General features: G+C 41.5%; 54 protein-coding genes, 2 tRNA genes, 1 pseudogene and 2 other annotated features (1 of these 59 running past the window's edge). Of the genes and pseudogenes, 6 read left to right on the top strand and 51 right to left on the bottom strand.

Annotated features, from left to right (window positions below; genetic code table 11):
* The 9 genes from mreD to BA70_RS09465 all read right to left on the bottom strand — a co-directional run.
* On the bottom strand, positions 1-493 hold the 5' portion of the coding sequence (gene mreD / locus BA70_RS09505; RefSeq protein ID WP_034321253.1) for a rod shape-determining protein MreD. 26 nt of this gene lie to the left of the window's left edge; only the first 493 of its 519 coding nucleotides appear in the window; the start codon lies at positions 491-493; its stop codon lies beyond the left edge, outside the window.
* Positions 490-1,389: a rod shape-determining protein MreC gene (mreC, locus tag BA70_RS09500; protein ID WP_034321250.1), complete on the bottom strand. Its 900-nt coding sequence runs from the start codon at positions 1,387-1,389 to the stop codon at positions 490-492. Before mreC ends, mreD begins: the two co-directional genes overlap by 4 nt.
* A 17-nt stretch (positions 1,390-1,406) precedes the next feature.
* Positions 1,407-2,429 (bottom strand): rod shape-determining protein, encoded by a 1,023-nt coding sequence (locus tag BA70_RS09495; RefSeq protein WP_034321249.1) that lies wholly within the window; start codon positions 2,427-2,429, stop codon positions 1,407-1,409.
* A gap of 90 nt (positions 2,430-2,519) precedes the next feature.
* On the bottom strand, positions 2,520-3,194 hold the full coding sequence (gene radC / locus BA70_RS09490) for a RadC family protein (RefSeq protein ID WP_034321246.1): 675 nt from the start codon (positions 3,192-3,194) through the stop codon (positions 2,520-2,522).
* 48 nt (positions 3,195-3,242) lie between these two features.
* Positions 3,243-3,812: a Maf family protein gene (locus BA70_RS09485; RefSeq protein WP_034321243.1), complete on the bottom strand. Its 570-nt coding sequence runs from the start codon at positions 3,810-3,812 to the stop codon at positions 3,243-3,245.
* A gap of 177 nt (positions 3,813-3,989) precedes the next feature.
* Positions 3,990-5,000: an SPOR domain-containing protein gene (locus tag BA70_RS09480; RefSeq protein ID WP_034321240.1), complete on the bottom strand. Its 1,011-nt coding sequence runs from the start codon at positions 4,998-5,000 to the stop codon at positions 3,990-3,992.
* Positions 5,001-5,171: 171 nt separating this feature from the next.
* Positions 5,172-5,894 carry a prepilin peptidase gene (locus BA70_RS09475; RefSeq protein ID WP_034321237.1) on the bottom strand — a complete coding sequence of 241 codons (723 nt, stop codon included), beginning with the start codon at positions 5,892-5,894 and terminating at the stop codon, positions 5,172-5,174.
* A 142-nt stretch (positions 5,895-6,036) separates the two neighbouring features.
* The gene (locus BA70_RS09470; RefSeq protein WP_034321235.1) at positions 6,037-7,344 is read right to left on the bottom strand and encodes a bifunctional folylpolyglutamate synthase/dihydrofolate synthase; all 1,308 of its coding nucleotides are present in this window, start codon (positions 7,342-7,344) and stop codon (positions 6,037-6,039) included.
* Positions 7,345-7,409: 65 nt separating this feature from the next.
* Entirely contained in the window at positions 7,410-10,052 is a 2,643-nt protein-coding gene (locus tag BA70_RS09465) for a valine--tRNA ligase (protein ID WP_034321232.1), read from the bottom strand.
* A gap of 57 nt (positions 10,053-10,109) precedes the next feature.
* Positions 10,110-10,339, bottom strand: a binding site (T-box leader).
* A 169-nt stretch (positions 10,340-10,508) separates the two neighbouring features.
* Between BA70_RS09465 and BA70_RS20560 the strand changes: the two genes are divergently transcribed.
* Positions 10,509-10,697, top strand: coding sequence for a hypothetical protein (locus tag BA70_RS20560; protein WP_003216497.1), 189 nt, complete (start codon positions 10,509-10,511; stop codon positions 10,695-10,697).
* A gap of 67 nt (positions 10,698-10,764) precedes the next feature.
* Here the strand turns inward: BA70_RS20560 and ysxE are convergent, their stop codons facing one another.
* The 8 genes from ysxE to hemA all read right to left on the bottom strand — a co-directional run bounded on the left by ysxE (position 10,765) and on the right by hemA (position 19,442).
* On the bottom strand, positions 10,765-11,796 hold the full coding sequence (gene ysxE / locus BA70_RS09455) for a spore coat protein YsxE (RefSeq protein WP_034321229.1): 1,032 nt from the start codon (positions 11,794-11,796) through the stop codon (positions 10,765-10,767).
* A 37-nt stretch (positions 11,797-11,833) separates the two neighbouring features.
* A complete protein-coding gene (gene spoVID / locus BA70_RS09450) occupies positions 11,834-13,054 on the bottom strand; it encodes a stage VI sporulation protein D (RefSeq protein ID WP_034321227.1) in 1,221 nt (406 codons plus the stop codon).
* Between the two features lie 133 nt (positions 13,055-13,187).
* A complete protein-coding gene (hemL, locus tag BA70_RS09445) occupies positions 13,188-14,480 on the bottom strand; it encodes a glutamate-1-semialdehyde 2,1-aminomutase (RefSeq protein ID WP_034321225.1) in 1,293 nt (430 codons plus the stop codon).
* A gap of 27 nt (positions 14,481-14,507) precedes the next feature.
* Positions 14,508-15,479, bottom strand: a complete 972-nt coding sequence (hemB, locus tag BA70_RS09440) for a porphobilinogen synthase (protein ID WP_034321223.1) — start codon at positions 15,477-15,479, stop codon at positions 14,508-14,510.
* Complete coding sequence (locus tag BA70_RS09435; RefSeq protein ID WP_034321221.1) at positions 15,476-16,267, bottom strand: uroporphyrinogen-III synthase; 792 nt, start codon at positions 16,265-16,267, stop codon at positions 15,476-15,478. Before BA70_RS09435 ends, hemB begins: the two co-directional genes overlap by 4 nt.
* Complete coding sequence (gene hemC / locus BA70_RS09430; RefSeq protein ID WP_034321219.1) at positions 16,264-17,199, bottom strand: hydroxymethylbilane synthase; 936 nt, start codon at positions 17,197-17,199, stop codon at positions 16,264-16,266. Before hemC ends, BA70_RS09435 begins: the two co-directional genes overlap by 4 nt.
* A gap of 37 nt (positions 17,200-17,236) precedes the next feature.
* Positions 17,237-18,067: a cytochrome c biogenesis protein gene (locus tag BA70_RS09425; protein ID WP_034321216.1), complete on the bottom strand. Its 831-nt coding sequence runs from the start codon at positions 18,065-18,067 to the stop codon at positions 17,237-17,239.
* A gap of 7 nt (positions 18,068-18,074) precedes the next feature.
* Complete coding sequence (hemA, locus tag BA70_RS09420) at positions 18,075-19,442, bottom strand: glutamyl-tRNA reductase (protein WP_034321213.1); 1,368 nt, start codon at positions 19,440-19,442, stop codon at positions 18,075-18,077.
* Between the two features lie 242 nt (positions 19,443-19,684).
* Between hemA and BA70_RS09415 the strand changes: the two genes are divergently transcribed.
* Positions 19,685-20,170: a hypothetical protein gene (locus BA70_RS09415; RefSeq protein WP_034321210.1), complete on the top strand. Its 486-nt coding sequence runs from the start codon at positions 19,685-19,687 to the stop codon at positions 20,168-20,170.
* A gap of 242 nt (positions 20,171-20,412) precedes the next feature.
* Here BA70_RS09415 and yihA read toward each other — a convergent pair whose 3' ends face one another.
* The 14 genes from yihA to ilvE all read right to left on the bottom strand — a co-directional run bounded on the left by yihA (position 20,413) and on the right by ilvE (position 38,762).
* Positions 20,413-21,000, bottom strand: coding sequence for a ribosome biogenesis GTP-binding protein YihA/YsxC (gene yihA / locus BA70_RS09410; RefSeq protein WP_034321207.1), 588 nt, complete (start codon positions 20,998-21,000; stop codon positions 20,413-20,415).
* Positions 20,997-23,321 (bottom strand): endopeptidase La, encoded by a 2,325-nt coding sequence (gene lon, locus BA70_RS09405; protein WP_034321204.1) that lies wholly within the window; start codon positions 23,319-23,321, stop codon positions 20,997-20,999. The genes yihA and lon overlap by 4 nt, the downstream gene beginning before the upstream one ends.
* A 171-nt stretch (positions 23,322-23,492) precedes the next feature.
* The gene (lonB, locus tag BA70_RS09400) at positions 23,493-25,154 is read right to left on the bottom strand and encodes an ATP-dependent protease LonB (RefSeq protein WP_034321201.1); all 1,662 of its coding nucleotides are present in this window, start codon (positions 25,152-25,154) and stop codon (positions 23,493-23,495) included.
* Positions 25,155-25,291: 137 nt separating this feature from the next.
* Entirely contained in the window at positions 25,292-26,557 is a 1,266-nt protein-coding gene (gene clpX / locus BA70_RS09395) for an ATP-dependent protease ATP-binding subunit ClpX (RefSeq protein WP_034321198.1), read from the bottom strand.
* Positions 26,558-26,808: 251 nt separating this feature from the next.
* The gene (gene tig / locus BA70_RS09390) at positions 26,809-28,083 is read right to left on the bottom strand and encodes a trigger factor (protein WP_034321196.1); all 1,275 of its coding nucleotides are present in this window, start codon (positions 28,081-28,083) and stop codon (positions 26,809-26,811) included.
* Positions 28,084-28,323: 240 nt separating this feature from the next.
* Positions 28,324-29,331, bottom strand: coding sequence for a DNA damage checkpoint antagonist DdcA (gene ddcA / locus BA70_RS09385; protein WP_034321194.1), 1,008 nt, complete (start codon positions 29,329-29,331; stop codon positions 28,324-28,326).
* A 125-nt stretch (positions 29,332-29,456) separates the two neighbouring features.
* Entirely contained in the window at positions 29,457-30,056 is a 600-nt protein-coding gene (gene leuD, locus BA70_RS09380; RefSeq protein ID WP_034321192.1) for a 3-isopropylmalate dehydratase small subunit, read from the bottom strand.
* 13 nt (positions 30,057-30,069) lie between these two features.
* Positions 30,070-31,485 carry a 3-isopropylmalate dehydratase large subunit gene (leuC, locus tag BA70_RS09375; RefSeq protein ID WP_034321188.1) on the bottom strand — a complete coding sequence of 472 codons (1,416 nt, stop codon included), beginning with the start codon at positions 31,483-31,485 and terminating at the stop codon, positions 30,070-30,072.
* Between the two features lie 41 nt (positions 31,486-31,526).
* Positions 31,527-32,624, bottom strand: coding sequence for a 3-isopropylmalate dehydrogenase (gene leuB / locus BA70_RS09370; protein ID WP_034321185.1), 1,098 nt, complete (start codon positions 32,622-32,624; stop codon positions 31,527-31,529).
* An 18-nt stretch (positions 32,625-32,642) separates the two neighbouring features.
* Positions 32,643-34,196: a 2-isopropylmalate synthase gene (locus tag BA70_RS09365; RefSeq protein ID WP_034321182.1), complete on the bottom strand. Its 1,554-nt coding sequence runs from the start codon at positions 34,194-34,196 to the stop codon at positions 32,643-32,645.
* The gene (ilvC, locus tag BA70_RS09360; protein ID WP_034321178.1) at positions 34,183-35,211 is read right to left on the bottom strand and encodes a ketol-acid reductoisomerase; all 1,029 of its coding nucleotides are present in this window, start codon (positions 35,209-35,211) and stop codon (positions 34,183-34,185) included. Before ilvC ends, BA70_RS09365 begins: the two co-directional genes overlap by 14 nt.
* 18 nt (positions 35,212-35,229) lie before the next feature.
* Positions 35,230-35,748, bottom strand: coding sequence for an acetolactate synthase small subunit (ilvN, locus tag BA70_RS09355; protein WP_034321175.1), 519 nt, complete (start codon positions 35,746-35,748; stop codon positions 35,230-35,232).
* Entirely contained in the window at positions 35,745-37,469 is a 1,725-nt protein-coding gene (gene ilvB, locus BA70_RS09350; RefSeq protein WP_034321172.1) for an acetolactate synthase large subunit, read from the bottom strand. The genes ilvN and ilvB overlap by 4 nt, the downstream gene beginning before the upstream one ends.
* 122 nt (positions 37,470-37,591) lie before the next feature.
* Positions 37,592-37,839: a binding site (T-box leader), on the bottom strand.
* 8 nt (positions 37,840-37,847) lie between these two features.
* Positions 37,848-38,762 (bottom strand): branched-chain-amino-acid transaminase, encoded by a 915-nt coding sequence (gene ilvE / locus BA70_RS09345; RefSeq protein WP_034321170.1) that lies wholly within the window; start codon positions 38,760-38,762, stop codon positions 37,848-37,850.
* A 434-nt stretch (positions 38,763-39,196) separates the two neighbouring features.
* Here ilvE and BA70_RS09340 point away from each other — a divergent pair, with 434 nt between their 5' ends.
* Positions 39,197-40,240, top strand: a complete 1,044-nt coding sequence (locus BA70_RS09340) for a lactonase family protein (protein WP_034321167.1) — start codon at positions 39,197-39,199, stop codon at positions 40,238-40,240.
* 229 nt (positions 40,241-40,469) lie between these two features.
* Here the strand turns inward: BA70_RS09340 and BA70_RS09335 are convergent, their stop codons facing one another.
* From BA70_RS09335 to BA70_RS09285, 11 genes are all read right to left on the bottom strand, one after another.
* Positions 40,470-40,889, bottom strand: a complete 420-nt coding sequence (locus BA70_RS09335; RefSeq protein ID WP_034321164.1) for a YkvA family protein — start codon at positions 40,887-40,889, stop codon at positions 40,470-40,472.
* A 95-nt stretch (positions 40,890-40,984) separates the two neighbouring features.
* Positions 40,985-42,151: a D-alanyl-lipoteichoic acid biosynthesis protein DltD gene (dltD, locus tag BA70_RS09330; RefSeq protein ID WP_034321161.1), complete on the bottom strand. Its 1,167-nt coding sequence runs from the start codon at positions 42,149-42,151 to the stop codon at positions 40,985-40,987.
* A complete protein-coding gene (gene dltC, locus BA70_RS09325) occupies positions 42,151-42,387 on the bottom strand; it encodes a D-alanine--poly(phosphoribitol) ligase subunit 2 (RefSeq protein ID WP_024423191.1) in 237 nt (78 codons plus the stop codon). Before dltC ends, dltD begins: the two co-directional genes overlap by 1 nt.
* Before the next feature lie 21 nt (positions 42,388-42,408).
* On the bottom strand, positions 42,409-43,593 hold the full coding sequence (gene dltB / locus BA70_RS09320) for a D-alanyl-lipoteichoic acid biosynthesis protein DltB (protein WP_034321158.1): 1,185 nt from the start codon (positions 43,591-43,593) through the stop codon (positions 42,409-42,411).
* Positions 43,590-45,095, bottom strand: coding sequence for a D-alanine--poly(phosphoribitol) ligase subunit DltA (gene dltA, locus BA70_RS09315; protein WP_034321156.1), 1,506 nt, complete (start codon positions 45,093-45,095; stop codon positions 43,590-43,592). Before dltA ends, dltB begins: the two co-directional genes overlap by 4 nt.
* A 14-nt stretch (positions 45,096-45,109) precedes the next feature.
* Positions 45,110-45,259 (bottom strand): teichoic acid D-Ala incorporation-associated protein DltX, encoded by a 150-nt coding sequence (locus BA70_RS09310; RefSeq protein ID WP_024427820.1) that lies wholly within the window; start codon positions 45,257-45,259, stop codon positions 45,110-45,112.
* A gap of 253 nt (positions 45,260-45,512) precedes the next feature.
* A complete protein-coding gene (locus tag BA70_RS09305; protein WP_420834680.1) occupies positions 45,513-46,751 on the bottom strand; it encodes a Kelch repeat-containing protein in 1,239 nt (412 codons plus the stop codon).
* 205 nt (positions 46,752-46,956) lie between these two features.
* Positions 46,957-47,499 (bottom strand): DUF4241 domain-containing protein, encoded by a 543-nt coding sequence (locus BA70_RS09300; protein ID WP_275574582.1) that lies wholly within the window; start codon positions 47,497-47,499, stop codon positions 46,957-46,959.
* A 565-nt stretch (positions 47,500-48,064) separates the two neighbouring features.
* Positions 48,065-48,138: transfer RNA gene (locus tag BA70_RS09295), tRNA-Arg, on the bottom strand.
* A gap of 314 nt (positions 48,139-48,452) precedes the next feature.
* Positions 48,453-48,950: a hypothetical protein gene (locus BA70_RS20555; protein ID WP_034321150.1), complete on the bottom strand. Its 498-nt coding sequence runs from the start codon at positions 48,948-48,950 to the stop codon at positions 48,453-48,455.
* 112 nt (positions 48,951-49,062) lie between these two features.
* Positions 49,063-49,266 carry a hypothetical protein gene (locus BA70_RS09285; protein WP_034321147.1) on the bottom strand — a complete coding sequence of 68 codons (204 nt, stop codon included), beginning with the start codon at positions 49,264-49,266 and terminating at the stop codon, positions 49,063-49,065.
* A gap of 438 nt (positions 49,267-49,704) precedes the next feature.
* Between BA70_RS09285 and BA70_RS09280 the strand changes: the two genes are divergently transcribed.
* Positions 49,705-49,893: a hypothetical protein gene (locus BA70_RS09280; RefSeq protein ID WP_034321144.1), complete on the top strand. Its 189-nt coding sequence runs from the start codon at positions 49,705-49,707 to the stop codon at positions 49,891-49,893.
* 277 nt (positions 49,894-50,170) lie between these two features.
* Here the strand turns inward: BA70_RS09280 and BA70_RS09275 are convergent.
* The 9 genes and pseudogenes from BA70_RS09275 to BA70_RS09240 all read right to left on the bottom strand — a co-directional run bounded on the left by BA70_RS09275 (position 50,171) and on the right by BA70_RS09240 (position 56,620).
* Positions 50,171-50,244, bottom strand: a tRNA-Arg gene (locus tag BA70_RS09275).
* Positions 50,245-50,367: 123 nt separating this feature from the next.
* Positions 50,368-50,892, bottom strand: a complete 525-nt coding sequence (locus tag BA70_RS09270; protein ID WP_034321141.1) for a YfcE family phosphodiesterase — start codon at positions 50,890-50,892, stop codon at positions 50,368-50,370.
* Between the two features lie 14 nt (positions 50,893-50,906).
* Positions 50,907-51,509 carry an XTP/dITP diphosphatase gene (locus BA70_RS09265; protein ID WP_149865356.1) on the bottom strand — a complete coding sequence of 201 codons (603 nt, stop codon included), beginning with the start codon at positions 51,507-51,509 and terminating at the stop codon, positions 50,907-50,909.
* Between the two features lie 10 nt (positions 51,510-51,519).
* Positions 51,520-52,248, bottom strand: coding sequence for a ribonuclease PH (gene rph, locus BA70_RS09260; protein ID WP_034321135.1), 729 nt, complete (start codon positions 52,246-52,248; stop codon positions 51,520-51,522).
* A gap of 151 nt (positions 52,249-52,399) precedes the next feature.
* Positions 52,400-53,461, bottom strand: coding sequence for a GerMN domain-containing protein (locus tag BA70_RS09255; protein WP_034321133.1), 1,062 nt, complete (start codon positions 53,459-53,461; stop codon positions 52,400-52,402).
* Positions 53,462-53,562: 101 nt separating this feature from the next.
* Positions 53,563-54,381 (bottom strand): glutamate racemase, encoded by an 819-nt coding sequence (gene racE / locus BA70_RS09250; RefSeq protein ID WP_149865355.1) that lies wholly within the window; start codon positions 54,379-54,381, stop codon positions 53,563-53,565.
* Positions 54,382-54,388: 7 nt separating this feature from the next.
* Positions 54,389-54,829 (bottom strand): MarR family winged helix-turn-helix transcriptional regulator, encoded by a 441-nt coding sequence (locus tag BA70_RS09245; protein ID WP_003216546.1) that lies wholly within the window; start codon positions 54,827-54,829, stop codon positions 54,389-54,391.
* Between the two features lie 149 nt (positions 54,830-54,978).
* Positions 54,979-55,065, bottom strand: a pseudogene (locus BA70_RS19455) (hypothetical protein); the annotation flags it as partial.
* A 31-nt stretch (positions 55,066-55,096) separates the two neighbouring features.
* On the bottom strand, positions 55,097-56,620 hold the full coding sequence (locus BA70_RS09240; protein ID WP_034321128.1) for a recombinase family protein: 1,524 nt from the start codon (positions 56,618-56,620) through the stop codon (positions 55,097-55,099).
* Positions 56,621-56,777: 157 nt separating this feature from the next.
* Here BA70_RS09240 and BA70_RS09235 point away from each other — a divergent pair, with 157 nt between their 5' ends.
* Both BA70_RS09235 and BA70_RS09230 read left to right on the top strand, forming a co-directional pair.
* Positions 56,778-57,365, top strand: a complete 588-nt coding sequence (locus tag BA70_RS09235; protein WP_034321125.1) for a hypothetical protein — start codon at positions 56,778-56,780, stop codon at positions 57,363-57,365.
* 113 nt (positions 57,366-57,478) lie between these two features.
* Positions 57,479-57,670 carry a helix-turn-helix domain-containing protein gene (locus BA70_RS09230; RefSeq protein ID WP_034321122.1) on the top strand — a complete coding sequence of 64 codons (192 nt, stop codon included), beginning with the start codon at positions 57,479-57,481 and terminating at the stop codon, positions 57,668-57,670.
* Position 57,671 lies beyond the last annotated feature (1 nt).

Genomic DNA, 57,671 nt, shown 5'->3' with positions numbered 1-57,671 from the left:
CATTGATGAAAAAGAGCCTAAGCGGCACAACAAGTATGAGAGACGCAGCAGTATTTAAAAGAATCGTTGGAATAAAGCGTTCGATGACATACGTATTAAAAGGCATAATCCCTGGTTGAATCGTCGCTTGAACGCCGTACACATAAAACTCCATCACGGAAACAGCAATAATCGACAGAAAGACGACCACTAAAATATTCGTCTGAAGGACTTTGAAAGCTTTTGCTAACAAATAGCAAAGCGCCCCAAAGCCAAACATATGGACACCAAGAATGCCTGTATACGAAATATCATATAAAAGTCCAAAGATAAATCCGTAAATCACACCATATTTTTGATTCACAAAAGCAGTCATAAATACAAGTGCAAGTAAGATGAAATGAGGTGCTAAAATTTGATTCTCTGAAACAAATGGGAGCTTCACTAAATCGACAAAAATGCTGTCAAATACGAAGATAAACAACATGACGAAAGCAAGAAGGACACGTTTCACGAGCCTTCCTCCTTCGTCAATTGAGATGCATCTGCCGTACTTGTGCTGCGATTCACAACAATCACGCGGTCTAAATTATTGAGTTCAGCAGCTGGTTCTACATAAATGATTTTTGTCAGTCCGTAATGGTCTGGCTCGATTTCACTCACCTTACCAATCGTTAAGCCTTGCGGGAATACGCCCCCTGCTCCAGATGTTTCAACAAGATCTCCTTTTTTGACATCCCCATCAGCATCGGATTTTAGAATATTCATTGTCAGCATTTTTTTCTTGCTGTCATAACCGTTAATAATTCCATTGAGTTCTTCTTTGCCCTTTTTCGCAAAAATTTTCGTTGAAATTCTATTATTTTGGTCTGTAGAGCTTAGCAACCTTACAGTCGAAGTGAAATTGTTGAGCTTATCACTTTCGATTTTTCCAATTAACGCACCACTCTCATTTGTGACCGCCATATCTTTGTCAACGCCTTGTTTTTTCCCTTTATCAATCATCACAAAACTATCCCAAAGGGACGGGTTTCTCGCGATAACAGTTGATAGGATTGGCGTATAATCACGAATAGAGTTCACATATCCAAGCTGCTTGCGAAGCTTTTTGTTTTCATCTTCTAGCTCTTGAAGTTTCGCCTCATACTGGGTTTGTCCATCAAGTTTTTTTCGAAGACGCTCGTTTTCATCATATGTGTTCTTTAAATCTTGTACGTTCCCATAAATACCGGCAATAAATTGTGATGGTTTATGAAAGACACCTTGAAAAAAGCCTGTCGTATCCCCCACTAATTTTTCCGGCCATGAAGCACCTCTGCCGCTTTTCACTGAAAAACCAATCATGGCCACCAGTACGATGACACAGACAAGGAGCAACATTAATCTTTTATTCATAAAAAACTGCGGCATGTCTTACACCTCTTTATTTACGCCCGATTATCTTTTGATTTTCCTTTGAACAAGTGAATATGTTCTAGTGCTTTCCCTGTTCCGATTGCCACACAGTCAAGTGGGTCCTCAGCAATAATGACTGGCATTTTCGTTTCATCGCTAATGACTTTGTCAAGATTACGCAGCAATGCACCGCCGCCTGTTAAAACGATTCCGCGATCCATAATATCTGCTGCCAGCTCAGGTGGCGTTTTTTCAAGAGTGGCTTTCACCGCATCAACAATTGTTTCCACCGTATCACGAAGCGCTTTTGCAATCTCTTCTGCTGTAATAGAGATCGTTTTTGGCAGACCTGTTAAAAGGTCACGTCCGCGAATGTCCATCTCATCATGCACGTCTGGCTGTGCAGAACCGATTTCCATTTTAATCGCTTCTGAAGTACGGTCACCGATCATCAGATTATACGTTTTACGAATATAACTGCTGATCGCATCATCCATTTCATCACCTGCAACACGGATCGATTGAGAAGTCACAATGCCGCCAAGTGAAATAATGGCCACTTCTGTTGTACCGCCGCCAATATCCACAACCATACTTCCTGTTGGCTCCCATACAGGCAGGTTAGCACCGATTGCCGCAGCAAATGGCTCTTCAATAGGGTATGCGTCACGTGCACCAGCTTGTCTTGTTGCATCAATGACTGCTCGCTCTTCTACAGCTGTAATACCAGATGGTACACATACCATCACGTAGGGTTTACGAGCAAATAGCCCTTTGTTTCTCAGTGCTTGATTAATGTAATATTTCATCATTTTTGCTGTCGTCTCGTAATCTGCAATGACTCCGTCTTTCATTGGGCGAAGTGCCACAACATTACCAGGTGTACGGCCAATCATGTTTCTAGCGTCATTTCCGACCGCCACTATAGACTTCGTATCAGTTTCCAAAGCTACGACCGAAGGTTCTCTCACAACAATTCCTTTTCCTTTAATAAAAACAAGCGTATTCGCTGTGCCAAGATCTATTCCAAGGTCTTTTGTACCAATTCCAAACATATGTATGTATCTTCCTTTCTTAAACCAAAATTCCCTTTAGGGAAAAACTCATAAACTCTATTATATCGTAAAACATTGAAAAAAAAAGTGTTACAAATACCCTTTTTCCTTCAAACTCACAAATTTTTGATCACCTATGACAAGATGATCAAGCAGTTGTATTCCAATCAGCTTTCCACATTCAAAAAGTCGCTTTGTGACTTCAATATCTTCCCTGCTAGGCGTCGGATCTCCAGATGGATGGTTGTGCACACATATAAATGAAGCAGCCGAACGTTTAAAAGCCTCTTTGAAAATTTCGCGCGGGTGAACAATTGATGAGTTCAGACTTCCAATAAACACGGTATGTTTATGAAGAACCTGGTTTTTTGTATTGAGATAAAGACAAACGAAATTTTCCTGCGTCAAAAATCTCATATCTTCCATCACAAAGTTCGCCCCATCCTCTGGTGTGCGGATGACGTAACGGTTGTCCGTCGTTTGATGGTGTAATCTAGTGCCGAGTTCTAACGCAGCTAAAAGAGAGATCGCCTTCGCTTTTCCAACTCCTCGAATCGTCGACAGTTCTTCAATAGAAGCTTCCTTCACAGAACGAAGACCGCCAAATGTTTGCAGAAGTCTTGCGGAAATTTGAAGAACAGATTCCTTTTTTGTGCCTGTCCTAAAAAGGATCGCGACAAGTTCATGGTTTGATAAACTGCTTGGACCATATTTGATAAATCGTTCTCGCGGCTTTTCATCATGAGGGAAATGCTTAAGCAACATAGGGAAATGGTTAATGATGAACACTCCTTTTAGAATTCCTTCCCGTCATCAAAAAGGGGTGATTCCAAATGTTTCAAGCACTCTAACTGTTTTGGCAATAGGGAGACCTACAACGGAAAAATAATCACCGTCTATTTTTTGAACAAGCAGTGCGCCTTTCCCTTGAATGCCATAGCTACCCGCTTTATCAAGCGGTTCGCCCGTTTTAATATAGCGGTTGATTTCATTTTGCGTAAGCGTCCAAAATGTCACTTCTGTTTGTTCATAAAATGTTTCTTTTCTATTCTCTGACTGAATCGTGACACCAGTCAAGACTTGATGTGTCTTTCCTGACAATAATTGAAGCATTGAGGCCGCCTCTTCCTTGTCTTTTGGTTTCCCAAGACATTTGCCATCAATTGCAACAATCGTATCTGCACCAATGATCACAGCTTTGGGATGTATTTTTTGAATATCATTTGCTTTTTGTTCTGCCAACCATTGGACGTTCTCAGCAGGTGAAAGGTTTCGATTTATTTCTTCTTTTAAGTGACTTGCTTGAATCTCATAAGAAAACCCTGCTAAATCAAGCAATTCTTTTCTTCTAGGTGATTGAGATGCGAGAATTAATTGGTTCATGTTCGTTCATCCTTTCAGGGTTTAGCCTAAGAAGTAAGATACCCATTCATCCTATCAAATGTACATCTTACCGACAATTTACGAAAATTCATTTTTCATGTTCCTTCATCATTATGTTGGATGCAAAAGAAAAAAACTAGTCATTTTTTGACTAGTTTGCTCTCTTAAAAAATGATTTTACGTGTTTAATTGATCAAGCAGCGCTTGCTGAGATTTCCACCCATTTTCAGCAGTTGGTTCATTTAACAATTGTACCGCTTTCAGCAAACTGCTTTTAGCTGATGCGGCAGTTGTTTTGGCACTTTCCAGCTCAGAGACCAACTGTGTGACTTCTTTTTTCTCAACTTCATCACCCGCAATCACCTTTGAAGATAAGACAGAAGCCTTCTCTATTAATCCCGTCAGCTCATCTGGCACTTGAAATGAGAGCTCCTTACCACCCCATGCTTCAAAGTGTTGATCAATTAGCTTCTTCCCAACAGCACTTGTCATGCCTTGTTCTGTGGCAAGCCCAGCAATTACATAATATCCATCATCCATTGAGACCTTTTTCCCTGCATATCCTGCATCTTTTAAACTGGTAACCAAGTCATCTGCTCCTTTTTCAGAGGAAAACTTTCCAGCCTGTACGACAAAGGTTGAAAAACTGCCAGAGACACTTTTTTCTTCTTTGGTCTCTTTTGATTCATCAGTATTACCCGCTGGCGGCGCATCCCCTCCGGCTTTCATCGAAGTTTGGTTTCCGGATGCTGAGACACTGACATGGTCACCGCCTGACGGATTTACTGTACCGTCTTTGCTTAAGCTTAGTGCAAACACGCCGAGGCCTGTCCCAAGAACCACTGCAAATATAATCGTTGTCATCACTCTCTTGAAGGGACCGCGGTTTTTACTGAACTTCTGATCAAATGAGCCTTTTTTCTTTTGATAAGGCGTGACGACCTTTGGATCAGAGTGGTAAATGTGATCAGCTGCATCGTCCCACTGGAAATCTTCTTCTTTTGGTTTAGACGGATCTTCCTGAGAAGCAGCTGTCTCCTGTTCCGATTGCCTCTTTTCCTCCCAATTCGAAAACGTCACATGATCCTCTTGCTGTTTTTTTGGCTGATGATCTTCTTCATGAAGCATTTCTTCCTTGCCATTAATATTGACCTTTAGCCCTTGTTTTTTTGCCTGCCTTTTTTTCATTGTCATTCCCCGCTTTCTGACATTGTTTGTAAGAAAGACCTTTTTGTCCAATGAATCAGTGCGAATTTAACCCGTCCTTCTTTCTGTTTCACACTTTAACATAGCAGATAAAAAAAAGAACAAGACTTTTGTCGGCAGGTTAAAAAAGTGTTCGCCAATTTTTTCACCAATTCATCCGCTGAATGGAATGAAGACATGAGCACCAAAAAGATAAAACCAAAAAGAAAAAGCGATCGCAGGAACAAAGGGAAATGGCTCGTCTAATTGAAAGGAAAAGACCTTCGCATAGACCATTCCGCCGATAGATGAGAGAAAAAGAATGATGAGGAATGCCTTTAAACCAAAGCAAAACGCAAGCACACCGAACAGCTTCATATCAGCCCCGCCCATGCTGTTTGGCTTAAAACAAACTAAACTATAAAATAAGAGAAAACAAAAAAGCAGAGAAGCCGCCCCTTCCCACCAAATAAAAAATGGTTCTAGCGTGCGGTATATGACGAAAAGAGGAAAAAAGAAGAGAAACAGCTCGTTTGGCACCCTCATATAAAGAAGATCGCTCACGACAGCAATCACGAATAAACTACAAAGAATCACAAGAAAAAGGCCTTCAAACGAAAAACCAGCGTTCCTATAAATGAACAAAAAAAGGCTGCCTGACAGCAGCTCGACCATTGGATATAGCAAAGACAACCGAATGCCGCAATGTTTGCACGCCCCTCTCAATAAAGCATACGAAACGAGCGGGATCATCTCGTGCAAGGAAAGCGGCTGTTTACAGGCTGTGCAGTGAGAACGAGGAAAGAGTATGGACCTCTTCATTGGCAGCCTTTCACCAACTAGATGAAAAAACGACCCCATGGTGATGCCTGCAAGAAACACAAAAATTCCAATCATATTAGTGGCTCCTTCCGGGAATAAGATAGATCAGATTTTACCATCACCATTTACATTGAGCACCTAGCGAAAATGTGATTTTATCCCCCTTCTACACATCAAAAAAAAAGACACAAATGGCATAGTAGCCTTTTGCGTCTTTTCATGATCCTAAAATACGATTTCGTATATCTGAAATAAAATAAAGGGAGCCTGTCACAAGGATCACTGCCCAAGGATCAGCGCTTTTTTTCTGAATCCATTCAAGCACTGCACGAGGGTCATCATCAAACGATTTTGTTTCTAAATGACTGCAAGCATAAAGCTTTTCCGCTGATTCAGCTCTTGGAAAGTCAAATGAAACAAAATGAATAGATGAACTAATGGCTTCAAGCTTTTGAATCATTTGTTTGTACGGCTTATCTTTTAAAGCACTAAAACATATATGCACCTGTTTACTGGAAAAATGAGCTTGTACGGTTTCGATTAACCGGTCCATTCCCTCTTCATTATGAGCACCGTCTAGATAGACAGGAGGATGATCTTTGACTTTTTCAAATCTTCCAGCCCATACTGCTTGCCGAATCCCTTTATACAAATGCTCTTCTGTCACACTGATATAGCCTTCTTGCTCCAGCCATTCAATCAATAGAACGGCAAGAGATGCATTTTGCCTTTGGTGCGTTCCAATTAACCCTGTTTCAAGCTCTGGATACTGCCTTTTTGGGGTGCGTAACGTGAAACGTTCACCTGTTTCTGTCGGCTGCTGCTGATCAATGGTACATGTATCATGTAATGAGATGCATACGGCATTCTTTTCTATTGCAGTGTTCTGAATGACAGCTAGTGCCTCTCGTTGATGAACTGCCGTGATCATCGGAATACCATCTTTTATAATGCCTGCTTTTTCAGCTGCAATCTGTTCAAGTGTGACGCCTAAAATCGCCATATGATCATGGCCAATTGACGTAATGGACGTTAAAATCGGCACTGCAACATTTGTTGAATCAAGCCTTCCGCCAAGCCCTGTTTCCAATAGGACAAAGTCTACTTGGCGCACATGGGCAAAATAAGCAAATGCACATGCTGTAATGATTTCAAATTCTGTTGCTGCGCCAAGCTCTGTTCCATCTAATTCATCAACATAAGGCTTTATCTCATTCACCAAACTCAGCCATTCTTCATCCTGAATAGGCGCTCCATTTACGCTGATTCGTTCATTGAACGTTAAAATAAACGGAGAGGTGAAAGTTCCAACTGAATAGCCGGCTTCCTGTAAAACGGAACGAGTAAACGCAATGGTTGACCCTTTTCCATTTGTACCTGCAACATGCACCGTTTTTATTTTTTGTTCAGGATGGCCTAGTCTGTTCATTAGCCACTTCATTCTTTCAAGACCTGGTTTTACGCCAAAGGCCAGTCTGCTATGAATCCACTCAATGGCTTCATGATAGGTTGTAAACAATGTCATCTCTCATTTCATAAGAAATTTTCAAAAAAGACGACTCCATTCCGTTAGGAGCCGTCTTTTCAACATTATGCTTTCAGCTCTTCAATCCGCTTTTGAACAGCTTCGCGTTTTGCGACATAATCACGTTCTTTCGCACGCTCTTCTTCTACGACACTTTCAGGCGCTTTTTTCATAAAGCCTTCGTTGCCAAGCTTTTTCTGTACTCGTTCTACTTCTTTTGTCAGCTTATCAAGCTCTTTTTGCAGACGAGCAATTTCTTCATCTAAGTTGATTAAGCCTTCAAGCGGTAGAATGAGTTCTGCTCCAGAAATGACAGCCGTCATGGCTTTATCACTAGCTGGGACATCTGTGCCAATCTCAAGAACACTTGGATTCGTAAAGCGCTCAATATATGAACGATTCTTCTCTAAACGATCTTGTACATCAGATGTGGATGCTTTGATGTAAAGCTCGACTTGTTTGCTCATTGGTGTGTTTACTTCACTGCGGATGTTACGAACAGAGCGGATGAGCTCCACAAGCAGTTTCATATCAGCAGACGCTTGTTCGTTTGAAAGCTCCGGCTTCACTTCAGGCCATTTCGCAAGTGTAATGGACTCACCTTCATGCGGAAGATGCTGCCAGATTTCTTCTGTTAAGAACGGCATAAATGGATGAAGAAGTCTCATCGTTTGATCTAATACATACGCAAGGATCGAACGAGTCGTTTTCTTCGCAGCTTCATCTTCTCCATAAAGAGGAAGCTTCGCCATCTCAATGTACCAATCACAGAAATCATCCCAAATGAAGTTATATAAATGTCTGCCAACTTCACCGAATTCATACTTGTCAGCAAGCTGTGTGACACTTTCAATCGTTTCATTTAAGCGGGTCAAGATCCATTGGTCAGCAACTGATTTTTCACCTGTCAAATCAAGTTCATCATACGTTAAACCATCCATATTCATTAAAGCAAAACGGGATGCGTTCCAAATTTTGTTCGCAAAGTTCCAAGTGGATTCAACCTTTTCAAAGCTAAAGCGAAGATCCTGACCTGGTGAGCTACCAGTGGCTAAGAAATATCTTAATGAATCCGCACCGTATTTGTCGATGACCTCCATTGGATCAATTCCGTTGCCAAGCGACTTACTCATTTTACGCCCTTGTTCATCTCGGATGAGCCCATGAATAAGAACATCTTTGAACGGTTTTTCTCCTGTGAATTCAAGAGCTTGGAAGATCATACGAGATACCCAGAAGAAAATGATGTCATAGCCAGTTACAAGCAGGTTTGTTGGATAGTAGCGCTTGAAGTCTTCATTGTCTGCATCCGGCCAGCCCATTGTGGAGAAAGGCCAAAGCGCTGAACTAAACCATGTATCAAGGACATCGTTATCTTGTTCCCAGTTCTCAATATCTTCTGGCGCTTCCAGTCCAACGTATACTTCTTTCGTTTCTTTATGGTACCAAGCCGGGATACGGTGTCCCCACCATAGCTGGCGAGAAATACACCAGTCACGGATATTTTCCATCCAGTGTAAATATGTCTTTTCGAATCGGTCTGGAACAAATTGGACTTGGTCATCACCTTTTTGCAGGTTGATGGCTTCATCCGCCAGCGGCTGCATTTTCACAAACCATTGGGTAGATAAGTACGGTTCAACAACAGATCCGCTTCGCTCACTGTGACCAACTGAATGCATATGATCCTCAATTTTGAACAAAATGCCTTCTTCCTGTAAATCTTTCACCAGCTGTTTACGGCATTCAAAGCGGTCCATCCCTTTGTATTGCAGCGCATTTGCATTCATTGTGCCATCTTCATTCATGACAAGAATTCGCTCTAGCTCATGGCGGTTTCCAAGCTCAAAATCATTCGGGTCATGAGCAGGTGTAATTTTCACAGCCCCTGAACCAAACTCCATATCGACATAGTCATCACCGACGATTGGGATCTCACGTCCTGTAATTGGTAAAATAACTGTTTTGCCAATCAAATGCTGATAGCGTTCGTCTTCAGGATGCACAGCTACTGCCGTATCTCCAAGCATTGTTTCAGGTCTTGTTGTCGCAATTTCAATTGAACCTGTTCCATCTGCCAGCGGATATCTCAAGTGATAAAACGCACCTTGAACATCCTTATAAATCACTTCAATATCAGAAAGTGCAGTCTTTGTCGCTGGATCCCAGTTAATGATGTACTCTCCGCGATAGATAAGCCCTTTTTCATATAATTGGACAAACACTTGACGAACAGCTTTATTCAGACCCTCATCTAATGTAAAACGTTCACGCGAGTAATCTAGACCAAGGCCCATTTTCGCCCACTGACTGCGAATAAAATCCGCATATTCTTCTTTCCACTTCCACGTTTCTTCCACAAACTTTTCGCGTCCAAGGTCATAACGGCTCACGCCTTCTTCACGAAGTTTTGCTTCTACCTTTGCTTGAGTAGCAATACCGGCATGGTCCATTCCTGGGAGCCATAGAACATCATAGCCCTGCATTCGTTTCATGCGCGTCACGATGTCTTGAAGTGTTGAATCCCATGCATGCCCAAGATGCAATTTCCCTGTCACGTTTGGTGGAGGAATGACGACTGTATATGGATCTTTCGTTTTGTCATTTTGCGCTTCGAAGAATTTTCCTTCAAGCCAGTACGTATAGCGGTCTTTTTCAATCGCATTTGGATCGTACTTTGTTGGCATTTCTTGATTATTTGTTTCCATTTGTGTACCTCCACATTTTTTCGGCTGATGAAACATAAAAAAGCCTTTCCATCCTTATAAAAGGACGAAAAAGCTTTTTCGCGGTACCACCTTTTTTCACAGGACACATACACGTGTCCCGTACACTCTAAAGGATAACGGGGTTCTCCCGAATTTCTCTACTTGTTCATTCAAGAAATTAAGCTCACAGGCGACCTTCCAAACAAGCACATCCTAGGAAACCTTTCAGCTAGTGGTTTCCCTCTCTTTAGGGTCTTGCTCGTACTCTTCCTGATCCACGCTTACGATATATCACGTTCATCAGCACATACTCATCTTTTATTAATATTACTAAATGCCTTTTGTTTTCGTCAATCATCTTTTCCGCTTTTCTTCTGCTTTATACAAATTGGGCAGGCACCCTTCACCTTATTGCCCATATGATAATAACAAAATGAAGAAGGAGGGCGTTTTATTTTGAAGAAGATCAATCCTTACACACTTCCCCCCTGGCTTAGACAAATTCGGGCAGTTGCCTCCCAAGTCGTTCTCCCGATCGCCATATTTCAAGGGTTTCGCACGATCATTTTCCCCACAACATTTGACGTCCTCATCCTAGGTATTCTTATTTTTCTCGCCTGTGCCTTTCACCTTGATTGGTTTTAAAAACTCACGCTTATGTATCGGTCCTTCCTTTACAGAGAAATCATAAAGCCAACACAAAATCACCTCGTCATTCTGCTGATGACGAGGCATTTTGCTCTTCTTCAAGGCGTCTAGCCTGCTCAATCTCGTGAATCTTCATGACCGTCGGCTCTGAATTTTTCATTTGCCAATACGCTCTTAACAGCTGCTGGCAGCTTTCCATCTCATCCTGCCTGCCTGCTTCATAGGCTTTCACCATATCAAACAGACCTTGCGGATAAGCGAGGTAGCTTAAAAACAAATGAAGCTCTTCCTCCCGAAGAGGATTCCCCTTTTGATACATATAAAACAAGGAAGTGCATTCAGGACAAGACGTAGGATAGGTTTTGAATGTCCGAAAGTAAAAGGTCAGAAGGTCATAAATGGGGGCGGCCTTTTTGGACCGCTCAAAGTTGGTGAAATGTCCTGTGCCTACATCATTATACAAAAAGTGATGGATCGACAGCTGCCCATGATTTAACACAACACGTGTTGTCTCTTGTTCTTTCATTTCCTCATGCCAATCCTCTAATCGTTCAAGCGCAAATTCACTGGCAGACATAGCTTCTGAAAAATACATAGCAGCGGCCAGCTCAAATGGCGACATATACCACGTTTGCTCTGCCCGCTCTATGAATCGTTCATACATGTCTTTCTCTGTTTCCCATTTGGTCTTGATTTGTGTGTAATGGGCTTCAATTTCTCGCTCTGTGATGTCCATCATCACTTCAGTTCGTTTATGGAGTCTTGCAATCTCTTGAAATAAATATTCATGTTTATCGTCCTGCTCTTCTCGCTTTTCATTCGTCAGCCATGGCATGAGATAATATGCGTACTGGCTTTCCCGATGACTTGAGAAAAAGGAACCGCTCTTCGTCCGATAAATCGGCACAAAGGAGCGATAACCTTTTGATTCTAGTTCAAGCATTTGTTCTGTAAACTGCATTTGTCGATTTGCTTTCACTCTCTTTAGGGCAAAGACGCCCTGCTTTGTATACACCTTGACGACAGCAGGACTAACAGGTTCAATGTATTCAGCCTCAAGCCCATATTCATATAGGACAGATTGGATTTCATCCACGTTCATTCACCACATTTTCTCGGTCGGTCATCGCTTGCTATGCGTTGCTTTTTTGATATTCAGGAATATAAAGGATCTGCCCTTCTTCAAGCTCCGCATCAACCGATAATGAGTTCGTTCGAAGGAGCTGCTGCACATTCAACTGATATCGCTCACAAATACGATCGACCGTATCTTCTTGCTGAACTATACAAATTTTCATGCGAGAAAAATCTTCCTCCTCCTGCTTAGCGAACAGCTTCGTTAAATAAAGAGAATTCTCACTGCCAGACGTTTCCCTCACGTCATTTTCAGGCTCCTCCGCTTCTTGAGCAGACTCATACACCTTTGGTGCTTCCCGTTCATATAATCGCTCGATTTGATAAGTGTCATCCCGCTCTTCCTGCACCGGTTCCATATGATAAGCAGGTGGTTCAAATGCCGGATACGCTGGAACCGTTTCTTCTTGCTCTTCGGCTGCTTCAGGGTCTTTTCTCACTTCCACCTCAAAGAACGCCTCATCTCGCTCCTCTTCTTCTAATAGCTTAGGCGGTTCAAAAAATGGTGGCTCTTGCACCTGAGCTTCAGGGAAGGAGCGATAACCAAGTGCCATTGTTTCTTCTTGGTCCTCCGGTTCTTTCAATTCTTCCATTTCTTCATCATCTTCTTGCTCGGTGCGTGCGTCGTCAATTTGTATTGCAGCCTGTTCTTCATAGTCCTGACGTTCATTGTCTTGCAGCTCTTCTTGTTCCTCATGCTCCGGCTGCGCCTGATATTCATAGGTCACATCGCCATATTCCTCTTCAGTACGTTGCACAAATTCATAGGGCTCCTCTACAGGCACTTGAGGCGTTTCTTCATCTAACAGACCCTCAATCGCTAGATCAGCCTGAATGGTGAGCAAACGGCTTTCTGTGAGCTGGTAATCAAACGCATCAATAAACACAAACACATCATTTAAATGATTGATTTTGTTTTTAGGGATGGTGATATCCACTGGAAATTGATGCAGAAGCTCTGCTGTTCCGTCCTCTCTTACCTTCACCTCATCAGCTTGCCTGTATGATGCATAGGAACTGGATTCACCCAATCGCTCCTCTTGATTTATGTTGTATTCTCCTGTTAGCTCGAGTGAACCTCTAATGGAAACATAATCATTCACTTCTTGAACGAGAATGTCAGGATCGAGAGAAATTGACAGTAGCTCACTGACTTCCTGTCCGTTTTTGAAATAAATGGATTCTTCTACCGAAAACTGTAATCGATTGTTTTGAGACAAGTCGGTGTCCTCCTTTCATCTAATCCTTCAAAATAAAATTAGATGTCAATACAGGTGTATGTGAGAGGCGGTGAAAATATGATTGGTTTTCTCCAACGCAAAAAAGCCGATATGTCTCCATATCGGCTTCTGTTTATCGACGTAGTTTTTGAAAAACTTTTTCCACTGTCTCAATCGTATATTCGATGTCTTCATCCGTATGAGCAGTTGATAGGAACAATCCTTCGAATTGAGAAGGTGGAAGGAAGATGCCGTGGTCAGCCATTTCCTTGTAAAATTCAGCGAATAAATCAAGATCAGCTGTTTTCGCTTTGTCATAATTGATGACTTGTTCATTTGTAAAGAAGAATCCGATCATGGAACCCGCACGGTTAAACGTTAATGGAATACCATGTGCTTTCGCTGCTTTCGAAATTCCTTCTTCCAGTCGATCCCCTTTTCGTCTAAACTCTTCATAAGACTCAGGTGTCAGCTGTTTTAATGTTTCGAGACCTGCTGTCATCGCAAGAGGGTTACCAGATAACGTCCCTGCTTGATAGATCGGACCACTTGGCGCAATTTGTCTCATAATATCCGCTCTTCCGCCATAAGCGCCGACCGGGAGACCGCCTCCAATGACTTTACCAAGGCACGTCAGATCAGGTGTGATGCCAAAATAGCCTTGCGCGCAGTGATAATCCACACGGAAACCTGTCATGACCTCATCAAAAATGAGTAAAGATCCGTATTGCTCAGTGATGTCTCTCAGTCCTTGCAAGAAACCTTCTTGCGGAGGAACAACGCCCATATTTCCTGCTACCGGTTCTACAATGACACCTGCGATATCGTCTCCAAATTCTTGAAAAGCGACTTGAATGCTTTCTAAATCATTGTATGGAACTGTGATCGTATTGCTTGCAGTACCTTCAGGAACACCAGGACTATCTGGAAGCCCAAGTGTCGCCACACCTGAACCCGCTTTAATCAGTAAAGAATCACCATGGCCATGATAGCAACCTTCAAATTTCACAATTTTATTTCTGCCTGTAAAACCGCGTGCTAGACGAAGTGCACTCATTGTCGCCTCTGTTCCAGAGCTGACCATCCGAATGACTTCAATAGAAGGAACTCGTTCTGATACAAGTTTAGCTAATTCATTTTCAACTAAAGTAGAAGCACCAAAGCTTGTACCATATTCAGCTACTCGCTGAATACTTTCGACAACACGGTCATTCGTATGTCCTAAAATGAGCGGTCCCCATGATAAGACATAATCGATGTATTCATTTCCATCAATATCGTATATCTTTGCACCTTTGCCTCGTTCCATAAAAATCGGGTCTGTGTTGACTGATTTAAATGCACGTACTGGGCTGTTAACACCACCAGGCATTAAATGCTGCGCTTCTTCAAATGCTTGCTTAGATTTTTCATAGCTACGTCCCATTTCAACGTCCTCCTGTCTATCCGTTCTTTATTCTGAGAGCCATTTTGCCGCATCTTTTGCATGATACGTAATGATTAACTCTGCCCCTGCTCGTTTCATGCTTGTCAACATTTCAAGTACAAGCTCTTTTTCAGAAATCCAGCCATTTTGAGCTGCGGCTTTGACCATTGCATACTCTCCGCTTACATTGTAAGCGACAACAGGTAGTGTAAATTCATTTTTCACATCACGCATAATATCTAAATAAGAGAGAGATGGTTTGACAATCAGGAAGTCAGCCCCCTCTTCGACATCAGATTGCGCTTCTCTCAGTGCCTCTAAACGGTTTGCAGGGTCCATTTGATACGTTTTACGATCTCCAAACTGTGGTGTACTATGCGCTGCATCACGAAACGGACCGTAAAAAGCACTTGCGTATTTCACGGCATAAGACATCACAGGCACATGAATAAAACCAGCTTCATCAAGTGCCTCACGGATTGCGATAACAAAGCCATCCATCATGTTTGAAGGAGCGATGATATCTGCACCTGCACGCGCTTGGCTAACAGCTGTTTTTGCTAAAAGCTGAAGAGATTCATCATTTAAAATTTCACCATCTTCAACGATTCCGCAATGTCCATGATCTGTATATTGGCATAAGCAAGTATCTGCAATAACAACAAGCTCAGGGAAATGCTTTTTGATCTCAAGCGTTGCTCTTTGAACAATGCCATGATCGTGATACGCCTCACTACCCACATGATCTTTATGATCTGGTACACCAAATACAATGACGGATTTAATGCCAAGATCAACAAGTTCTTGGACTTCTTCTTTCACAAGATCCACCGAAATGTGATATACACCCGGCATTGAAGGCACTTCTTTCCGGACATTTTCTCCCTCTACAAAAAAGATCGGATAAATGAAATCAGATGGTCTTAAAAATGTTTCTCTGACTAGTTCTCTCATTCCTGCGCTTGTACGCAATCTACGGTGTCTATTAAATTTCATCATTGGTTCAACTTCCTTTCAGATAGACGGCACATCAAATCAAGCATCCCATCTACCGTATAAGTATCTGGGGTTTCAGACGAAATCCCGTATTGAATCAGTGCCTCTTTTGTAAGAGGACCTATCGTCACAAAACATGTGTCAGATGCAGCTAACCTAGATGCATCTGCTTCCATGGCATGCATAAATGAATGAACAGTGGATGAGCTCGTAAATGTAATAAAATCAAATGATTGCTCCATCATTGCCGATTTGAGGGCGGCAATTCCCTCCTCATCCTTGACTGTTTCATATAAAATCCATTCCTTTACTTCTATGCCAAGTGGAACGAGGGTTTGTTTCACCACATCTCGTGACAAGTGGCCTTTTGCTACAAATACACGCTCTCCCGGGAGCACATGGTCAAGTAAGGCATCTGCCAGCTCTTCCGCTATAAATCGTTCTGGGACCACATCAACCTTGAAGCCATGCTGCTCAAGATAGGCAGATGTTTTCTCACCTACAGCAGCCACTTTCAAGTGGGATAAGCTCTGATGTAAATGATGCTCCTCTATATAACTGAGAAAAAAAGACGCACCATTTACACTCGTGAAAACAAGCCAATGGCTTACTTCTAAGTCTTTTAAAAATGCCTTCGCTTTTTCTTGTGTGAGCGTAGGCTCAAACCTGATAAGAGAAGTTAAAACAGCATGGCCGTTCAGCGCTTCAATTTTCTGCTGAAACACACCCGCTTGACGTTCATTTCGAGTGACAAGCACCGTCTGCCCGTGAAGCGATTTGGCTATGGTCATTGGGAGGACAGATCCTTTTTCACCTTGTCGATCAAATCCTTTGCTCCCTTATCAGCCATCTGCTTCGCGCACGCTTTACCAATTGCTTCAGGGTCAGTGCCTGTTACGGTTTCTCGAAAAATCGTGTGCCCGTCAGCAGATGCCACAAGACCCGTCAGTTCAATTTCATCACGCTCATTCATTGTCGCGTAACCAGCGATCGGCACTTGGCAACTGCCATCCATTTGCTTGAGAAAGGCTCTTTCAGCGAGTACTGTTTTCTTCGTATATTCATTCGTAAATTGAGCAAGGAGCTGCAATAGCTCTTCATCATCTCCGCGGCATTCGATCGAGAGCGCGCCTTGTCCAACGGCGGGCAGGCAAGTATCTGGAGATAAAAATTCCGACACGACCTCTTTGCTCCATCCCATTCTGGACAGGCCGGCAGCAGCTAGAATAATGGCATCATATTCTTCATTTTTCAGCTTCTCAAGTCTTGTGTCAATGTTTCCTCGAATCCATTTAATTTCAAGATCTGGTCTCTCCTGAAGAAGCTGGGCACTACGCCGTAAGCTGCTCGTTCCCACAATGGCTCCCTTTGGCAGTTCATGAAGACGGAGATGATCCTTCGAAATAAGTGCGTCCCGCACATCTTCACGCTCAGGAATACAGCCAATGACTAAACCTTCCGGAAGAGCGGCCGGCATATCTTTCATGCTGTGCACCGCCATATCAATGTCATGATTCATCATTGCCTGTTCAATCTCTTTGACAAACAGTCCTTTTCCGCCAACCTTTGATAAGGTCACATCTAAAATTTGATCACCCTTCGTCACAATTTCTTTTATTTCGAAAGAATAAGAAGGGTTTAGTTCAGACAGCTTTTGAATGACCCATTTTGTTTGTGTAATTGCAAGCTTACTTCGTCTAGAACCTACTTTAATTGTACGCATTACGTCTTCCTCCCGACAATGCCCTTAAAACTCATCATTATTGAAACCAATGAAAGGTTGATAAGCTACCAAGCAGAAAATAATTGATCATCAGCACAAGAAATGAGGCGACATTCCAACGTGCCACAATTTTGCCCTGCATATTTCTCGCCAATCTGATATATAAATAAAAGCCGTATAAAAACAGCATAATAAACGAACCAAGTACCTTCGCATCTGTCCAGTACAACGTATCATACGAAATATATGCCCAAATAATGCCAAGAATTAAACTTAGCAAGAGCATTGGCACGCCAATAATATTTAACACGTAGGCCATATGATCAAGCTTTGATAAGTCTTCAATTCTCAGAAGCCATTTTCCCCACTTTTTCTTTTTCAGCAAACGATATTGAAAAAGATAGAGAAGTGAAAAAGCAAATGAAAGTGAAAAGGCACCATATGATAATATGGCCATCGTAATATGAATCACGAGCAGTTCACTCGTCAGCTTCCCCGCCAGTTCCGCCGAATGGAGATCAGATGGTGTAAAGGTATGAATCGCCATCATGGAAAAACCAATCACATTTGTAAAAAAGACAATAAATTCAACGCGCAATACTTTTGTGAGGACGAGTGAAAGTGTCACAAGCACCCACGTATAAAAATATAACCCCTCTGCTACATTCAACACAGGGAATCGGTCTGTTTCCACCATAATATAGAACATGTAGACTGTTTGCAGCAGCCAGACAATAGAAAGCAACCAGAAAGCCATTTTTCCAGCCTTCCGGTTGTGTTGAAGAAAATCTATGAAATAGAACAAGACACTTAGTGCATAGATCAAGATCGTCGCTTCGTTGAGTCTCGCTACAATGGATTCCATCATCGCTTAATCACTCACTGGCAACTGTAGCAAAGCCTTGTGCCATATTTGGTTTAAACAGCTGAAATGACCCTTGCTCTACCTGTACAGGTTCTACCTTTTGCTCTTCATCTTCAACCTGTAAATCAAAGATTTCTTTAAAGAGTAAAAGTTTTTCCTCTGCATTCGGCTCCCCGGCAATTTCCTTTGCCTTTAAGATAGGATCTTTCAGCATTTGATTGATGATGCTTTTCGTATGTTTATTTAACAGCTTCATTTCACGGTGCGTGAGGTTTGGAAGCTTTCGTTCAATGCTTTGCATCGTATCCGCTTGAATCGTGAGCGCCTTTTCTCTTAAAGCAGAAATGACAGGAACAACACCTAGCGTATTAAGCCATTGCTTAAATTCCACAATTTCTGCTTCAATGAGGAGTTCAACCTCCTCAGCCACTGCCCGACGCTCTTTTAAGTTGGCTGCCACAATGCCCTCAAGATCATCAATGTCATACAAAAAAGCATCTTCTACTTCAGAAATGGCTGGATCTAAATCGCGGGGTACTGCAATATCCACCATAAATAGGGGTCTGCCTTTCCGCTTTTTATTCGCACTTTCGACCATTTCTTTTGTAATGACAAATTGTTTAGCACCAGTCGAGCTAATGACAATGTCCGCATCAGATAATGTCTTTTCTAATTGGTTTAAGCTCTTAGGCTCTCCTGAAAAACGGCCGGCCAATTCTTTTGCCTTCTCATATGTTCGATTGATGACCGTCACCTGACCAATTCCTTGGCCTTGTAGGTTTTGTGCTGCCAGTTCACCCATTTTACCCGCACCAAGAATAAGGACATGCTTATCAGAAAGACGTCCAAAGATTTTTTTGGCAAGCTCAACAGCTGCATAGCTGACAGACACGGCATTAGACGCAATATCTGTTTCCGCATGAGAGCGTTTTGCAACGGTGACCGCCTGCTTAAATAAATAATTGAAAACGGTACCAATGGTCTTCTCCTCTTGAGATACTTTAAAGCTGGAGCGCACTTGACCGAGTATTTGTGTTTCACCAATCACCATGGAATCAAGTCCACAGGCAACACGGAATAAATGCTCAACCGCTCCATCGTTTTCATAAAACTTCAAATATGGAGAGACATCCTCTTTTTCTAAACCGAACCAATCTGCTAAAAATCTTTTTATATAAAACCGACCAGTATGAAGCTGATCTACAACTGCGTAGATCTCTGTTCGATTACATGTTGAGATGACGATATTCTCTAGAATGCTTTTTTCTTCTTTAAGCTTGGACATCGCTGTTCCGAGCTCGCTCGGTTCAAAGCTCAGCTGTTCCCGTATCTCAACAGGGGCTGTTTTATAATCTAAACCCACAACAAGAATATGCATAACTTCAGCTTGCACCCCCAACGCCCTATCTAATTTATAATAATTATAATATAGAATTTATTATTTATAATGATTATAACATATATTCATTTTTAACTGGATTAAAATTGTGAACAGATTTCAAAAATGTTGTGATATAGTAGAAAAATGTTCGACATCAATCATGCCATATCATTACTTCAAGCAATTTACCAGATTTGGCGTGTGCGGACAAATGATCTGCTTAAAAGAAGGTGACATCTTTGAAGAAGAAATCCATTTTGCTGCCGCTCACTTTGCTGGCTGTAGCGCTTTATGCCATTCTCTCAGGAGGTCAATTTGACATCTGGAAAGACCAGGAGAAATGGTATACACTTGTACTGTTTTTTGGCCTTGCTTTCTTATATCAAGGAAAGAAGGAGCAGGAAACTTCTCATGTGTTTATCGGTATGCTCATGACTGGCCTTTCGCTACACTTTATTCTTCAGCCGAAATTGGACCACTGGCCAGACACATTTACGATGATTGTGTTCATCGTTGGACTTGCGCTCTTTATGAAATCATCTCAGAAAAAGGAATATCGTATAGAAAGTGTTGCTTTAATCGGACTCGGTCTGTTCCTTTATTTCTTTCAACAAATTACAAAACAGCTTAGCTCACTCTCTATCCCTACTTCCGGCTTTGAATTGTACTGGCCCTATGTACTGATGGCAGTCAGTCTCCTCTTATTATTTTTAAAAAGGAAATAACTTATACAATAAAAAGGCATCTACTTATGGCAGATGCCTTCAGCGTGAAAACAAACCCTCGCATTCGGTGTCAGTTCTGCGTGCTGGTGCTCACAAAAATTCGCTCCGCTCCAGTACTCGGCCTTCCTAGACTTCAAGGGTTTTCATATCACGCTGTAAAGAAGACAAAGGGCTAAAATAATCCTATTTTAGCCCTTTGTCACAAATTTAAAGGCATCTGCTCATGGCAGATGCCTTTTCTTTTAGCTGTTAACCTTCGCAAGAATCGCATTCCAGGCTTCATCTTTTCCCTTCTTGGTTTCAGAAGAGAATAAGATTAATTCATCTGATGGGTCAATGTCGAGCGTCTGTTTGACGACTTTCGCATGTTTTTCCCATTTGCCTTTTGGAATTTTATCCGCCTTTGTTGCAATGACGATCACTGGAACTCCGTAATATTTAAGGAATTCATACATGTTCACATCTTCTGCAGATGGCTTATGACGCAGATCCACAATTTGGACGACTGCTTTTAATTCTTCGCGCATCGTAATATACGTTTCGATCATTCTACCCCAGGCTTCGCGCTCCGTTTTTGATACTTTGGCAAAGCCGTAGCCCGGAACGTCCACAAAATGGAGCAAATCATTAATAATGTAGAAATTAAGCGTCTGGGTCTTTCCTGGTTTAGAAGACGTACGTGCTAAATTTTTACGATTAATTAATGAGTTAATGAACGAGGACTTCCCAACATTTGATCGTCCAGCAAGAGCGATTTCCGGCAGTCCCCCGCTTGGATACTGCTCTGGTTTCACCGCACTAATGACGATATCTGATTTTGTTACTTTCATCTTCCCTCTCCTACTAACGCTTTCTCAAGCACCTCATCTAAATGCGAGACCGGAATAAAGGTTAGCCCTTGTCTCACACTTTCAGGAATATCATCAATATCCTTCTCGTTGTCCTTTGGAAGAATAATGGTTTTCAGTCCTGCGCGATGTGCGCCTAATGCTTTTTCTTTTAATCCGCCAATCGGAAGCACTCTTCCTCTTAACGTAATCTCTCCTGTCATGCCAACCTCTTTTGACACAGGACGTCCTGTAAGTGCTGATACAAGAGCCGTCGCAATGGTAATACCAGCTGATGGCCCGTCCTTTGGAACCGCACCCTCTGGAACATGGATATGAATATCGTGCTTTTCATTAAAATTAGGATCGATGTTCAGTTCATCTGCTTTCGAACGGATATAACTGAATGCCGCCTGCGCAGATTCTCTCATGACATCACCGAGCTTACCTGTTAACAAAAGCTTGCCTTTACCCGGCGAGAGTGATACCTCAATGGATAAGGTGTCTCCACCAACTGTGGTATACGCAAGTCCTGTGACAACGCCCACTTGATCTGTCGTTTCAGCCTGACCATAACGGTAAAGTCTTTTTCCGAGATATTCAGATAAATTCTTTTCCGTCACCGTGATGCGTTTACGGTCTTCAGCCACAATCGCTCTTGCCGCTTTTCGGCAAATCGCCGCAAGCTGACGCTCTAATCCGCGAACTCCTGCTTCTCTTGTGTAATAGCGAATCATATCGTAAATCGCTGCTTCACGAAGCTGTAAGTTCCCTTTTTTTAATCCGTGCTCCTTTAGCTGCTTCGGCAGAAGATGATCTTTCACAATCTCTGCTTTTTCAACCTCTGTATACCCTGCAATCGTGATAATCTCCATTCTATCACGAAGTGGGCCTGGAATGGTTGCTAAATTGTTGGCAGTGGCGATAAATAACACTTGAGACAAATCAAATGTCTCTTCAATATAGTGATCACTAAAGTTATGATTTTGCTCTGGATCTAACACTTCAAGCATAGCAGATGACGGGTCTCCTCTAAAGTCAGAGGACATCTTATCAATTTCATCTAAAAGGAACACCGGATTCATGGTGCCTGCCTTACTCATACCACGAATGATACGGCCTGGCATCGCACCCACATATGTTCTTCTATGGCCACGAATCTCAGATTCATCACGTACACCACCAAGAGAGATACGGATAAACTTTCGATCAAGTGACTTTGCAATGGATTTTGCAAGTGACGTTTTCCCTACTCCAGGAGGTCCTGCCAAGCAAAGAATTGGTCCTTTTAATGAATTTGTCAGCTTCTGAACAGCAAGATATTCAAGCACACGTTCTTTGACTTTTTCCAGCCCATGGTGCTCATCGTCTAAAATTTGGCTTGCAAGCTTTAAGTCTAGACGATCTTCTGTATAGATGCCCCACGGAAGATTGATCAGCCAATCAATATAATTTCGAATCACAGAGCTCTCGGCAGAGCTTGAAGGGATTTTTTCATAACGATTCAGCTCTTTTAACGCAGTCTCACGAACAGAATCCGGCATGCCGGACTCTTCGATTTTAGTCATTAATGTACTGACTTCCCCTGTTTTTCCTTCTTTGTCTCCAAGTTCTTTTTGAATGGCTTTCATTTGTTCACGCAAATAATATTCTTTTTGCGTTCGTTCCATTGAACGTTTGACGCGCTGCCCGATTTTCTTTTCAATCTCCAGTACTTCTTTTTCGTTGTGGATCAGGCTGATCACACGGTTCAGCCGTTTTTTGACATCTACTGTTTCCAGTACTTCTTGCTTGTCTTTTAATTTTAACGGCAGGTGAGAAGCGACGATATCTGCCATTCTTCCCGGTTCCTCAATATCCGTCACCGTTGCGTATGTTTCAGCTGAGATTTTTTTTGAAATTTTTATGTACTGATCAAAGTGATCTAACAAAGTGCGCATGAGTGCTTCTGCTTCTGCGTCCTTTAATTCTTCTTCTGCCAATTCTTTAATATCGACTGACGTATAGTCCTCTAGCTCCACATATGATTCGATCTGTGCTCGATTTAAGCCTTCAACGAGTACACGAATCGTTCCATTGGGCAGCTTCAGCATTTGTTTAATTTTTGTGTAGGTGCCGACTTTGAAAATTTCTTCTTCACCTGGTTCGTCTATTGAAATTTCCCGCTGTGTTGCTAGAAAAATCATATGATCGTTCATCATTGCCTGTTCTAATGCTTGAACAGACTTCTCGCGTCCAACGTCCAAATGCAAGACCATTGTTGGATAAACAAGCAAACCTCGCAATGGAAGGAGCGGAACATTCTTTTTGATTTCATCTGCCATGTTGATTGACACCTCCGTCACTAGTATGAATCATTATAATATACCTGTTTCAGTCTTGTACAATGTAAAAGACCTGAGAAATGATGATCTTATCGTAGTATACCCTTTCTTTTTACCTTGAAAAAGAAAAAAAGTTCTATTTCACTAAAAAATCCCCATATGTGATGGGGATTAAACAGATTTTCTTTTCATTTCGTCTTCTAGTCCATCTTTCTTCTCGTCTGGTGGATTCACCAAACACTGATCCAGCACCTCTTGGAAGTGCTTCACAGCCACAATGGTGACGCCTTCGATCTCTTTTAAGATCGACTGCTGGTTGTCATAAGGGATAATCACTGTTTTGGCACCAGCTTGCTTGGCTGCCTTAATCTTCGGTATGACACCACCGATCGGCTTCACCTGACCCTGCAATCCAATTTCACCCGTCATGGCGGTTAGATGATCGATCGGAATTTGATGAATGGCTGAGAAAATCGCGGTGGCCATCGCAATCCCAGCAGACGGCCCATCAATGGGAGCACCGCCTGGAAAATTAATATGGATATCATATTCATTTGTGCGTATGCCTAAGTTTCTAAGTACTGTTAATACATTTTCAACAGAGCCTTTGGCCATACTTTTTCGTCTGATGGATTTAGACTGGTTGCCAATGCTTTCCTCTTCTGCAATACCTGTAATGTTGATACTACCTTTTTCCAGCGCCTTACATATATTCACTTCAATCTCAAGCAGGGCGCCGCTATTTGGTCCATAAACGGCAAGGCCATTTACTACCCCCACTTTTGGCTTTTCCGGTACTTTTTGTTCATATCTTGGCGTCAGCTGGCTTGAATGAATGACCCATTCTACATCAGCTATCGTGATGTCTTTTCGGTTTTCAGTGATCGCCATACCAGCCGCAATCTGCACCATATTGACCGCTTCACGTCCATTTTTCACATAGGAGGTTAACAGGTTTAGCCCTTCATCACTTAATTCCTTTTGAATTTTTTGGACAGCCTTGGCAGCGACGATTTTCAGCTCATGCTGGTCAAGATCTTTAAAGAATATTTCCAAACATCTTGATCTAATCGCTGGCGGAATTTCGTCCGGCGTTCTTGTGGTGGCACCAATCAATCGAAAATCAGCCGGCAGCCCATTTTGAAAAATATCATGAATGTGATTTGGGATTTGGGTATTTTCTTCACTGTAGTAGGCACTGTCTAGAAACACTTTCCGATCCTCAAGCACTTTCAGCATTTTGTTCATTTGGATCGGGTGCAGCTCGCCAATTTCATCTATAAACAAAACCCCACCATGAGCATGCGTGACTGCTCCTTGTTTTGGCTGCGGAATGCCTGCCTGTCCCATTGCCCCTGCCCCTTGGTAAATCGGATCATGCACGGAACCAATTAAGGGGTCTGCAATGCCTCGTTCATCGAATCTTGCTGTTGTGGCATCAAGCTCTACAAACACTGCATCTTTCTTAAACGGAGAATCAGCGTGACGCTTTGCTTCTTCCATAACAAGACGAGCAGCGGCTGTTTTTCCAACACCCGGTGGTCCGTAGACAATGACATGCTGCGGGTTAGGTCCGCATAGTGCCGCTTTTAATGCACGAATGCCGTCTTCTTGTCCTACAATATCTTGAAACCCCTTTGGCCGGACTCTCTCTGATAAAGGTTCACTCAACTTGATCGATCGCATCTTTCTGAGTGCTTCCATTTCTTTTTTTGATTCTTTGTCTATCGTCACCTTTTGTGTGCGCTGATTTTTCAGTAAGTTCCAAAAGTACAGCCCGATGACGATACCGAAGAACAACTGTATGAATAGTACGATTCCTGTCCAGCTCAATCGGTGCTCCCTCCTTCATCTATCGTATGTATTGGTTTCTGTCTGCTAGTATTTCCTAGAGCTGGACGGAATAAACACGTCTTCCACGATAAATAAAAAACTCCTGAATCAAAAAGATTCAGGAGTGATCACTTCTCTTATGCAGATGTTTTTGTATCTTTATTAACGACTGTGCCGTCCTTTAACACAAGACGCGGCGGTTCACCGTCAGCAACCGTTTCACCAGTGATGACACATTTTTCAATATCATCACGAGATGGAAGGTCAAACATCACATCAAGCATGATGCCTTCAATGATGGAACGAAGACCACGAGCTCCTGTTTTACGCTCAATTGCTTTTTTCGCAATCTCGCTGAGAGCATCTTCTTCGAACTCAAGCTCCACATCGTCAAGCTCAAGCATTTTTGTATACTGCTTAACTAACGCATTTTTAGGCTTCGTCAAGATTTCAACAAGTGCTTTTTCATCTAATGGCTCTAAGCTTGCAATAACCGGTAGACGACCGATGAATTCTGGAATTAAACCGAAGCGAAGCAAGTCTTCCGGCAGTACTTTTGATAGAAGGACTTCTTTTTCAAGATCTTCGATTTTATTATCCGCACCGAATCCAATGACTTTTTGGCCTAGGCGGCGTTTGATGATTTGCTCAATGCCGTCAAAGGCTCCCCCACAAATGAAGAGGATATTTGTCGTATCAATTTGAATGAATTCTTGATGAGGATGCTTACGTCCACCTTGAGGCGGTACGCTAGCAACTGTTCCTTCAAGAATTTTCAAAAGGGCTTGCTGTACACCTTCCCCAGATACATCACGAGTGATAGAAGGGTTTTCTGATTTTCTTGCTACTTTATCGATCTCATCGATGTAGATAATGCCTTTTTCCGCTTTTTCTACATCATAATCCGCTGCTTGGATCAGCTTTAGTAAAATATTCTCTACGTCTTCACCAACATAACCTGCTTCAGTTAATGATGTTGCATCTGCAATTGCAAATGGAACATTTAAAATACGAGCAAGCGTTTGAGCAAGTAATGTTTTACCGCTCCCTGTTGGTCCAATCATAGAAATATTACTTTTCGAAAGCTCCACATCATCAATCTTGCTGTTGGAATTGATCCGTTTATAGTGGTTATAGACCGCTACAGCTAAGGATTTCTTCGCATTCTCTTGTCCGATGACATACTCATCAAGAATCTCCCGAATTTCATGAGGCTTCGGAACATCCTTGAATTCAACTTCTTCCTCAGTACCGAGCTCTTCTTCAACTATTTCCGTGCAAAGCTCGATACATTCATCACATATATATACGCCAGGTCCTGCGACCAGTTTACGCACTTGATCTTGCGTTTTTCCGCAAAACGAGCATTTTAATTGACCTTTTTCCTCGTTGAATTTAAACATTCTTTCACCCCTTATTCTTCTTCACTTGCCTGTAGCCAACAGTCAGCTACCTTTCTGGGTCCAGTATGTATGCATTTTACCATACTTTCCTAAAAGACGGTATTGATGTGTTTGTAACACTGCACATTGAGATATGTATGACAGAAAGATGCGACTTACACTATCGTTTCCAAAAGAAGCGATGATAAGTCAAAAATTGTACAAAACAAGGCACGAGTCACTCGCGCCCTGTTTTATTATTATGCACCATATTAACGGTTTTCTACAAGAAAATCAATTGCTTTGCGAACTTTTAGATCTTCTTTCATTGCTTCAGTAGATCCAATCGCTTGTTTGATATTTTCAACTGGCATGTTGTATGCTTCAGCCATTTTTGAAAGTTCTTCTTCCACTTCTTCGTCAGACACTTGTAAGTCTTCTGCAGCAGCAATTGCTTCAAGTGTTAGGTTAGATTTCACGCGTTTAGCAGCATCTTCTTTCATTTGCTCTTTAAGCGCATCTTCATCTTGACCAGAGAATTGGAAGTAAAGCTCAAGGTTCATCCCTTGCATTTGAAGACGTTGTTCGAATTCTTTCATCATGCGATCTAGCTCTGTGTCAACCATCGCTTGTGGAACGTCAACTTCCGCATTTTCAGAAGCTTTCGCTACTAGCTCTTCACGAAGTTTTCCTTCTGCTTCGTTTTCTTTTGCTTCTTCAAGACGTTTCTTTGTTTTTTCAGTTAATTCAGCAAGAGTTTCTACTTCTTCATCAACATCTTTAGCGAACTCATCGTCAAGTGCTGGAAGTTCTTTTGCTTTGATTTCATGAATTTTCACTTTGAATACAGCTGGTTTACCTGCAAGGTCTTCAGCATGGTATTCTTCTGGGAATGTCACTTCTACGTCTTTTTCAGCGCCAGCTTCAAGACCAACTAATTGCTCTTCGAAACCAGGGATGAATGAACCAGAACCTATTTCAAGAGAGTAGTTCTCAGCTTTTCCGCCTTCGAATGCTTCTCCATCAACGAATCCTTCGAAATCAAGAACAACTGTATCGCCGTTTTCGATTGCGCCTTCTTCTTTGACAACAAGCTCAGCTTGACGGTTTTGAAGTGCTTTTAGCTCTTCTTGTACATCTTCATCAGTGACAGTTGTATCGTCTTTTTCTACGTTAAGACCTTTGTAGTCACCAAGTTTTACTTCAGGCTTCACTGTTACTTTTGCAGTGAAGATTAAGCTTTCGCCTTTTTCGATTTTCTCAACATCGATTTCAGGGCGGTCAACTGGCTCGATACCAGCTTCGTCGATTGCTTTTGGATATTCAACTGGAAGAAGAATATCTAATGCATCTTGATAAAGAGATTCTACACCAAAACGTTGCTCGAAAAGACCACGTGGTACTTTCCCTTTACGGAATCCAGGGATAGATACTTGCTTGACAACTTTCTTAAATGCATCATCAAGTGCTTTGTTAAATGTTTCAGCGTCAACTTCTACAGTTAAGACACCTTCGTTACCTTCTTGTTTTTCCCATTTTACTGACATGTGTGTTTCCCTCCAAAAATCTATTCAGATTGTGCGTTGTTACATTCTAAAGCATCATAAAGACTTCGTCCAATCAAAAACCACGCACTCTGCTAAAGAAGCGGTATTATGTATACAACATTTGACTTGATTATACATATCGTCTTTCAACCGTTGGAATCTTACAACTGCACTATATATGCACAAATACAACCATTATATTATAACATAACAAGTCCGTCTTTCAACTAAATCGACAAATTACAAATAAGAAATTTCTTCAATATCTTTCAGCATTGTGCAAGCTTCTCTCAGCTCTCGTTCGTTAAAATCATACAATAGATGCAATTCTTCGAGGTCAATCTCAATCCCATGCATTTCATAGCCGACTTTATGAAGAGCCGCAGCCCAAAGATTCGGATCTGTGTATTTAGGAAGAAATGGATAAAGCACAAATAAGTGCCGGCGCCATAACTCTTCCACGCCTTGGTAAAGGGTTGGGTTCTCATTGCCGAGCGTATCATCCAGTATACGCAGTACTTGCTGAAGAAGCGGCATCTGCTCTGGCTTCACGGCCTCAGAAGGCACAAGCGTTAAAGAATCTCCGAATTTCGTCACATGAACCGGCTTTGCCACATCATGATCTGACAGAAGCTGCAAGATCAAGGATTTGACCAAAGGGTTTCCATCCGGTTTTTGTAAGATCGTATTTAATAGACCCATATGCGGTGTAATATTCCGGTCCTTCAATGAATGGATGAACTGTACCTGCTCTTCTGGCAGCTCCAGTATATCATCTATATTGATTTCACCGCTATCACTCTCGTCTTCGTCTAAGATCTCTTCAGGCGATTCAATCATCTTTCTGCTAAATTCGAGCAGCTTGTAAAAATGCTCCGCGCTTTCTGCTGGAAGGTGGTTCTCCTCAAGTACAGCCTCAATTGTCTGTTTGACTTCCTCGTATTCTTTCAGCTGAATTAAGATGGTCATATACACTTGAAGCACGGTGAAATAGTGACCATACCCTTCATTTAACATCTTTTCACAAACACGCTTTGCATCCTGCAGCTCACCCAGCTCTAGAAAACAAATCGCCATACCGAGGTGAATATCGGATTCTTCATCGTCATCATAAGATTTCGCTTCTGAAAATAACTGAAGCGCCTCTTGATACTGTTTATCTTTTAATGCTGCCATTCCTTTTTCAATCAGTCTTTCTTTCAGACCAGGAAACAAAATGACATTATCTTTCTTCTTGTCATGTTTCATGCTTACGTTCCTTTCGGGCGCATATTTTTTATCAGTTTACCAACGAAGGTTAGTAAACACAAGTAACGAGAGGTTTTCATGCAAAAAAGAAGCCGTCACACCTCGGGCGGACGGCTTCTCGTTGTTTATGCACGCAGCCAACTGCTGCGCTTTTCTTCAAATGCCTGAATGTCATCTTCTAATAATAATGTTAATGAGATCTCATCATAGCCATTCAGGAGCATTTCTCTCCAGTGAGGGTCTACTTCAAAAGGGGTTATATTCCCTTCATGGTCTTGAATCTGCTGTTTTTCTAGATCAACCGTCATCTCATACCCATTGTACTCATATGATGCTGCGAATGTTTTCCACACATCATAATCAAGACGAATCGGAAGCATCCCATTTTTAAAGCAGTTTTGATGAAAAATATCTGCAAATGATGGCGCAATGACAATTTTGAAACCGTAATCATCAAGTGCCCAAGGTGCATGTTCCCTAGATGATCCGCAGCCGAAGTTTTCTCCTGCGATCAAAATGGATGCTCCTTCATAAATTGGCTGATTCAGCTCAAAATCAGGATTTGGGCTGCCATCGGCTAAAAACCGCCAGTCAAAAAAGGCAAACCGGCCATATCCTGTTCGTTCTATTCTTTTCAAAAATTGCTTCGGAATAATTTGATCTGTATCTACATTTATACGGTTAAGCACAGCGGCTTTTCCTTTATGAGTGACTAAAGGCTCCATCTATGACAACTCCTTACACGACTGTTTTCTCTTGATTAAACTTCCTGACATCGACAAATCGGCCATGTATTGCAGCCATTGCAGCCATTGCCGGGCTGACAAGATGCGTTCTTGCACCCTTCCCTTGACGCCCCTCAAAGTTACGGTTTGACGTGGACGCGCAGCGTTCGCCTTCTGGCACCACATCATTATTCATACTGAGGCACATACTGCAGCCAGATTCTCTCCATTCAAAGCCTGCTTCAAGGAAAATTTCATGAAGACCTTCTTCTTCTGCTTGCAGTTTGACACTTTGAGAGCCAGGCACCACAATCGCTCTGACATGATCGGCTACTTTTTGCCCTTCAATCATAGAAGCTGCTTGGCGTAAATCAGTCATTCTTGAGTTCGTACATGAGCCGATAAAGACATGCTCGATCGTAATGTCTTCAATACGCTGATGCGGATGAACACCCATGTACTCGTAAGCTCGGAGCGCTTCTTTTTGATCATCTTCTTGTGCAAAATCCTCAGGCCCTGGGATCGATGCATCCACAGGCAACACCATTCCTGGGTTAATTCCCCACGTGACCATTGGTGAAATCTCATTTCCATCTAACACAATGGTTTTATCATAAGTTGCACCCGGATCTGTTCTAAGCTCTTTCCATTCTTCAATGGCTGCTTCGAAATCTTCGCCCTGCGGTGCATATTTGCGTCCGCGGCAATATTCAAACGTCACTTCGTCAGGTGCAATCAACCCTGCTCTTGCGCCTGCTTCAATCGACATATTACAAACGGTCATCCGCTCATCCATCGTCATGTTTCTGAATACTTCCCCAGTGTATTCAATGACATAACCTGAACCGAACTTCACGCCGTGTGCACCAATGACTGCTAAAATGACATCTTTGGCAGTTACCCCTTTTTGCAGCTTTCCGTCTACTCGAATTTCTAAAGTTTTCGGACGCTGCTGCCAAAGTGTTTGTGTGGAAAGCACATGTTCAACCTCACTTGTACCGATCCCAAAGGCAAGTGCCCCAAACGCGCCATGAGTTGATGTATGACTATCTCCACAAACGATTGTTTTCCCCGGAAGTGTCAAACCAAGCTCTGGTCCAACGACATGGACAATTCCTTGGTCTACACTGTGAAGGTCAGCTAGACGGACACCAAATTCAGCACAGTTGCGCTCTAGAGCACTCACCTGCTTTTTAGCAATCTCATCTTTGATCACAAATCGATTCACAGTCGGGATGTTGTGATCCATCGTCGCAAACGTGTTTTGAGGTCTTCTCACCTTGCGTCCTTTTTGTCTTAATCCTTCAAATGCTTGAGGCGATGTCACTTCATGCACCAAGTGCAGATCAATATACAAAAGGTCTGGTTTTCCCTCGCCGCTTTTGACAACATGCTGATCCCATATTTTTTCGATGATTGTTCGAGGCATAACCCTTTTCCTCCCTCTACCTAATTCAAAAAGATTTCTATTTATACAATTGTTTTCGCACGTTGTTTAAGTGCGTCTACAACTGCTGTGGTGATATCGTCAGTCGTTCGATATGTTCCCTCTTTTGCTGCTAAATCCTTTGTGCGTTTGCCAGAGGCAAGAACAGCTTCCACGGCTTCTTCTATTGCAGCCGCTTCATCTTCTAATGCAAAAGATGTTCTAAGCAAGCTTGCTGCTGACAAAATGGTTGCCAGAGGGTTTGCGACGTTTTGCCCCGCAATATCGGGTGCTGAACCATGAATCGGCTCATATAAATGGAGGCCTGTGCTTGACAGACTAGCAGATGGCAGCATACCGAGTGAACCAGTAATCATAGAAGCCTCGTCACTTAAAATGTCGCCAAACATATTCTCTGTCACAATGACATCAAATTGAGCGGGCTTATAAATCAGCTGCATGGCGGCATTATCAACAAGCATGTGCTCATATGCAACTTCTGGATATTGGGATGCAACTTCTTCTACCGCATCTCGCCATAGTTTACTAGAAGCAAGAACATTTGCTTTATCCACAGACGTGACCTTTTTTCTTCTAGTTAACGCCATGTCAAACGCTTCTTTTAAGACGCGGACAATCTCTTCCTTTGTATAAAGGAGTGTATCAACAGCAGCTTCTTTTCCTTCATCATCCGTATAGCGCTCGCTTGGTTCACCAAAATAGAGGCCTCCTGTTAATTCACGAACGATGACGAAATCTACTCCGCTAATGTGATCTTGTTTTAACGGTGAAGCCTCGCTTAAGCTATCGAACACTTTGACAGGACGGATGTTTGCAAATAAGTCCAACTGTTTACGAATGGCGAGCAAGCCTTTTTCAGGGCGAAGTTCTGGCGGGTTTTGATCCCACTTTGGTCCACCAACTGCTCCTAATAAAATCGCATCTGCGCTTTTGCACAGATCTACTGTTTCCTTTGGGAGCGGGTTGTTTTTTTCATCTATCGCTATACCGCCAATGAGCGCAGTTTCGAATTCGAATTCGTGTTGAAATTGAGCCGCTGTTTCTTGCAAGACAGCGACTGCTGATGCTACGACTTCCGGTCCGATTCCATCGCCGGGCAAAAGTGCAATTTTCTTTTTCATGAGAACCTTCCTCCTTTCCTATGAGATCGCGTGATGTTTCTCAATTTCAATCAAATTTGATTTAAAGATTAAATGCCTGTTCACTGCATTGACGTACGCTTTAGCCGATGCTTCTAGCACATCTTGCGCCACACCGCGGCCTGCTGTTTCTTTTCCTTCTATTGAAACAGTGACATATACTTCTGCTAGCGCGTCTCTGCCTTTTCCATTTGATTGAATACGATAGTCTAGCAAATGAATTCTTTCCTCCATACAGCGCTCAAGCGTGTTGTACACAGCTTCTACACTACCTGCACCTGTAGCTGCTTCTTGAATCACTTCCTGCGTTTCCTGATTTTTAAGAGAAACCGTTGCTGTTGGCATTTGTTCTGTACCATAATGTACTTGAAGGCTTTCAAATTCGTAGCCAATTTTTCGGTCTGCTACTTTTTCTTCTAATATGATAGAAATCAAATCATCATCTGTGATTTCTTTCTTCTTCTCCGTCAAGTTCTTGAACGTTTCGAAGAACTTATTGATTTCTTCTTCCATTAGTTTAAAACCAAGTGTTTTCATGCGGTCTTTAAACGCATGTCTTCCGGAGTGTTTTCCAAGGACAAGCACATCTGTTGTCACGCCAACAAGCTCTGGAGAAATAATTTCATAGGTTGTTTTTTCTTTGAGGAAACCATCTTGGTGAATACCTGATTCATGTGCAAAAGCGTTGTTTCCAACGACTGCTTTATTGCGCGGTACAATCATACCCGAGTATTTGCTCACTACATCACTTGTACGCTTAATTTCATTCAATTGAATTGTTGATTCGACCTGATAAAAGTCTTTTCGAATATGAAGAGCCACTGCAATTTCTTCTAAAGCAGCATTCCCAGCTCGCTCTCCGATACCGTTGACTGCTGTTTCAATTTGATCTGCTCCATTTTCGATTGCTGCAAGTGAGTTTGCCACAGCCATGCCAAGGTCATCATGACAGTGTGCTGACAAATTCACGCGATCGATATTTGGAACGTGTTCCTTCATATATTTAAAGATATTTCCGTACTCTTTTGGCGCTAGGTACCCAACTGTATCAGGTAAGTTAATTACACTTGCCCCAGCGTCAATGACTTTCTCTACAATTTCCGCTAAGAAAGCAAGATCTGTACGGCACGCATCTTCTGCTGACCACTGGACAACCGGGAAGCGTTCTTTTGCGTATTTCACCATTGAGACAGCCTGTTCTACGACTTCCTCACGTGTTTTCTTTAGTTTATGCTTCAGGTGAATATCAGAAGTAGCAATAAAGACATGAATTCTTGGTTGAGCCCCATCTTTTAATGCTTCCCACGCAGCATCAATATCACCTTTCACACAACGTGCAAGCCCTGCAACTGAACAGTTTTTGATTGTTCTTGCAATCTCTTGTACGCCTAAGAAATCCCCTCGGGATGAAGCGGGAAAACCCGCTTCAATGATATTAACCCCAAGGCGCTCAAGCTGCTTTGCAATGATTAGCTTTTCTTGTGCATTTAAGTTCACTCCTGGTGATTGCTCTCCATCTCGAAGTGTTGTGTCAAAAAAATTAATTTTTCGCACCGACGCTCACCGCTTCCTTTTTCTTTCCTTGTTTGACGAAAGGCATCATTTCACGAAGCTTTCTTCCAACGATTTCAATTTGGTGCTCACTTTCACTTTCATTAATGGCATTGAAACGTGGACGATTCACTTGGTTTTCAACGATCCATTCTTTAGCAAATGTTCCATTTTGGATGTCGGTCAAGACTGCTTTCATTGATTCTTTTACTTTTGCATCAACAACGCGTGGTCCTGATACGAAGTCACCCCATTGTGCTGTATCAGAGATTGAATATCTCATGCCTTCTAGTCCTTCTTCATACATAAGGTCAACGATCAGTTTTAGTTCATGCAGACACTCGAAGTATGCAAGCTCTGGCTGATAACCAGCTTCTGTTAACGTTTCGAACCCTGCTTTCACTAGTGAAGTAAGACCTCCACAAAGGACTGCTTGCTCACCGAATAGGTCCGTTTCTGTTTCTTCTTTAAATGTTGTTTCAAGTACGCCTGCTCTTGCTCCGCCAATTGCTTTTGCATAAGCAAGTGCTTTGTCTTTCGCTTGACCAGATACATCTTGATAGATGGCAAATAGTGCAGGTACACCAGCGCCTTGCTCATATGTTCTTCTCACAAGATGCCCTGGACCTTTTGGTGCAACAAGATACACATCTACGTCACTTGGAGGAACAATTTGATGGAAATGGACGTTAAATCCGTGTGCGAATACAAGTGAGTTGCCAGCTTCTAATTGATCTTTGATTTCTTCGTCATATACTTTCTTTTGCTGTTCGTCTGGAAGTAATACCATCACCACATCTGCTTGTGCTGCTGCTTCTTTTACTGTGAAAACTTGATGGCCATCTTCTTGAGCTTTTGTATAAGAACCACCTTTTCTCACACCAACAATTACGTCTACGCCGCTTTCTTTTAAGTTCAGTGCGTGTGCATGACCTTGTGAACCGTAACCAATGATGGCAACCTTTTGACCATTTAATACGTTTTCTTGAATATCACCGTTATAATATACTTTTACCATTTGACTCTCTCCTTTTGTTTAGACAATTGAAATTGTTTTATTTGATTGCGGCTTTTGCTGATTATCTCTCGCAAAGGCCGTGGTGCCAGTTCTGGCGACTTCTTTAATGCCGTATGGCTTAAGTAATTCAATGAGTGCTTCAATTTTTGAAGACTCACCTGTCACCTGAATGACGACACTCTCTCTGCTCACATCTACAATAGAAGCTCTAAACGGTTCAATGACCCCTGTGATCTCCATTCTAGATGATGGTGCAGATACGACTTTTATCAAAGCCAGCTCTCGCTGAACGATTGATTGGTTTGTAATGTCTGTTACTTTGAGGACATCAATTTGTTTGTTGAGCTGTTTTGTCAGCTGTTCGATGTCTTTCTCTTGGTCTACATGGACGACGAACGTGATGCGTGATACATCTTGAATCTCAGAATGGCCGACCGTAATGCTTTCAATGTTGTAGTGTCTTTTTGTAAAAAGGCCTGTGATTCGGTTCAGTACGCCTGATCGATTTAATACAGTCAACACAATAATTCTTTTCAAGGTTTCACCCCCACCATCTCATGAAGTCCTTTCCCCGGTGCAACCATCGGGAATACTTTTTCATCTCTCGCTACATTGACATCGATGAAAACAGGTTCTCTAGAGGTTAGCGCTTCTTCAAGCTGCTTTTTCGCCTCTTCGTCTGATGAGATTCTGATTCCCTTAATGCCATAAGCTTCTGATAATTTGACGAAGTCCGGCTGCTCTGAAAATTTAGAATATGAGTAGCGTTCTTCGTAGAAAATCTCTTGCCATTGTCTTACCATTCCAAGGCTGTGATTATTGAGAACAATCACTTTGACTGGAAGGTTCAGCTCACGGATAACGGCAAGTTCTTGCAGGGTCATTTGGAAACCTCCGTCTCCTAAAATCGCCACAACCGTTGCCTCTTGATCAGCTAGCTGCGCGCCAATGGCTGCCGGTAATCCGAAGCCCATCGTGCCAAGTCCGCCAGATGTTACCCATTTATCTGCATTTTCAAATGGATAGAACTGAGCCGCCCACATTTGATGCTGACCGACATCAGTTGCCACAATGGCTTCACCTTTTGTGAATTGATGAATGTATTCAATCAGCTTTTGAGGCTTAAAGCCTTCTGCTTCGTTTTCGACGTACCAGAGTGGATATTCTGCCTTCCACTGATCTAATTGGTTTTTCCATTCGTCTGATTCCCCTTGCTTCCCGTCCTGCTTGATCAGCTCTTCAAGCACTAGCTTACTGTCTCCAACAACCGGGATATGGGTGTGAATGTTCTTGCCAATTTCTGCTGGGTCGATGTCAATATGAGCGACCTTCGCATGTTTGGCAAAATGATTGAGGTTGCCTGTTACCCTGTCATCAAATCTAGCTCCGATTGAAATGAGCAAGTCACATTGGTGAAGCGCCATGTTCGCCGCATATGTGCCGTGCATGCCAGCCATTCCTAGGAAAAGAGGATGCTTTGCCGGAAATCCGCCAAGACCAAGTAGTGTATGAGCGACCGGGATTTGCTGCTGCTCTACATACTGCCTTAATTCTTCCGACGCTTTGCCATGAAGAACGCCAGCTCCTGCTAGAATAACTGGTTTCTTTGCTCTGCTCACAGCTTCTACTAATTTGCGAATTTGCAAATAGTTCGGCTCGATTTTCGGCTGATAACCAGGTAAATCAATGGGCTGATCGTATTCAAACGTTCCTTCAATGCCCGCAACATCCTTTGGAATATCAATCAAGACTGGACCAGGTCTACCTGTTGTTGCGATGTGGAACGCCTCTTTAATGACACCCGGCAACTCTTCTGGACGTCTTACTTGGTAGCTGTGTTTTGTAATTGGCATTGTGATGCCGAGCACATCTGCTTCTTGGAAAGCATCCGATCCAATGACTGAGGTCGCCACCTGCCCTGTGAATACAACAAGAGGAAGTGAATCAATCATCGCATCTGCAATTCCTGTGACAAGGTTTGTCGCACCAGGACCTGACGTTGCAATGACAACACCCGGTTTACCAGATACTCTTGCGTACCCTTCTGCTGCGTGAATCGCTCCCTGCTCATGCCTTGGCAGGACATGAAATAAACCTGAATCGTAAATTTTATCGTAAATCGGTAAAACCGCTCCGCCAGGATAACCAAAAATGACTTCTACTTTTTCTCTTTTGAGTGCTTCAATTAACATGAGTGCACCGTTCATCGTTTGTGGTGCTTTTGATGTTTCCGTCTCCACTTGTACATTTGTCCCCATTTGATTTCCTCCTCTTTGTCTTGCTTCAGTCAAGTTCTTTCACCCTTTTCTATTCAAGATAGAGATTTGAGACCATATAAAAAAGCCTTCTCACCCCACAATGACACTACTTTTCACTAGGTCAAAGGGGCGAAAAAGCTTTGTTTTTCGCGGTACCACCCTTGTTCACGGCAAATCATTCTGCCGTCTCATGGACATCTTTCATCCATTTTGGTAACGAGTGAAGCAATGTCACTCGGTCTGCCCTACTATCATTTCAAGCAGACACTCAGAGGTGAGTTCACTTTAGAAAGTAACACCGGTTTCCAGCTAGCACCGGCTCTCTGTAGATACTGACTCTAAAGCTACTAGTCCTCTTCAACGTTTATCGATATCTATTTAGCTTGCGTGAATGTTTTCATCTGTAAAGATTACTTTTTCTCCTTCTTCAACCACTCGTTTACGGAATTGTTCAAGAAGTTTGTTTGTGTGTAACCCAGGTTTTCCTTCACCGATTGTTCGGCCGTCCACCTTTACAACGGCAATGACCTCGGCAGCGGTTCCTGTCAGAAAGACTTCTTCTGCTGTATACACATCATGTCTTGTGAATGGTTCTTCTTTCACCTCGTAGCCTAAGTCTTCTGCGATCTCCATGATGGCGTTTCGTGTGATGCCTTCAAGAGCGCCGATATAACCTGGCGGTGTATAAAGCTTGCCTTTTTTATAAATAAACACGTTGTCCGCAGAACCTTCTGCCACGTACCCTTGATCGTTCAGCATCAGCGCTTCACTCACACCGGCCATATGGGCTTCGATTCGGACAAGAATGTTATTCAAATAGTTTAATGATTTCACTTTTGGACTAAGTACATCTGGACGATTTCGCCTTGTCGGTACCGTCACAATATCAATACCTGTTTCATATAGGTGCTTTGGAAAGATGGCCAGCGGCTCTACAATGATCACTGTGTTGGCTCTCCCGCAGTTGTTAGGATCTAAACCAAGATCACCCGCACCTCTTGAGACGACAAGGCGGATATAGGCATCCTTTAGGCCGTTCCTTTCAACTGTATGAATCATTTTTTCAGTGAGTTCCTCAAGTGAATATGGAATGTTCAGCATAATGGATTTGGCGGAATCATACAGGCGATCTAAATGTTCTTTCATTCGAAAGATATTTCCGTTATACACGCGTATACCTTCGAAAACACCGTCACCATATAAGAAGCCATGATCATAAACTGAAATTTTCGCATCTTCTTTTTTCACGAGTTCATCGTTTAAAAAGATCCACTGTTCCTTTTGGTCTTCCATTTTCAGTGAGCACCCTCTCTTTCAAACAAAAAGTAGTTGAATTTTCAGACATTTTACATTGAAGTGTCTGACGCTTGTTCTCGGTGTTTGTTTAGCTTTTGTTGAACCCATCTTACGCCGCTTTCCATACAGTGTCAACAGCATTTTTAAAATTATTAGACAATTTAGACTAATCAAAATAAAATGTATACGCTTACACCTTTGCTAGACAAGGAATGAAAAAACTTAAAATTTTTTGTATTTTTTCTTCAATTTATTTACTTTACATGAACGGTTCTGATTTGAACAAACTTTTGTGATATTTTTTAACCATTCTTTTTGATGAACATCGTCAGATTTCATCACTTTCATTTTTTCCTTCGGCATGCCTTTCTAAAGCGTTTTCCTATGAATTTATGATAGAATGAGAGCATCTAATAGAAGGAGGGCAATACATGGCTAACATCAGAGGTTATATCGGAACGTATACAAAGGGAGACAGTAAAGGTATCTATTCCTTTACATTAAATACGGACAAGCAGCAGATTGAACAAGTAGAAGTCGCTGCTGAACTCGAAAATCCTACATATTTAACCGTGTCAGAGGATCAAAAATTTGTGTACGCTGTTGTGAAAAAAGGATCGCAGGGCGGTCTTGCTGCGTATCAAATTGATTCAACAACGGGAAAACTTAGTTTCATCAACCAAGAGCTTGCCGATGGCGCTTCTCCTTGTCACGTCAGCGTGGACAGTCAAACGAAAACAGCTTTTACAGCGAACTATCATAAAGGAACAGCAGAGATGTATGAAATCGATGCTGAAAATGGCTCAGTGATTAGCACGCTGTCACAAGCGCAGCACGAAGGAACTGGACCAAACGAAGACCGTCAGGAAAAACCGCACACCCACTTTATGGGTCTGACACCAGATGAACAATTTGCAGTGGCTGTTGACCTTGGTACAGATGGCATTTATACGTATAGGAAAGAAGGCGGCAAACTCGAGCTCGCTCATACATTTGAAACAAAACCAGGAAGTGGACCTCGTCATATCACATTCCATCCAACGAAACCTGTGGCATATGTGATGACAGAGCTAAGCTCAGAGGTGATTGTGCTTCGTTACTTTGAAGATGGTCATTTTGAAGAGATTCAAACCATTACGACCATTCCAAGCGACTTTACAGAGAACAATCAAGGCAGTGCCATTCATGTCTCTTCAGACGGTCAATTTGTTTATGCGGGAAATCGCGGGCATGACAGTATTGCAATTTTTAAAGCAGACGCTGAAGGCCAATTAAGTCTTGTCGAAATTGCTTCATCTGAAGGAAACTGGCCTAGGGATTTTGTGCTTGATCCAACAGAAGAATTCCTCGTCGGATCAAACCAAGAATCTAGCAACCTTGTATTATACAAACGCGACAAAGAAACAGGGCGACTCACTGTCTTACAATCAGACATCACCGTCCCTCATCCAGTTTGCGTGAAATTTTTAGGATAATGAAAAAAGCCTCCAAAAACGGAGGCTTTAGATTGTTGACAAATGGCTAAAATGACCTTTATTTTAGCCATTTGTCTTCTTTTCAGCGTGATAGAAAACCTTTGAAGTCTAGGAAGGACGAGTACCGGAGCGGAGCGAATTTGAGATTCGTGAGCACCGGCACGCAGGACTGACAACGAATGCGAGGGTTTGTCTACACGCTGAAGCCTCCAAAAATGGAGGCTTTTCTTTATGCTGACGGCATACCGCCATCCTCAAGCTTTTGATCTATTAAAGACGTATCGGTTTTTTCACCGAACCATTTTGCCAGCCTATCTTTTGCTTTTCCTTTCACATCATCATCAATGTACATCCCGACTTGAAGGAGAGCAAATGTCATCGCACCTAAATCATCTGTGTAGCCGACACCAATTAATGTATCAGGTATCAGGTCAATAGGAAGGATAAAGTATCCGAGCGCTCCAATGATAAGGGTCTTCGCTTTGACAGGTACTTCAGGTTTTTGCAATGTATAGTAAAGTAATAGCACAGCATAGACAAGAGAGACACCAGCTTTTTGTGCCGTCTTTTTTAACTTTTCCCAAAAGGCATGATCATTAAAATGCTTCTTCGAACGCTTTAATAGTTCTTTTTTCTCAGAACGGTTCATCATATCGCCTCCATATTCAGCATATCCCTTTCATCTTAGTTATACAAGATATCCGCCCATTCGACAAACAAAAAGCAGCAGAAAGCCGCGGCATTCTACTGCTCTTTGTAAAACTTTTCGATCGCCTTATCGATGTACACCCATCCTTTATATGACACATGAATCGTATCTTTAAAGAAATAGGGATCATACTCATGTGAAGTCAAATCTGCGACTTCATACCCGTTATCTCGAATTTGACGATTGACTTTTTCATAATACCCTGTACGTCCCTCTTTCGGGAAACCGGTGTAATCATACCATTTTCCGTTTACAGGGATCGTCACAAACAAAGGCTTCGCCCCTGCCTGTTTTAAAATATCCAGCATGAGCTGAAAATCTTTGTATTCTGGTGATTCCGCATAGGAGTTGTCTTCACGGGAATCCTTCATCTTTTTCATGATCGGTTTTAGCTTACGGTCAAACAGTTTCTGATTAATATAAAACGGGTTGTCCCCTGCTTTTTCCGCACCTAGTACGCTCGCTTCTTTTTCAAGCTCAATCCAAGTTTTTCCTTTGACTGAAGGAGATGGATGAAGCTTGCGCTCATGCCCCGATCCAATCGTATAGTACATGTCTTTCTTTTGAAGCATGCCATAATACATTTTCGCAATTGGAGATATCGCGCCAAAAGCAAATTTGTTCCCAGAAAGCTCTGCTTTAAAAAGCTCTGTGATGACCATGTCGTTCTTCACTGCTTTAAACGTCATGATTCTCTTCATCAGCTCTTTTTTCACAGCCGGATCAATTTCTTTATTGTAGGCTAGATTCAACGCTTGAAGCGCTGAATAGTTAGGAGCAAAGTGATTCTCGTCAGATCCCCATTTCACAAACCACTGGGGGGAGACGATAAATACAAGCTTTTTCCCTTTTAATTCATCCATATGCGCTGCGAAGTTCATCGCATGAATTAATGATTGCGATCCACCTTTTCCAACAAGATAAGGTGTAAACCCTTGAGGATTCTCATGAAAGAAATTCGAAGGGTGATATGGATCAAAACGTGATAGTTCAGAAGATCCATAGATTGGCAAATAGGTTGGATCTTTTAGCATTTCATCTTGTAAATAAAGCCCTTGAAACATCCCTGGATCTAATTCTGTGGCTGACTTTTGTAATTTGTCTTTTGGGATCAGATGTGAGAGCCATGCATTTGGTACAAGAAGAACACCAATGAATAGAACAGCCGCTAAAATAAGCGGCCCAAAAAAACGCTTTTTCATTACTTCATCTCTGCCAGCTGCTCAGCAATGTGATTCGGTGTATCCCACACATCACGATCGAACTCTGTAATCGGAACAGTAATTCCTAGTTGACTTTCAATCGCCATAAGCAGTTCTACTGTACCAAATGAATCAAGAAGACCTTCTTCAAAAATCGCAATCTCTGGATTTTCTTTCACAACGTCGTCCTGACAAACCTCTGCAATAATACCGTATACTTGATTTTTAAATTCCATAATTTTCTACTCCCTTAATCATTAATGATGAAATGGTTTTCCTGAAAAAATATAAAATCCGAAACAAATCACATGGAATGTAATAATGATCGACACAACCATTGTGACCTTATTATCCGGCCACCACTTGTGCTTTTTATTCCATTTCTCAAATAAATTGTAACCGGACATGACAACTGCATGGTATAGTCCGTAAATAATATATTGAAGGGCGAGTCCATGCCAAGCACCCATCAATAGAAAGAGGACAAAGTACCCAATATTCGATACGGCCATACGGTTCTTGATCCACTTCTTTTTTGTCATAAAGAACACAAATCTCATAAACACGTAGTCTCTGAACCAGAAGGACAAGGACATGTGCCAGCGATTCCAGAAGTCTTTAATGTTACGGCTAATAAACGGTTTATTAAAGTTTTCTGGTGATTTAATGCCCATGATATAACTCACACCCACAGCAAACGCGGTATAGCCAGCAAAGTCAAAGAACAAATACATGCTGTAGGCATACATATACGTTAACTGTTGAACAAAGTGGCTGCTGCTAATATGATGAATATTCATCAGAATATACGTGTGAATCAGATATCCAATAATGAACTTATATAAGAAGCCGATAAAAATTTTATGAATGCCGGCGTATAGAAGATCACTGTATGCCTCCTTTTCAGGCGGCGTATCCATATCCTTTTCAAAACGGCGGTAACGATCAATCGGACCTGATGAAATCGTCGGGAAAAAGACAATGAAATAGACCAGACGGTGAATCGGAATTTTCTTCTTAATCAAGCCGTCTCTTGTCTCGATAATTAACTGAACACCTTTAAATGTTAAGTACGAGATCCCCAAAAAGCTTAGCCAGTTCATTGGCGGCGGGTGATGCGGCTGATGAGTTAAAAAGAACGGTAAGATCTTTGATAGCACAAGCGGTAAAATAGATGCTACCACTGCTATATAGAATACAGATGCTTGATTCGCTTTCAGCCGGTACGCAAGGTACAAGCGGATGATCAGCACTTGCCACACTGTGAACAAGAAGAGCAGCAGCGCGCCATGTGCATCCTTTGAGAAAATAAGCGCGAGTGCCACAACCGTTGCAAACATGTTGTAGCCCTGCATTCTTTTGCCGCGAAGACCAAGAATGATCGTCGGCAAAAGAAGAATACCAATTAGAATGAAGAAAAAGAATGAACTAAACGGAATCATAGAAGAACCTCTTTCGCGATTCTCTTACGGTCAACCTTCCCGTTTGGCGTCATATACAGCTGCTCAAGATAGACAAACTTTCTTGGAATCATGTACGCAGGCAGTGAATCCGCCATTTCTTTTTTAATCGCACTTGTCAGCTGATATTCTTTTTCAAATGAATGCTCTGTTGGGACAATCGCTGCAATTAAATACTCCACATGACCGTTTGGCTGGAACGGCACAATCACACAAGCATTGACATAGGTTGTCTCGCTCACATGATATTCAATTTCTTCCAGCTCCATCCGATATCCATGCAGCTTAATTTGATAGTCCAGACGACCGTGACACGTAATCAAACCAGCCTGCGCCACACCTGCGTCACCTGTGCGGTAAGCAGGACGTCCTTCGTATTCAAAGAACACTTGATCCGTTAAGGCTTGTTCACCTAAGTAGCCTCTCGTGACGCTTGGTCCCACGATGACAATTTCCCCTTTTTCACCATCAGGAAGTGTCTTGCCTTCTTCGTCTAAGATGACGATATCTGTATCAGGTTTGGCATAGCCTACTGGTAAAGAATCGTGCTGATCAAGAATCGCCTGCGTGACTTCAATGGATGTGATCGCAACTGTTGCTTCAGTTGGACCATACGTATTAAAGACCTGCGCCTTTGGGAAACGCTCAAGGAGTGCACTTGCTACAGATACAGGAAGTGCCTCGCCGCAGAACAAGAAGACTTTCAGCTCTGGTAAAAGCTCTCCTGTAAAGGAAGGGTCCATTAAGCACATTTGCACAAAGGAAGGTGTTGATGTCCACACTTCAACGTCAGATTGACCAAGTGCTGCAAACATATCCTTCGGCTTATTGACGAGATCTTTCACTAAACAGTAAAGCGTGCCGCCTGATTGAAGCGCTGGATACAGATCCATTACTGATAAGTCAAAAGAAAATGGGGCTTGATTTAAGAACGTGCGTCCCTCGCCAATAGGAAAATCGCTGCACATCCACTTTGTAAAGCTTTCTAAATTGTTGGCTGTTACTTGAACGCCTTTAGGCTTCCCGGTACTGCCTGACGTATAAATGATATAAAAGACATCATCATTTTGAATCCACTGCGTGGATGGCGGTGCTTCTTTTTCAAGTGCTAAAAGCGCTGCTGCACTCTTCACCTGAATGTGTTCTTCTACATCTAAAACGGTCTGCTCATTTGCACTAATCAATAGACTGGCTTTTGAGCTTTCAATAATCGAGACGATACGCTCGACAGGTATTGAGACATCGACCGGAATATAAGGTCTTCCTGATTTCACACTTCCTAAGAAAGAAATCAGCATCTCTGGCTCCATATGACCGTATACAATGACAGGTGCACTGTCAGTTGCGACTGCCTCAATCGCACCAGCCATTTGGTCTGATAGACGCCAAAGCTCATCATATGTGATCGAAGCATCTTGAGAAACAAATGCTGGTTGTGTCGGTTTCGTTTGCTGGTATTCATGAATCGTGTGTAATAGTTTCATAGTTTAATCTCCAATTAAAAATCGTTGTAAATGAATGATCCCGTATTTGCTGTATGGAATCCGTAAATAAAGAACAATAATAGCAAAATAAGTAAGTAAAAGCTTGTATATCCTATCCATTTTACAGACTTATTTTCTGATAGCTTTTTGAATAGCATATTGATAACCTCTTTTCTTTTGACACTTATAAAGACGCACGGATCATCCAAAGGTTTCATATCAAAACATAAAAATTTTAAGAAATCATGAAAAAAAGATGTCGGAAATATGAACGTACCTCTAGGCAAAGCTGTCTTATTGTAACAAAGATTTAATGTATTTGAAATGAAATCTGAGCTTAAATTTGCCTTAAAATTGGTGAAAGCTGTCGAACAAACGCAAAAGCCACCTAGTTAGACTAGATGGCTTTGATGTTATTTACTTTTTATATTTATTCACTTCGAACATGAGAATGTTGTTGAATACCACATAATCCTTTTTACTTTCAAACGGACCTTTGTTGTTGTCATGCTCATCAATTTCATAAAACCCTGGACCTTCTCCGGCATCACGTTTTTTGTACCAAGAGAGGAAGGCGTTGACTTCTTTCATTGAAAGGTCATACTCTTTCTGTAAGCCATTGACCATTGTGATGATGAGAAGGGCGTCGCCATCTTCATCTGTTGCATCGTCTTTAGGCGGTGTGGTTGGTTCTGGGTCTTTGTCGCCTGGGGTTTCGGTGTTGTTTGGAAGTTCCAAATCTTTTAAAGAAATAGAAATAACCGATTTATAGTTTCTATCAGCAACATCTGTATAATTCAAGTTCTGATTATATTTGCGACCTCCTATTACATATAACATATCCCCTATAATAACTGATGAAGCACCCACACGAATATCATTGTTAGGTATAACTACTTTGACCATTTCTTCTTTTTCATCATTATAGACATATAATCTATTAGGTGAAATGGTAGGTAATATCATATTATCTTTATAAGTAACTCCAGTCAGATATACTTTTTTGAATCCTCCTTTTTTTGCGGACCAACTCTCATTAGCAGCATCAAATTCAAAAATTTCACCATTATTGTTTTCTCCAATAATATAGAACTTATCTTTCAAAACTAGACCAATTGCTCTTTGTGTTTTAAAAGATGGTGAAGCTTCCTTTTTCCATTTGTTTTCTGTTAGATCATAACTAAAAAATTCATTGCCACCTAATACATAAATTTTATTTCCGATAACACCAGCTTGAACATTATAAGCGCCTTTAGAAGGACTTTCAAAAGGAATATCAGTTAAAACTTCCCACTCGTCTTTTTTTGTATCGTATACTTCAAATTTATTGAATGAATTTTGGTGTTTTCCTGCTAGAACATAAATTTTAGACCCTACAACAACAGATGCTGCTCCTCCTCTTCCACTAGGTATATCTTTCATCTTCGTCCATTGATTAGTAGAAGGGTTATACTCTAATGTTTCGTTAAGAGCATTAAATCCTCCAATTACATATATTTTCCCATCAACTGCATTAGCTACAGCTCCAATTCTTGCTGTTGGCAAATCAGCTAATTGATTCCATTCATCCTTCGCCGCATGTACCAATTGAAATGACTGCGTGAATGATAGAATTACTAGTAATATCATGACGATCCATTTTTTCAAAAATAACACTCCCTTTTCATTATCTTACTTCTTCATTATCGGAGTGTTTTTTAATTTTTATAGAATAATTGATCTTTTTAAGAGAAATTAATAGTAAAAAAGCATCGAAAAAGCGACTTACTAAAGGAAGTCGCTTAAAATAATAAGTTCAATCAAAACTGCCTAAATCTATAATCTTAGAACAATAAAAAGAACTCATGGTTTCATGGGTTTCTCATTGGTCCATTATTAGAAAATCCGTCACAAGGCAAGCGGGCTCTCCATTTTCATCCAGCCCCCAAAAGCTTGGGTACATTCCGTCACCGAAGCCTGTTGTAAACATGGCAATGTCCACCTTGTTATGAAAACGGGTGACGAGCCAGTCCCATGTGTGCTTGTAGTTTTGTTCAAGCGCTTCTGCAAATTCCTCATAAAAATAGAAATCATTGTCCTCTTTATATCGCTTATCCTCATAAGCTTGTATATATAGTGCTGCCTCAGCATCCATGAAGCACCCCATACCTGTATTCACGCTGTAACCGTAGAACTCGTCCTCTTTCAAATGTTTGAGTTCCTGTCCTGCTCTTGTGGCAAGCTCCCATTCTATTGCTTGCTCGTTTGTGAACTTGATCATCGCATAGGCGACGCGTTCGTCACCGCTTTCCAACCGCTTAACCACAAGTAGAATCGGATACTTTCCTAGAGCAGCCTTCCTCGTAAACGATTGGTCTCCTTCAGAAACAAAAGGATCACAGGCAACGATTTGACCGCTCGTGATCTCGATATAGCCTAACTGTTTAACAAATAATTGATCACTCTCTTGACTGCTTGTTGTCTCTCCATTTCTATTAACAGGTGTGTTGGATTGATGTTGTACAAGTGATCATTCCTTTCATTGTTTTTCTGGGACGTTTGGGATTATGTACTTTTCCACCATAAAAAACAAGTAAACTGCGTATCTTCTCTATTTGCTACTAATGAAAACTTATTAAATACTGAATTAGAAGCTCAAGTAAAACAGGACGGACAGTTCACTTCTATGTACACTATACCTTCTTATGTAGTTGCATCAGCTGCCATCTATGGGATATTTCATATTACAAGATACTTAACCGCAACTTTGCAACTTGGACCTGCTGCTGCAGCGTTTGCTGAGATGGTATCTGGTTATGTCTCAGCTAAAGGTGAAATAAAATTAAAGTCAGTACAAAAATATAGATGGATTAAGAAGTACACTAAAGCTGAATATATGTTAACAATAAATACAAAACAACCTCTTAATGTGAGCACAATGCTATCGAGTACTTTTTGTGAAATGACCTTTTTCTTTTCATCTGCACGTACGTCCCAGGAGAGATTCGAACTCCCGACCGACGCCTTAGAAGGGCGTTGCTCTATCCAGCTGAGCTACTGGGACATGTTGTTATGTAGTGTGCTGTTGTGATGAACACCTCATCGACAAGTAGATACTAACATTGATAACGTTAAATAAATTTCAAAAAGCCCCTCCATATAGGAAGGGATTTTCTTTTACTTTTGTTTAACCTCAACATATTTTGTAGCAACTGTAATGTATGACTGTGATTTCAATTTATACATTTTTGATCCGTGATCATCCAAGAAAAGAATTCAGGGTTAAGGATGATCTTTGCGATACCAACTTTATTATTTATGGATATATAAACGTAAAAACACCCTGACTAATGTTAGGGTGTTTTTACATGTAAATCCTTATTCGTATTGAGCAGGAGCAATTTTGGCTACTTTCGCACCACAAGTTAGCATGAGTACGAACACAACGGTAGGATGAACTGCTACGCCCATAAGACTAATAGCGCCTGCTACCGCCACCCAATCTCCCTTGTCTATTGATTTTTGTAGATGCCTTAAAGAACCTTTAGCGATACCAACTGCATCTTCAATACATCGCGTAACAGTGTTGCTTTGAGTGACCACATCTTGATTCATGTATTTTGCAAAAGCGACCATTCCATCTTTCACTTCAGCCGAATAAGGTGCATTTGCAAGCTCTTTCTCATTAATGACGAAGCCTTTTTTATCAGAAACTATAATCTTTGTGAAGATGTATTCAACTTCTTTTAAAGACTTCTCAATTTGCTCTTCTGTCAAACCTTCTAATCCTGTGCTTTGTGTCTTTGCAGAAGCAGCTGGAGCAAAGGCAGTCACAGCTAGAACTAATGCTAACATTAAAAAAATCAAACTTTTCATATTAACTCCCCCTTTTAAAATTCATTATTTACTTTATCATACATTTTTTGGAAATAAAGGTTTTTGAGTGAGCGTTAAAGTCTTCTTGCAAAGATCGACATATTGCAACACATTAACCCCACATAAATAGTAGGAAGAATGATAGCGCCCAAGTAATTAAACCAAGCATGACAAAAAATTTAAGGAAACTCTCGTACTTTGTAAGAGGACGTTCCTTCTTTAATTTCGACAAGCGCCAATGAAGAGCATAACCAGAGAACACCAGAATTAATTGACCAATTCTTGATACTTCTTCTAATATATCTATACCATTCATTATAGTTCACCTCCCAATTCAGACAAAAATCAAACAGTCCACATGTTGACTTTTAATCACTATCCAACATGATTACAATTTATTATCGCAAATATCCTTTCACTTTCCAATATTTATGTAAAAATAAGCAATAAGAAGCATGACACATAATAGATGAAAACCTCCTTTCGCTACTTGTTTTTGCAATATACCAAAAATATACAGATGGACTTGTGGTAACTGAATAAAGACAAAAAAAGCCCCTCCAATTTTGGAAGGGCTTTTCACTTTACTTTTGTTTCACTTCAAGATATTTAGATGCAGCCGTTATATATAAACCTGATTTCAGTTTATACATTTTTGATCAGTTAACTGTCACGGTTTTATCAATCGTAAACGCTTCTTTATGCTAAAATTAACTAAAATACCTATACAATGGATCAATCAGGAGGTCATTAAGTGACACAGCAAATCAAGCCATCCAAAATATTATTCATTTCTTTACCCATCGCTATTATTGCCCTTGTGATGATCTTAAGAAAAATTGATACACCTGTAACAAATGTTTTATTTTATATTGTAGCTTTCGGTGCTATGAGTTTAGTTGTTTCAAGCTTAGTAAAAGACTACAGAAAAAAGAAAAATTGATCTCTCATTTAGGGAGATGTTGTTTAATCAACTCCCTGTCTGCTTTTGAGACCCACTGTTCTTTTGAATTCCTTGCTGTTATAAAATCAATTACCTTTAAATAAGCATTCTTACTTTGTTTAAAAAGTTTTATTTATTTAAGGAACGGAACTACCTAAAATAAATCCGCTCCCATCCCACTCCCAAAATACTAATTTGAAGTAAGTCTGAGCTTACGTTTCAATAAACAAAAAGCTTGAAACCCTTAATGAAAGGGTTTCAAGCTTTTTGATTAGTACGTCCCAGGAGAGATTCGAACTCCCGACCGACGCCTTAGAAGGGCGTTGCTCTATCCAGCTGAGCTACTGGGACATGTTGTTATGTAGTGTGCTGTTGTGATGAACACCTCATCGACAAGATTTATTATATTACTATTGTTCTTTAAAGTCAACGGTTTTTCGAAAGTTTTTTCATAAGGGGGCAAAATATGCCCCCTTATGAAATACCTTCCAATGTCACGGTGTTTTCGAGGTCTTGTATCGCTAGACCTTCGTCCGTGTAAAATTGTACGTTTGCTTCGCTTCCATCTAGGGTCAGTATAGCATAGCTGCGCTCTTTTCGCACTCTTGGCAGGTGCACGCTGCCTGGGTTAATGAGCAGCTTTCCTCTTAGCAGCTCACTGCCTGGGATGTGCGAGTGCCCAAAGCAGATAATGTCTGCGCCTAGCTCTTCTGCACGGTAGTAGACTTGAAGCAAGGATTGTTTGATGCCATGCAGATGTCCGTGAGTGAGAAATAGTTTTCCGCCACCATCCAGTGGGAGCAGGAGCTCTTCTTCAAAATCGCCCATAAAGTCACAATTTCCTTTGACGACTTTGTATCTTTCGAGTGCTGGGTGGTTCGTTTCGAGTTCTGAATCTCCGCAGTGAATCATCATGTCTACCTCAGCCGCATGTCGTTTGGCAATGGTTTGAAGCTCGTCTGTGAGTCCATGACTATCACTAATGATGAGTATCTTCATGGCTTCATTCCCCCTTATTCATTTGCGTCTAGCAGTGATGAAAGCTTTTGAAGCGCGACCGCTCGATGGCTGATCTTGTTTTTCTCCTTTGGTGATAACTCGGCCATCGTCTGGTCTTTGTCTTTGACGATGAAAATGGGGTCGTATCCGAAGCCGTTTTCGCCAATTGGTTCTTCTGCGATGAAGCCTTCTACTGATCCTTCTACCGTCTTTGTTTCTTTGCCCGGTATGCTGACAGCGAGGGCACATCTGAATCTGGCTGTGCGGTCTTCTTTTTCAATTCCTTTGAGCTCGCTCAGTACTTTTTCCACATTCTCGGCATCGTCTTTATGCTCACCAGCGTATCTCGCTGAATACACGCCAGGTTTTCCGCCCAGATAATCAATCGACAAACCGGAATCGTCTGCAATCACCATTTCACCTGCTTTGGCCTGAATCGCCTCGGCTTTGATGATCGCATTTTCTTCGAAGGTTTGTCCTGTTTCTTCAATCTCTTCAGTAAATCCAATGTCTGCTAGTGTTTTGACCATGAAACCTTTTGGCTCAAGAATGGCTTTGAATTCTTTCGCTTTGCCCGCATTATGCGTTGCGATGATGGCTGTTTTCATCCTGATCAAACCCTTCTCTTTATTCGATGACTTCTCCTGTCACTGCTTTTTGCTTTTCGATTAATTCTTTGATGCCCTTCTCGGCTAAATCAAGCAGTCCGTTTAGCTGCTCTCTTGAAAATGTGGCTTCTTCACCTGTGCCTTGAAGTTCAACAAAGCGTCCAGCGCCTGTCATGATGACATTCATATCCACTTCAGCTGAAGAATCTTCTTCATAATTTAAATCTAACAGAAGACCCTGCTTAGAATCAATTCCGACGGATATCGCCGCTAAATAATCAGTGATAGGGTTTTCTTTGATGACCCCTTCAGCTCGAAGCTTTTGAAGCGCGAGTGTCATGGCGACAAAAGCACCTGTAATGGATGCCGTCCGTGTTCCACCATCTGCTTGAATGACATCACAATCAATCCAAATGGTGCGTTCGCCAAGTTTTTCTAAGTCAACAACTGCGCGGAGTGCTCGTCCAATTAAACGCTGAATTTCCATTGTACGTCCTGTGACTTTTCCTTTAGAAGATTCTCTAATCGTTCTTTGCGCTGTTGCTCTTGGAAGCATGCTATATTCTGCTGTGATCCAGCCTTTTCCTTCTCCTCTTAAAAAAGGAGGTACGCGGTCTTCGATGGATGCGTTACAAATCACCTTCGTATTTCCCGCTGAGATTAAGACAGAGCCCTCTGGATGCGTGATGTAGCCTGCCTGTATTTCAATTTTTCTTAATTCGTCATATTGTCTTTCATCTAATCTCATGATTTACCTCCGTTACAATATACATTCCGCGCGGGTGCCAGCGGGGTTCTCCTACTAACTTTGACAACCTCGACCGGTTCTAATCGCTTGGAATAAAAAAGAGGCAGCGAATATGCATGCCTCTTTTTCTCCATTATATCAATGTGTGACGTTAAAAACTACCTGTATTCACTTGTTCTGGTCTTGAAACCGGCTTTGTGAGCTCTGCTCCTTTTTCATTCACAAGCTCTGCCTTTCCGTTTACCTTCACAGACACGCTTTTCACATCCGGCAGCTCTGTTAATGTGAGCACAATGCTATCGAGTACTTTTTGTGAAATGACCTTTTTCTTTTCATCTGCACTGCCAAAAATAGATTCGTTGAAATCAAGTGTCACATGACCGTCTTTTACTTTCGGGATATCATTTAGCTTCACATCTTGATCAAAGTCTGTGAGCAAATGGCTTGTTTTACTTGGTCCAGAGACGAGCTCATCAATGGCTGCTGTAATTGGATCATCCTCTTCCTTTGGCGCTCTTTTTGTGACCGGGACATAGTAGGTCTGTTCATCAGATTCAGATAAGTAGTAAACGGTCACTGGCTTTGTCGATGTCATATCAGCGGCAGCCTCGTGCTGAATATTAATGCCGTCCTCTCTGCTTAAATCATCTGAGATCGGGGTGCCGTTCACAGGCATTTCTTTTAATTCATGTCCATTCATTTTCAATTTGACTTTGGCTATTGAATCAAACTGAGTTAACGTCCAAGTGACAGATTGAAGGATGCGCTGTTCGTCTTCTTTTTTATAGTTTTTGAATTCATTTGAGAAATCAACAACGGCCGTGCCATCTTTGATATCGACAGATACGCTCGTGTCAGCCGGCAAAACAGCTCTAAATCCATTTGGCATCAGGTTGGAGATGGGTCCTCCATCCACGAGATATTCAAGCGTTTGTTTGGCACTTCCTTCGTTTTTCGGCAGCGGAATGGATTGAGAGACGACATAACCGTTTTTATCAATTAAATATAATTCTCTCATGACCGAATCTGCCTGCTTCTCTTCTTTTCCTCCTTTGGCAGTTTGTTTGTCTTCTTTATTTTCTTTCACATATGTGACGTTTTGTGGTGGATCAATCTCTGTTTTCGCTTGGTCTGTTTGAAACAATCCGCATCCTGATAAAAGCATGGCTGACGCAATACACGTAACAGCTGCTGTAGTTCCCTTTTTCAGCATACTTCACCCTCCTCTAGTAGTTTGTACTACTATGTATACGAGCTCCCTAAGAGGATTAGACCCTTTTCATAAAAAAATAACCCACTTCAAGTAGAAGCGGGTTATTGCTGATATACCTGTTCAAGCGACACGGTCTCGACCTTACCTGGCAGGTAGCCGAACCAGTCACGAGCAATGTTTTGAAAATTTTGCTGCTGCCCTGTTGTGTAAAATGTATGAACCGGTGATTCATCTGAATCGTTTAGCAGCCCTTTATAAGAAAGAATGGTACTTGCTTCTCTAGCTGTCTCATCACCTGATGAAATGATGCTCACATCACTACCCATAAAGCGCTGAATCGGCTCTTTTAAAATAGGATAGTGCGTGCAGCCAAGAATGAGCGTATCAATTCCTGTTTCTTTCATCGGTTCAAGAGAGGCTTTCACGACTTCATCTGCTGTCTGATCTAAAAACGAACCGCTTTCGACAAATGGGACAAGCATCGGGCAAGCCAGACCTCGAACCGTCAGACCTGCTTTTAAAGAAAGAAGTGCTTCTTTATAGGCCTCGCTTTTGATCGTATTGACTGTTCCGATGACACCAATATGCTGATTACTTGTCACCTTAATCGCTGTGCGAGCTCCGGGCTGAATCACACCAATGACCGGAATATCGAGCGTTGCTTTGATTTCATCAAGTGCAATGGCAGTGGCGGTATTGCATGCAATGACAAGCATTTTAATATGATGATGTCTCAATAAGTAATGCGCCATTTCCCATGTATATTGTAGAACCTCTTCTTCATCCCGAGGGCCATACGGACATCGTTTCGTATCGCCTACGTAAATGATGTTTTCTTTTGGTAGTTGCCTCATGATTTCCTTCGCAACGGTTAAACCGCCAACGCCGGAATCAATGACGCCAATTGGTTGATCCAACAAAATCGCCTCATTTTCTTTTCATTTGCTGCTGTAGTTTCGTTAAAGATTGGTTGAAAACGATGGCTTCTTCTTCTGAGAAAGCCCCTAGAAGTTCACTGACGTATTCTTGGCGTTTGACAATCACTTCTTGAATGATCCGCTCGCCTTCAGGCAATAAATGAATGCGAACCACGCGGCGGTCAGAAGGATCTTTCACTCGTTCGACAAGTTCACTTTTTTCCATTCTATCAATTAAATCGGTTGTCGTACTGCAAGCCAAATACATCTTTTGTGATAGCTCACCTATTGTCATATCACCGAATTCATAGAGCCACTGAAGCCCTACAAATTGAGGTGGTGTAATCGTATATTGATTCAGGATTTCTCTGCCTTTTTGCTTAATAATTGCAGCAATGTGGCGTAATGATTTTTCAATCTCTGCAACATGGTCGAACTCATTCGTTTCCATTTCATTGATACCTCACTATAGCATCTCACTTTGATTAAAACGTACATTCCTATTTTCCTCGTTTTTCAAAGAAAATGCAAGAAGAGACTCAAGGAAATCACATAGAAATAACCGGTTCCTCCCCGATGTGGAAGGAAAACCGGCTGACTTTAGAGCTCTAGCTCACCCATACGCAGAAGCTCGACTACGGCCTGGGAACGACCTTTAACTCCTAGCTTTTGCATGGCATTTGCTAAGCGTACCTTTTGCAAATCGTTATCCGTGCTGTCATTTGAATCTATAATAGATGTTTATTTTCCCATTTGGATCAATTACGATACGATCGATCAGCTTTTCAAACACATGTTTTAAATCTTTTTCTCTATCTTCAAGTTCTTGAATGACTGCTTTCATTTCGATGATTGAATTCTTCTCATTTTGTACATGTTGCAACGAAAATAAACTCTGTTCAAGATTTGTTATTTTGGCCTGAATGTCGTTCCGTTTACTTTGAAATTCGGCTTTTGTAATCATTTGATCTTCTAAGTACAGTTCTAACAATCTTTTGTTTTGTGTCTCTAAAGATTTCAATTCTGCCTTTATGGCTTTAATTTGTCTTTCCTTTTGCTCAAGAGCATTTTTCTTGAAGTCGTGTGAAATGCCCTCTGAAAATGTAATGAGATTTTCAACCACAAAATCTCGAAGTTCTTCATATTTGATCGGAACATGATTCACACATCCATCTTTCCCGGCCCTTCTGAAATTACTACATTTTAGGTATTTCCAATAAGTCCGCTCTCCATTTTTCTTGTCTCGATGAGTTTGGATGATCACCATTTTAGATCCACATTTCCCACAAATAATTAACTTTCTCAACTCATTCCAAGGTGTGAATTTTCTCTTTTTATTGACTGTTTGTTTATTGTTAGCTTTTTCCCAATCTTCTCTAGAAACAATTGGCGGGCAGAAATCTTCATAAACAGTCCATTTTTCAGGCGGATTTCTAATGAATTTCTTTCGTCCATCTACCTTTATCGTCGTATGTCTATTAGCAATGTGAACTCCACAATAGATAGGGTTTCTTAAAATTGTCTGTACCGTTGTGAGCTGCCAGTTACTTCTTTTCCTGGGCGGAGGTATTTCACCAGCTTTACACTTCTCCTGCAAAGCGTATGTAACTCTTTTCTGGCCTAATCCCTCGTTGTTATATAGGTGGAAGATCAATCTTATGACATCTGCTTCGTTTTCATTAATAACGAGGTATTTCCCCTCTTTCATATAACCATACGGCACTCTTCCAGAATGCTCTCCTCGTCTGGCCTTTGCTGCAAGTACCCCGCTTATGTTTACGGACATAGATTTAGGTAACTGCTCTGCGAAAAGGGCCGACATTTCAAATTTCATCGAAGCTTTGCTTTCGTACAGGCTATCATAATCTTCTTCTAGCGTCACGACACGAACACCGTTAGATACTAAAATCTCTCTAATATAGAGGGCATCTTTCAAATCCCTGGCAAGACGTGTAATGGATTTGAAAATAACCATTTTTATTTCTTTCTTTTCAGCCAATGAAAAAATGTATTTCATTGCTGCCCTATCTTCAAGGACGGTACCGCTGATCCCATCATCTAACAAAACAGAACGGTCATCCCATTCATAGTTATGTTGCTCGATCCAATATCGACAAACGTCAATTTGGTTTTCCTTAGAACTTATTTGCTCGTCGCGGTCTGTCGAAACCCTTGTATAGACCTTATAAGGGTAATCGTCATATTTGATGATTTCTTCAACTGATTCTTTTCGGAAATGCATATAACACACCCCAATTTTGAATTGTTCTTACTAAATTATAACATCCCGACCATCAATTCCGTAATATTCTTAATTTGGAAAAAACATTATTACCTCTCTTTCCAACTGAATAATATGGTAGACTCATTTGGAAAATATTTGTTTTGGAGGGTTTAAATTGAAACATATTTTGCTTTTTTTCATACTTATAATAAGTATTACTACATTAAGTGCATGTAGCAGTAGCACTACAACTTCAAAAGAAAAAGATTCTGAGACCATTGAGATTGAAGAAAATAATGAAACTGATGACGTTGATAATACAAAGAAAAACTTTAATTTCACAATTGATGAATTCGTGAGTGCATATAACGAAGTAGATTTATCTTTTGAAAATGAAAAAATTAACTTTGATGAAATTGGGGATTATAAACTCTCTGATGTAGCAGGAGGTCAAGTTTACACAAAAGATTTATTAATGCAACTTGACGACTTTGGCGGCACTTTTAACCTTCAAGCATGGCATGATTTAGATAAAAACTTCTTTCGCCTGAACATATTTACAACCGGATCAGGAAATATATCATCTGAACATGGAATGAGAAATACATTAGCTGTGCTTCATATACTAGGTATTGACTTTAAACACTTAAATGATTTTTTAAATAATGATAAAGAGTCACTTAGTATAATTGACGGCGATTACTCTGTTCAATTAACTAAAATTCCTGGCATTTCATTAATATTAAATATTGAACCTAAATAAATTCTTAGGTGTGGTATGTTTTTAAATTATTATATCCCCTGCAAATCCCCTTGAAGGGGATTTTGTTTACACTTATAATCGAACATACATTCTTTTTTATAGGAGGGTGCGCCGTGACGGATCTTGAAAGAAAGTTATACCGAATCATCTACAACATGAGTAGATTCAGAAAGAACCCTACGATGGAGGATCTGAAAAGGAAAACGGGCAAGGATGAGCCGACGATTCGTACAGCAGTGAAAAACCTTGTGACAAGAAATGAAATTGAATGGGATAAAGAGAAGAAGGAATGGCGATTTAAATAAA

The organism is Bacillus zhangzhouensis (assembly GCF_000715205.1).
Taxonomy (GTDB): Bacteria; Bacillota; Bacilli; order Bacillales; family Bacillaceae; genus Bacillus; species Bacillus zhangzhouensis.
Note: the sequence above shows the minus strand (reverse complement) of the source record. Positions and strands in the feature narration are given on the sequence as shown.

What these genes read in the sequence shown, in the direction of transcription:
- BA70_RS09245 (WP_003216546.1), bottom strand. Translation starts at nt 54,829, where the DNA reads ATGGAAACGAATGAGTTCGACCATGTTGCAGAGATTGAAAAATCATTA.
- dltB (WP_034321158.1), bottom strand. Translation starts at nt 43,593, where the DNA reads ATGATTCCGTTTAGTTCATTCTTTTTCTTCATTCTAATTGGTATTCTT.
- BA70_RS09270 (WP_034321141.1), bottom strand. Translation starts at nt 50,892, where the DNA reads ATGAAGATACTCATCATTAGTGATAGTCATGGACTCACAGACGAGCTT.
- BA70_RS20555 (WP_034321150.1), bottom strand. Translation starts at nt 48,950, where the DNA reads ATGAAAAGTTTGATTTTTTTAATGTTAGCATTAGTTCTAGCTGTGACT.
- clpX (WP_034321198.1), bottom strand. Translation starts at nt 26,557, where the DNA reads ATGTTTAAATTCAACGAGGAAAAAGGTCAATTAAAATGCTCGTTTTGC.
- BA70_RS09340 (WP_034321167.1), top strand. Translation starts at nt 39,197, where the DNA reads ATGGCTAACATCAGAGGTTATATCGGAACGTATACAAAGGGAGACAGT.
- ddcA (WP_034321194.1), bottom strand. Translation starts at nt 29,331, where the DNA reads ATGAAACATGACAAGAAGAAAGATAATGTCATTTTGTTTCCTGGTCTG.
- hemL (WP_034321225.1), bottom strand. Translation starts at nt 14,480, where the DNA reads ATGGGACGTAGCTATGAAAAATCTAAGCAAGCATTTGAAGAAGCGCAG.
- hemB (WP_034321223.1), bottom strand. Translation starts at nt 15,479, where the DNA reads ATGATGAAATTTAATAGACACCGTAGATTGCGTACAAGCGCAGGAATG.
- ilvC (WP_034321178.1), bottom strand. Translation starts at nt 35,211, where the DNA reads ATGGTAAAAGTATATTATAACGGTGATATTCAAGAAAACGTATTAAAT.
- mreC (WP_034321250.1), bottom strand. Translation starts at nt 1,389, where the DNA reads ATGCCGCAGTTTTTTATGAATAAAAGATTAATGTTGCTCCTTGTCTGT.
- BA70_RS09435 (WP_034321221.1), bottom strand. Translation starts at nt 16,267, where the DNA reads ATGACCATAGCCAAATCGCTTCACGGGCAGACGGTGCTTGTCACTCGA.
- BA70_RS09480 (WP_034321240.1), bottom strand. Translation starts at nt 5,000, where the DNA reads ATGAAAAAAAGGCAGGCAAAAAAACAAGGGCTAAAGGTCAATATTAAT.
- dltD (WP_034321161.1), bottom strand. Translation starts at nt 42,151, where the DNA reads ATGAAAAAGCGTTTTTTTGGGCCGCTTATTTTAGCGGCTGTTCTATTC.
- BA70_RS09425 (WP_034321216.1), bottom strand. Translation starts at nt 18,067, where the DNA reads ATGATGGAATCCATTGTAGCGAGACTCAACGAAGCGACGATCTTGATC.
- BA70_RS09240 (WP_034321128.1), bottom strand. Translation starts at nt 56,620, where the DNA reads ATGCATTTCCGAAAAGAATCAGTTGAAGAAATCATCAAATATGACGAT.
- dltC (WP_024423191.1), bottom strand. Translation starts at nt 42,387, where the DNA reads ATGGAATTTAAAAATCAAGTATACGGTATTATTGCAGAGGTTTGTCAG.
- ilvB (WP_034321172.1), bottom strand. Translation starts at nt 37,469, where the DNA reads ATGGGGACAAATGTACAAGTGGAGACGGAAACATCAAAAGCACCACAA.
- hemA (WP_034321213.1), bottom strand. Translation starts at nt 19,442, where the DNA reads ATGCATATTCTTGTTGTGGGTTTAGATTATAAAACAGCCCCTGTTGAG.
- radC (WP_034321246.1), bottom strand. Translation starts at nt 3,194, where the DNA reads ATGTTGCTTAAGCATTTCCCTCATGATGAAAAGCCGCGAGAACGATTT.
- BA70_RS09255 (WP_034321133.1), bottom strand. Translation starts at nt 53,461, where the DNA reads ATGCTGAAAAAGGGAACTACAGCAGCTGTTACGTGTATTGCGTCAGCC.
- BA70_RS09470 (WP_034321235.1), bottom strand. Translation starts at nt 7,344, where the DNA reads ATGACATTGTTTACAACCTATCATGAAGCCATTGAGTGGATTCATAGC.
- BA70_RS09485 (WP_034321243.1), bottom strand. Translation starts at nt 3,812, where the DNA reads ATGAACCAATTAATTCTCGCATCTCAATCACCTAGAAGAAAAGAATTG.
- BA70_RS09285 (WP_034321147.1), bottom strand. Translation starts at nt 49,266, where the DNA reads ATGAATGGTATAGATATATTAGAAGAAGTATCAAGAATTGGTCAATTA.
- dltA (WP_034321156.1), bottom strand. Translation starts at nt 45,095, where the DNA reads ATGAAACTATTACACACGATTCATGAATACCAGCAAACGAAACCGACA.
- BA70_RS09495 (WP_034321249.1), bottom strand. Translation starts at nt 2,429, where the DNA reads ATGTTTGGAATTGGTACAAAAGACCTTGGAATAGATCTTGGCACAGCG.
- tig (WP_034321196.1), bottom strand. Translation starts at nt 28,083, where the DNA reads ATGTCAGTAAAATGGGAAAAACAAGAAGGTAACGAAGGTGTCTTAACT.
- ilvE (WP_034321170.1), bottom strand. Translation starts at nt 38,762, where the DNA reads ATGGAAGACCAAAAGGAACAGTGGATCTTTTTAAACGATGAACTCGTG.
- leuB (WP_034321185.1), bottom strand. Translation starts at nt 32,624, where the DNA reads ATGAAAAAGAAAATTGCACTTTTGCCCGGCGATGGAATCGGACCGGAA.
- BA70_RS09475 (WP_034321237.1), bottom strand. Translation starts at nt 5,894, where the DNA reads ATGATTGGAATTTTTGTGTTTCTTGCAGGCATCACCATGGGGTCGTTT.
- yihA (WP_034321207.1), bottom strand. Translation starts at nt 21,000, where the DNA reads ATGAAAGTAACAAAATCAGATATCGTCATTAGTGCGGTGAAACCAGAG.
- hemC (WP_034321219.1), bottom strand. Translation starts at nt 17,199, where the DNA reads ATGCGTACAATTAAAGTAGGTTCTAGACGAAGTAAGCTTGCAATTACA.
- BA70_RS09465 (WP_034321232.1), bottom strand. Translation starts at nt 10,052, where the DNA reads ATGGAAACAAATAATCAAGAAATGCCAACAAAGTACGATCCAAATGCG.
- leuC (WP_034321188.1), bottom strand. Translation starts at nt 31,485, where the DNA reads ATGCCTCGAACAATCATCGAAAAAATATGGGATCAGCATGTTGTCAAA.
- rph (WP_034321135.1), bottom strand. Translation starts at nt 52,248, where the DNA reads ATGAGATTAGATGAAAGACAATATGACGAATTAAGAAAAATTGAAATA.
- BA70_RS09335 (WP_034321164.1), bottom strand. Translation starts at nt 40,889, where the DNA reads ATGAACCGTTCTGAGAAAAAAGAACTATTAAAGCGTTCGAAGAAGCAT.
- leuD (WP_034321192.1), bottom strand. Translation starts at nt 30,056, where the DNA reads ATGGAGCCTTTAGTCACTCATAAAGGAAAAGCCGCTGTGCTTAACCGT.
- lon (WP_034321204.1), bottom strand. Translation starts at nt 23,321, where the DNA reads ATGGCAGATGAAATCAAAAAGAATGTTCCGCTCCTTCCATTGCGAGGT.